The organism is Pseudomonas sp. DW-iso17, from assembly GCF_058725345.1.
Genome location: NZ_JBZXEA010000011.1, coordinates 441,613 through 499,283 on the forward strand (window position 1 = coordinate 441,613; position 57,671 = coordinate 499,283).

Annotated in this window: 47 protein-coding genes and 1 pseudogene (1 of these 48 running past the window's edge); 27 read left to right on the forward strand and 21 right to left on the reverse strand. The window is 61.5% G+C overall.

Annotated elements, in window-relative coordinates; genetic code table 11:
* Both AC4PS6_RS09975 and argB read left to right on the forward strand, forming a co-directional pair.
* Positions 1-1,331, forward strand: a pseudogene (locus AC4PS6_RS09975) (phosphomannomutase/phosphoglucomutase); its annotated part reaches 76 nt to the left of the window's first position; the annotation flags it as partial.
* Between the two features lie 20 nt (positions 1,332-1,351).
* Positions 1,352-2,257, forward strand: coding sequence for an acetylglutamate kinase (argB, locus tag AC4PS6_RS09980; protein ID WP_003213275.1), 906 nt, complete (start codon positions 1,352-1,354; stop codon positions 2,255-2,257).
* 166 nt (positions 2,258-2,423) lie between these two features.
* On the opposite strand, the gene pyrE is transcribed toward argB, so the two are convergent.
* A complete protein-coding gene (pyrE, locus tag AC4PS6_RS09985) occupies positions 2,424-3,068 on the reverse strand; it encodes an orotate phosphoribosyltransferase (protein WP_014720483.1) in 645 nt (214 codons plus the stop codon).
* 82 nt (positions 3,069-3,150) lie between these two features.
* Here pyrE and crc point away from each other — a divergent pair, with 82 nt between their 5' ends.
* The gene (gene crc, locus AC4PS6_RS09990; protein ID WP_003195493.1) at positions 3,151-3,930 is read left to right on the forward strand and encodes a catabolite repression control protein Crc; all 780 of its coding nucleotides are present in this window, start codon (positions 3,151-3,153) and stop codon (positions 3,928-3,930) included.
* 59 nt (positions 3,931-3,989) lie between these two features.
* Here the strand turns inward: crc and AC4PS6_RS09995 are convergent, their stop codons facing one another.
* On the reverse strand, positions 3,990-4,358 hold the full coding sequence (locus tag AC4PS6_RS09995; protein ID WP_003195495.1) for a DUF4870 domain-containing protein: 369 nt from the start codon (positions 4,356-4,358) through the stop codon (positions 3,990-3,992).
* A gap of 22 nt (positions 4,359-4,380) precedes the next feature.
* Positions 4,381-5,103: a ribonuclease PH gene (gene rph / locus AC4PS6_RS10000; RefSeq protein ID WP_003195497.1), complete on the reverse strand. Its 723-nt coding sequence runs from the start codon at positions 5,101-5,103 to the stop codon at positions 4,381-4,383.
* Between the two features lie 286 nt (positions 5,104-5,389).
* Here rph and AC4PS6_RS10005 point away from each other — a divergent pair, with 286 nt between their 5' ends.
* The 6 genes from AC4PS6_RS10005 to AC4PS6_RS10030 all read left to right on the forward strand — a co-directional run bounded on the left by AC4PS6_RS10005 (position 5,390) and on the right by AC4PS6_RS10030 (position 10,683).
* Complete coding sequence (locus tag AC4PS6_RS10005) at positions 5,390-6,253, forward strand: YicC/YloC family endoribonuclease (protein ID WP_014720484.1); 864 nt, start codon at positions 5,390-5,392, stop codon at positions 6,251-6,253.
* A 10-nt stretch (positions 6,254-6,263) separates the two neighbouring features.
* Positions 6,264-6,884, forward strand: coding sequence for a guanylate kinase (gene gmk, locus AC4PS6_RS10010; protein ID WP_003195506.1), 621 nt, complete (start codon positions 6,264-6,266; stop codon positions 6,882-6,884).
* 167 nt (positions 6,885-7,051) lie between these two features.
* A complete protein-coding gene (gene rpoZ / locus AC4PS6_RS10015) occupies positions 7,052-7,315 on the forward strand; it encodes a DNA-directed RNA polymerase subunit omega (protein WP_003195508.1) in 264 nt (87 codons plus the stop codon).
* A 60-nt stretch (positions 7,316-7,375) separates the two neighbouring features.
* Complete coding sequence (gene spoT, locus AC4PS6_RS10020) at positions 7,376-9,481, forward strand: bifunctional GTP diphosphokinase/guanosine-3',5'-bis pyrophosphate 3'-pyrophosphohydrolase (RefSeq protein ID WP_003195510.1); 2,106 nt, start codon at positions 7,376-7,378, stop codon at positions 9,479-9,481.
* A 24-nt stretch (positions 9,482-9,505) separates the two neighbouring features.
* Entirely contained in the window at positions 9,506-9,886 is a 381-nt protein-coding gene (locus AC4PS6_RS10025; protein ID WP_003176922.1) for a RidA family protein, read from the forward strand.
* Between the two features lie 56 nt (positions 9,887-9,942).
* Complete coding sequence (locus AC4PS6_RS10030) at positions 9,943-10,683, forward strand: hypothetical protein (RefSeq protein WP_014720485.1); 741 nt, start codon at positions 9,943-9,945, stop codon at positions 10,681-10,683.
* Between the two features lie 125 nt (positions 10,684-10,808).
* Here AC4PS6_RS10030 and AC4PS6_RS10035 read toward each other — a convergent pair whose 3' ends face one another.
* A complete protein-coding gene (locus AC4PS6_RS10035) occupies positions 10,809-11,660 on the reverse strand; it encodes an SDR family oxidoreductase (RefSeq protein ID WP_014720486.1) in 852 nt (283 codons plus the stop codon).
* Between the two features lie 188 nt (positions 11,661-11,848).
* On the opposite strand from AC4PS6_RS10035, the gene exbB reads away from it, so the two are divergent.
* The 6 genes from exbB (at position 11,849) to AC4PS6_RS10065 (ending at position 18,646) form a co-directional block, all read left to right on the forward strand.
* Positions 11,849-12,832, forward strand: a complete 984-nt coding sequence (gene exbB / locus AC4PS6_RS10040; protein ID WP_198832928.1) for a tonB-system energizer ExbB — start codon at positions 11,849-11,851, stop codon at positions 12,830-12,832.
* Positions 12,833-12,838: 6 nt separating this feature from the next.
* Positions 12,839-13,264 (forward strand): TonB system transport protein ExbD, encoded by a 426-nt coding sequence (gene exbD, locus AC4PS6_RS10045; RefSeq protein WP_003195519.1) that lies wholly within the window; start codon positions 12,839-12,841, stop codon positions 13,262-13,264.
* Positions 13,261-14,007, forward strand: coding sequence for an energy transducer TonB family protein (locus AC4PS6_RS10050; protein WP_003195521.1), 747 nt, complete (start codon positions 13,261-13,263; stop codon positions 14,005-14,007). Before exbD ends, AC4PS6_RS10050 begins: the two co-directional genes overlap by 4 nt.
* Before the next feature lie 156 nt (positions 14,008-14,163).
* Positions 14,164-15,084 (forward strand): hydrogen peroxide-inducible genes activator, encoded by a 921-nt coding sequence (locus tag AC4PS6_RS10055; protein ID WP_003195523.1) that lies wholly within the window; start codon positions 14,164-14,166, stop codon positions 15,082-15,084.
* Between the two features lie 8 nt (positions 15,085-15,092).
* Entirely contained in the window at positions 15,093-17,168 is a 2,076-nt protein-coding gene (recG, locus tag AC4PS6_RS10060; protein WP_003195525.1) for an ATP-dependent DNA helicase RecG, read from the forward strand.
* Positions 17,169-17,245: 77 nt separating this feature from the next.
* Complete coding sequence (locus AC4PS6_RS10065; protein WP_014720489.1) at positions 17,246-18,646, forward strand: aminoacyl-tRNA deacylase and HDOD domain-containing protein; 1,401 nt, start codon at positions 17,246-17,248, stop codon at positions 18,644-18,646.
* 129 nt (positions 18,647-18,775) lie between these two features.
* On the opposite strand, the gene AC4PS6_RS10070 is transcribed toward AC4PS6_RS10065, so the two are convergent.
* The 13 genes from AC4PS6_RS10070 to tagH all read right to left on the reverse strand — a co-directional run bounded on the left by AC4PS6_RS10070 (position 18,776) and on the right by tagH (position 36,262).
* Entirely contained in the window at positions 18,776-19,150 is a 375-nt protein-coding gene (locus AC4PS6_RS10070; protein ID WP_003195530.1) for a hypothetical protein, read from the reverse strand.
* Between the two features lie 124 nt (positions 19,151-19,274).
* Positions 19,275-20,198 carry a type VI secretion system-associated lipoprotein TagQ gene (gene tagQ / locus AC4PS6_RS10075; protein WP_336827096.1) on the reverse strand — a complete coding sequence of 308 codons (924 nt, stop codon included), beginning with the start codon at positions 20,196-20,198 and terminating at the stop codon, positions 19,275-19,277.
* Positions 20,199-20,282: 84 nt separating this feature from the next.
* Entirely contained in the window at positions 20,283-21,995 is a 1,713-nt protein-coding gene (locus tag AC4PS6_RS10080; RefSeq protein WP_020302847.1) for a formylglycine-generating enzyme family protein, read from the reverse strand.
* Entirely contained in the window at positions 21,988-23,172 is a 1,185-nt protein-coding gene (locus tag AC4PS6_RS10085) for an FtsX-like permease family protein (RefSeq protein WP_122365592.1), read from the reverse strand. The genes AC4PS6_RS10080 and AC4PS6_RS10085 overlap by 8 nt, the downstream gene beginning before the upstream one ends.
* The gene (locus AC4PS6_RS10090) at positions 23,172-23,876 is read right to left on the reverse strand and encodes an ABC transporter ATP-binding protein (RefSeq protein WP_336827097.1); all 705 of its coding nucleotides are present in this window, start codon (positions 23,874-23,876) and stop codon (positions 23,172-23,174) included. Before AC4PS6_RS10090 ends, AC4PS6_RS10085 begins: the two co-directional genes overlap by 1 nt.
* A complete protein-coding gene (locus AC4PS6_RS10095; protein WP_336827098.1) occupies positions 23,876-26,854 on the reverse strand; it encodes a serine/threonine-protein kinase in 2,979 nt (992 codons plus the stop codon). The genes AC4PS6_RS10090 and AC4PS6_RS10095 overlap by 1 nt, the downstream gene beginning before the upstream one ends.
* Complete coding sequence (locus AC4PS6_RS10100; RefSeq protein WP_003195541.1) at positions 26,851-27,570, reverse strand: PP2C family protein-serine/threonine phosphatase; 720 nt, start codon at positions 27,568-27,570, stop codon at positions 26,851-26,853. Before AC4PS6_RS10100 ends, AC4PS6_RS10095 begins: the two co-directional genes overlap by 4 nt.
* Positions 27,571-28,224 (reverse strand): type VI secretion system-associated protein TagF, encoded by a 654-nt coding sequence (gene tagF, locus AC4PS6_RS10105; RefSeq protein ID WP_014720494.1) that lies wholly within the window; start codon positions 28,222-28,224, stop codon positions 27,571-27,573.
* Positions 28,221-31,721 carry a type VI secretion system membrane subunit TssM gene (gene tssM / locus AC4PS6_RS10110; protein WP_336827099.1) on the reverse strand — a complete coding sequence of 1,167 codons (3,501 nt, stop codon included), beginning with the start codon at positions 31,719-31,721 and terminating at the stop codon, positions 28,221-28,223. Before tssM ends, tagF begins: the two co-directional genes overlap by 4 nt.
* Positions 31,718-33,007: a DotU family type VI secretion system protein gene (locus AC4PS6_RS10115; protein WP_014720496.1), complete on the reverse strand. Its 1,290-nt coding sequence runs from the start codon at positions 33,005-33,007 to the stop codon at positions 31,718-31,720. Before AC4PS6_RS10115 ends, tssM begins: the two co-directional genes overlap by 4 nt.
* Before the next feature lie 6 nt (positions 33,008-33,013).
* Positions 33,014-34,348, reverse strand: coding sequence for a type VI secretion system baseplate subunit TssK (gene tssK, locus AC4PS6_RS10120; RefSeq protein ID WP_019818126.1), 1,335 nt, complete (start codon positions 34,346-34,348; stop codon positions 33,014-33,016).
* A gap of 18 nt (positions 34,349-34,366) precedes the next feature.
* Complete coding sequence (gene tssJ / locus AC4PS6_RS10125) at positions 34,367-34,876, reverse strand: type VI secretion system lipoprotein TssJ (protein ID WP_336827100.1); 510 nt, start codon at positions 34,874-34,876, stop codon at positions 34,367-34,369.
* A gap of 57 nt (positions 34,877-34,933) precedes the next feature.
* Positions 34,934-36,262: a type VI secretion system-associated FHA domain protein TagH gene (tagH, locus tag AC4PS6_RS10130; RefSeq protein ID WP_014720498.1), complete on the reverse strand. Its 1,329-nt coding sequence runs from the start codon at positions 36,260-36,262 to the stop codon at positions 34,934-34,936.
* A 393-nt stretch (positions 36,263-36,655) separates the two neighbouring features.
* On the opposite strand from tagH, the gene tssA reads away from it, so the two are divergent.
* The 12 genes from tssA to AC4PS6_RS10190 all read left to right on the forward strand — a co-directional run bounded on the left by tssA (position 36,656) and on the right by AC4PS6_RS10190 (position 54,191).
* Positions 36,656-37,675, forward strand: coding sequence for a type VI secretion system protein TssA (gene tssA / locus AC4PS6_RS10135; protein WP_003195555.1), 1,020 nt, complete (start codon positions 36,656-36,658; stop codon positions 37,673-37,675).
* A 54-nt stretch (positions 37,676-37,729) separates the two neighbouring features.
* Entirely contained in the window at positions 37,730-38,236 is a 507-nt protein-coding gene (gene tssB / locus AC4PS6_RS10140; RefSeq protein ID WP_003195557.1) for a type VI secretion system contractile sheath small subunit, read from the forward strand.
* Positions 38,237-38,238: 2 nt separating this feature from the next.
* Positions 38,239-39,735 (forward strand): type VI secretion system contractile sheath large subunit, encoded by a 1,497-nt coding sequence (gene tssC / locus AC4PS6_RS10145; protein ID WP_003195559.1) that lies wholly within the window; start codon positions 38,239-38,241, stop codon positions 39,733-39,735.
* Between the two features lie 155 nt (positions 39,736-39,890).
* Entirely contained in the window at positions 39,891-40,379 is a 489-nt protein-coding gene (locus AC4PS6_RS10150; protein WP_003195562.1) for an Hcp family type VI secretion system effector, read from the forward strand.
* A 72-nt stretch (positions 40,380-40,451) separates the two neighbouring features.
* Entirely contained in the window at positions 40,452-40,967 is a 516-nt protein-coding gene (tssE, locus tag AC4PS6_RS10155) for a type VI secretion system baseplate subunit TssE (protein ID WP_003195563.1), read from the forward strand.
* Positions 40,964-42,823, forward strand: coding sequence for a type VI secretion system baseplate subunit TssF (tssF, locus tag AC4PS6_RS10160; RefSeq protein ID WP_336827101.1), 1,860 nt, complete (start codon positions 40,964-40,966; stop codon positions 42,821-42,823). The genes tssE and tssF overlap by 4 nt, the downstream gene beginning before the upstream one ends.
* Positions 42,787-43,830, forward strand: a complete 1,044-nt coding sequence (gene tssG, locus AC4PS6_RS10165; protein WP_020302841.1) for a type VI secretion system baseplate subunit TssG — start codon at positions 42,787-42,789, stop codon at positions 43,828-43,830. The genes tssF and tssG overlap by 37 nt, the downstream gene beginning before the upstream one ends.
* Positions 43,823-46,483: a type VI secretion system ATPase TssH gene (tssH, locus tag AC4PS6_RS10170; RefSeq protein ID WP_336827102.1), complete on the forward strand. Its 2,661-nt coding sequence runs from the start codon at positions 43,823-43,825 to the stop codon at positions 46,481-46,483. Before tssG ends, tssH begins: the two co-directional genes overlap by 8 nt.
* A 156-nt stretch (positions 46,484-46,639) precedes the next feature.
* Positions 46,640-48,586, forward strand: coding sequence for a type VI secretion system Vgr family protein (locus AC4PS6_RS10175; protein WP_014720503.1), 1,947 nt, complete (start codon positions 46,640-46,642; stop codon positions 48,584-48,586).
* A gap of 15 nt (positions 48,587-48,601) precedes the next feature.
* A complete protein-coding gene (locus AC4PS6_RS10180; RefSeq protein WP_014720504.1) occupies positions 48,602-49,036 on the forward strand; it encodes a DcrB-related protein in 435 nt (144 codons plus the stop codon).
* A 14-nt stretch (positions 49,037-49,050) separates the two neighbouring features.
* A complete protein-coding gene (locus AC4PS6_RS10185; RefSeq protein ID WP_336827103.1) occupies positions 49,051-53,433 on the forward strand; it encodes an RHS repeat-associated core domain-containing protein in 4,383 nt (1,460 codons plus the stop codon).
* Positions 53,430-54,191, forward strand: coding sequence for a pentapeptide repeat-containing protein (locus AC4PS6_RS10190; RefSeq protein WP_169855613.1), 762 nt, complete (start codon positions 53,430-53,432; stop codon positions 54,189-54,191). The genes AC4PS6_RS10185 and AC4PS6_RS10190 overlap by 4 nt, the downstream gene beginning before the upstream one ends.
* A 222-nt stretch (positions 54,192-54,413) precedes the next feature.
* Here AC4PS6_RS10190 and AC4PS6_RS10195 read toward each other — a convergent pair whose 3' ends face one another.
* The 4 genes from AC4PS6_RS10195 to AC4PS6_RS10210 all read right to left on the reverse strand — a co-directional run bounded on the left by AC4PS6_RS10195 (position 54,414) and on the right by AC4PS6_RS10210 (position 57,601).
* Positions 54,414-55,508: a type III secretion effector protein gene (locus tag AC4PS6_RS10195; RefSeq protein ID WP_014720506.1), complete on the reverse strand. Its 1,095-nt coding sequence runs from the start codon at positions 55,506-55,508 to the stop codon at positions 54,414-54,416.
* A gap of 274 nt (positions 55,509-55,782) precedes the next feature.
* Positions 55,783-56,058: an HU family DNA-binding protein gene (locus AC4PS6_RS10200; RefSeq protein ID WP_003195589.1), complete on the reverse strand. Its 276-nt coding sequence runs from the start codon at positions 56,056-56,058 to the stop codon at positions 55,783-55,785.
* Between the two features lie 190 nt (positions 56,059-56,248).
* Positions 56,249-57,397, reverse strand: coding sequence for an NAD(P)/FAD-dependent oxidoreductase (locus tag AC4PS6_RS10205; RefSeq protein ID WP_336827105.1), 1,149 nt, complete (start codon positions 57,395-57,397; stop codon positions 56,249-56,251).
* Between the two features lie 36 nt (positions 57,398-57,433).
* Complete coding sequence (locus tag AC4PS6_RS10210) at positions 57,434-57,601, reverse strand: rubredoxin (RefSeq protein ID WP_014720509.1); 168 nt, start codon at positions 57,599-57,601, stop codon at positions 57,434-57,436.
* Positions 57,602-57,671: the final 70 nt, after the last annotated feature.

Sequence of the window (57,671 nt, forward strand, 5' to 3'; positions counted from 1 at the left end):
GTGTGGTCCCCAAGACCCTGACCGCCGAAACCGCCTACTGGATCGGCCGCGCCATCGGCTCCCAGAGTCTGGCCCAAGGCGAACCCAACGTTTCGGTAGGCCGTGACGGCCGCTTGTCTGGCCCGGAGCTGGTCGAGCAACTGATCCAGGGCCTGGCTGACAGCGGCTGCCACGTCAGCGACGTCGGTCTGGTGCCAACCCCCGCGCTGTACTACGCCGCCAACGTACTGGCGGGCAAATCCGGGGTCATGCTTACCGGCAGCCACAACCCGTCGGACTACAACGGCTTCAAGATCGTCATCGCTGGCGACACCCTGGCCAATGAGCAGATCCAGGCCCTGCACACCCGCCTGAAGACCAACGACCTGACCCGCGGCACAGGGACCATCACCAAGGTTGACATCCTGCAACGCTACTCCGATGAAATCACCCGTGACGTCAAGCTCGCCCGCCGCTTGAAAGTCGTGGTGGACTGCGGCAACGGCGCAGCGGGTGTGATTGCCCCGCAATTGCTCGAAGCCCTGAACTGCGAAGTGATCCCACTGTTCTGCGAAGTGGACGGCAACTTCCCCAACCATCACCCAGACCCAGGCAAGCCGGAAAACCTGGTAGACCTGATTGCCAAGGTCAAGGAAGTGGGCGCCGACGTCGGCTTGGCCTTCGATGGCGACGGCGACCGTGTGGGCGTGGTGACCGAAACCGGCGAGATCGTGTTCCCGGACCGCCTGTTGATGCTGTTTGCTCGAGACGTGGTTGCGCGCAATGCCAACGCCGAGATCATCTTCGATGTGAAATGCACGCGTCGCCTGACGCCATTGATCAAGGAATACGGTGGTCGCCCGCTAATGTGGAAGACCGGTCACTCGTTGATCAAAAAGAAAATGAAGGAAACCGGCGCGCTGTTGGCCGGTGAAATGAGCGGTCACGTGTTCTTCAAAGAACGTTGGTTCGGGTTTGACGATGGTATCTACAGTGCCGCTCGCCTGCTGGAGATCCTCAGCAAGGAGAAATCCACGGCCGAAGAGCTGTTTCAGACCTTCCCGAATGATATTTCTACGCCAGAGATCAATATCCATGTGACCGAGGAGAGCAAATTCAGCATCATTGACGCATTGCACGATGCGCAATGGGGTGAAGGCGCCAACCTGACCACCATTGATGGTGTGCGAGTCGATTACGCCAAAGGCTGGGGCCTGGTTCGCGCGTCCAACACCACACCGGTGCTGGTCCTGCGTTTCGAGGCGGATACCGAGGCTGAGTTGCAGCGCATCAAGGACGTGTTCCACGCCCAGTTGAAACGTGTTGCCCCTGATCTCCAATTACCGTTCTGATTTTTTGCCCGGAGCCCTGAATGACCCTCGAACGCGAAGCCGCTGCCAACACCGCCAAGGTCCTGTCCGAAGCGTTGCCTTATATTCGACGCTACGTCGGCAAGACGCTGGTGATCAAGTACGGCGGCAATGCCATGGAAAGCGATGAGCTGAAAACCGGCTTTGCGCGCGACATCGTGCTGATGAAGGCCGTAGGGATCAACCCCGTGGTCGTCCACGGCGGCGGCCCGCAAATCGGCGACCTGCTCAAGCGGTTGTCCATCGAGAGTCACTTCATCGATGGCATGCGCGTCACTGACGCGCAAACCATGGACGTGGTGGAAATGGTCCTCGGCGGCCAGGTCAACAAAGACATCGTCAACCTGATCAACCGCCACGGCGGCAGCGCCATCGGCCTGACCGGCAAGGATGCGGAACTGATCCGCGCCAAGAAACTGACCGTGACCCGCAAGACGCCGGAGATGACCCAGCCGGAAATCATCGACATCGGCCAGGTGGGCGAAGTCATCGGCATCAACACCGATTTGCTCAACCTGCTGGTCAAGGGCGACTTCATCCCGGTAATTGCGCCGATCGGCGTGGGTGCTAATGGCGAGTCCTATAACATCAACGCCGATCTGGTAGCCGGTAAGGTGGCGGAAGCACTGAAGGCTGAAAAGCTGATGCTGCTGACCAACATCGCCGGCTTGATGGACAAGGAAGGCAAGGTACTGACCGGCTTGACTACCCAGCAGGTAGACGACCTGATCGCCGACGGCACCATCTACGGCGGCATGTTGCCGAAGATCCGTTGCGCACTGGAAGCGGTGCAGGGCGGCGTCGGCAGCTCGCTGATCCTGGATGGCCGCGTGCCAAATGCAATCCTGCTGGAAATCTTCACCGATACTGGTGTGGGCACGCTGATCAGTAACCGCAAGCGTCCTTAACCGCTGCAAAGCAAAAAGCCCCGCTCAATCGAATTGAGCGGGGCTTTTTGTTTGTACACAGTTCAAATGTGGGCGCTGGCTTGCCTGCGATGACGGCAGTACATTCTAAAATGCACCGCCTGACACACCGCTATCGCGGGCAAGCCCGCTCCCACAGGATTCAGTGTCAGACGCCGAACTGCTCGCGGTAGGCACGCACCGCCGGCAAATGCTGCTTGAGCTGCGGGTCATCTTCCAGGAACTGCAACACCTGGTTCAACGACACGATGCTCACCACCGGAATGCCGAAGTCACGCTCCACTTCCTGGATCGCCGACAACTCACCGTTGCCGCGTTCCTGACGGTTCAAGGCGATCAGTACACCGGCAGCCTTGGCGCCGTCCTGGGAAGCGATGATCTGCATCACTTCACGGATAGCAGTACCCGCGGTGATCACGTCATCGATGATCAGCACCTCGCCGGTCAATGGCGCGCCGACCAGGCTGCCACCTTCACCATGGGCCTTGGCTTCCTTACGGTTGAAACACCACGGCAAGTCCTGCCCGTGATGCTCCGCCAGCGCTACCGCCGTCGCCGCTGCCAGGGGAATACCCTTGTAGGCCGGGCCAAAGAGTACGTCGAAGGAAATACCGCTCTCAACGATGGCTGCCGCATAGAAACGGCCCAGCTGAGCCAGGGCCGAACCTGAGTTGAACAGGCCCGCATTGAAGAAGTACGGGCTGGTGCGCCCGGACTTGAGGGTGAACTCACCGAAGCGTAAAACGCCGCGATCGATGGCAAAACGAATGAAATCGCGCTGATACGCCTGCATGAAAAAAGCCTCAGATACCACGGATTTAGCTAATTGGGTGGACGGCGTGTATCATACACGCACGCGATTTTTGGGGCCATTTATGCGGATCATCAGTGTGAACGTTAATGGTATTCAGGCTGCAGTCGAGCGTGGTTTGCTCAGTTGGCTGCAAGCACAGAATGCCGACGTCATCTGCCTGCAGGACACCCGTGCCTCCGCCTTTGAACTGGACGACCCAGCCTTCCAACTGGATGGCTACTTCCTTTATGCCTGCGATGCCGAAGTGCCCACCCAAGGTGGCGTGGCTTTGTACTCGCGGTTGCAACCCAAGGCGGTCATCAGCGGCCTCGGCTTCGAGACAGCCGACCGCTACGGGCGTTACCTGCAAGCCGATTTCGACAAGGTCAGCATCGCGACCTTGCTGCTTCCTTCCGGGCAGAACGGCGATGAAGACTTGAACCAGAAATTCAAGCTAATGGACGATTTCGCCCGTTACTTGGATAAACAGCGACGTAAACGTCGCGAGTACATTTATTGTGGCTCGCTGTACGTGGCGCAACAGAAGCTGGATATCAAGAACTGGCGCGACAGCCAGCAATCCCCAGGCTTCCTGGCGCCGGAACGCGCCTGGATGGACGAGATTGTCGGCAACATGGGCTATGTCGATGCCCTGCGCGAAGTCAGCCGCGAAGGCGACCAGTACAGCTGGTGGCCAGATAACGAACAGGCTGAGATGCTCAACCTGGGCTGGCGTTTCGACTACCAGCTGCTGACCCCAGGCCTGCGCCGGTTCGTACGCAGTGCACGCCTGCCGCGCCAGCCGCGCTTCTCGCAGCACGCGCCGCTGATCGTGGACTACGACTGGACATTGACCATCTGAGGTCGTTTTCCAGGCACAAAAAAACCGACACTGATGTCGGTTTTTTTGTGGCCGTTCGGTTACTTGACCAGGCGCCAGGTCCACGGATAGCGATAGGCAATGCCTTTGTTGGCCTTGATACCGGCGATGATCGTCAGTATCAACGCCCCGATCACCAGCACGGTCATCAGCAAGAAGCCAACAACCACGAAGCCCAACAAGAGGCACACCAGCCAGGCGATCGCCACGGTGATCTGGAAATTCAGCGCCTCCTTGCCCTGGTCATCGATGAGCGGGTCCATGTCCTTCTTGAATTGCCACAGGATCAACGGCCCCAGCAAGCTGCCGAAGGGGAATACCAACCCCAGGAATGCCGCAAAATGACACAACATTGCCCACTGGCGTACTTCCTTGGACGGGGCCGGGACCGGCAACTGGCTGTCATTCATGGCGCTTCTCCTTGGGGCCGGCTCAGTCAGCCAGCGCGGCGTTCTGCAATTCAAAGATTTCGGTCATGCCTTTCTGGGCCAAGGCCAGCATGGCGTTCAGCTCAGCCGGCTGGAATGGCGCGCCTTCGGCAGTGCCCTGCACTTCGATGAAACCACCGGTGCTGGTCATGACCACGTTGAGGTCGGTCTCGGCGGCCGAGTCTTCCAGGTAGTCCAGGTCCAACACAGGCTCGCCCTGGTACATGCCAACCGACACAGCGGCGATCATCTGCTTGAGCGGGTCACCCGCTTTCAGGCCGCCACGCTTCTTGATCACTTTCAGTGCGTCGACCAGGGCCACCATGGCGCCGGTGATGGACGCCGTGCGGGTGCCGCCATCTGCCTGGATCACGTCGCAGTCGACGTAGAGGGTCACGTCACCCAGCTTGGACATATCCAGGGCAGCACGCAGGGAACGGCCGATCAAGCGCTGGATTTCCAGGGTACGCCCGCCTTGCTTGCCACGGCTGGCTTCACGCTGGTTACGCTCGCCAGTGGCGCGCGGCAGCATGCCGTATTCAGCGGTCAACCAACCCTGGCCCTGGCCCTTGAGGAAGCGCGGCACGCCGTTTTCGACGCTGACAGTGCAGATGACCTTGGTATCGCCAAACTCGACCAGTACGGATCCCTCGGCGTGTTTGGTGTAGTTGCGGGTGATGCGGATCGAGCGGAGCTGATCGGCAGCGCGACCACTTGGACGTTTCATAGGGGATACCTGTACTGAGGACGAAAAACTGCCGAGCATTATAGAGCCGCAAGCCGGTTCGGGGCACTTCTAAAAAATCCGGTTACCAATGCCCGGGTTTGGGCGCCTACCTCCCACTGCGCTACAATCCTGCGCCTCCAGACTGTAGGAGCGAGCTTGCTCGCGAAAAACGCCAACAATTACGGGGGCTTCCTGATTCAGCGCGGCGCCTTGCGTTCTTCGCGAGCAAGCTCGCTCCTACAGGTCGGCCTGGCCAATTTCTATTTATCCAACGCGAGGTACCTCCATGGTGCACAGCATGACCGCCTTCGCCCGTGTCGAAAAAGCCGGGACCCAAGGCACCCTCAGCTGGGAACTGCGCTCGGTCAACAGCCGTTACCTGGAGCCGCACCTGCGCCTGCCAGAGTCGTTCCGCGACCTCGAAGGCGCCGTGCGTGAAGCGCTGCGCCAGGGCATTTCCCGTGGCAAGCTGGAATGCACCCTGCGCTTTACCGAAGAAACCACCGGCAAGCCGCTGCAGGTCGACCGCGACCGCGCCGCCCAACTGGTGGCCGCTGCCGAAACCATCGCCGGCCTGATCAAGCAGCCGGCCGCATTGAACCCTCTGGAAGTATTGGCCTGGCCCGGCGTGCTGGTGGCCGACGCGGCTGACCCACAGGCCCTGAATGCCGAAGCCCTCGCCCTGTTCAACCAGGGCCTGAAGGAACTCAAGGCCGGCCGTGAGCGCGAAGGCACCGAACTGGCGCGCCTGATCAGCGAGCGGCTGACATCGATCGAAGCCGACGTAGTGACCCTGCGTGAACTGGTACCGCAGATGCTCGCCACCCAGCGCCAGAAGGTCCTAGACCGCTTCACCGACATGAAGGCCGACCTCGACCCGACGCGCCTGGAACAGGAAATGGTCCTGCTCGCACAGAAGAGCGACGTGGCCGAAGAACTCGACCGCCTGAGTACCCATATCCTTGAAGTGCGCCGCGTACTCAAGTCGGGCGGTGCCGCCGGTCGGCGCCTGGACTTCCTGATGCAGGAACTCAACCGCGAAGCCAATACACTGGGCTCCAAGGCGTTCGACCCGCGCAGCACCACGGCGGCGGTCAACCTCAAAGTGTTGATCGAGCAAATGCGCGAACAAGTACAGAATATTGAGTAAGGCACCCTCCATGACCCACAGCACCGGCACCCTTTACATCATTTCCGCCCCTTCGGGCGCGGGCAAGAGCAGCCTGGTCAAGGCCTTGACCGACGCTGACGAGCAGATCCGCATTTCGGTCTCCCACACCACCCGCGCCATGCGCCCGGGCGAGGTAGACGGCGTGCACTATCACTTCGTCGAGCGTACCGAGTTCGTCAAGATGATCGAACACGGTGACTTCCTCGAGCGCGCCGAAGTGTTCGGCAATCTCTATGGCACCTCGCAAAGCCACCTGCAGCAGACCCTGGACGAAGGCCACGACCTGATCCTGGAAATCGACTGGCAGGGCGCCGAACAAGTGCGCCAACTGATGCCCAAGGCGCGCTCCATCTTCATCCTGCCGCCCTCGCTCCAAGCCCTGCACCAGCGCCTGACAAACCGCGGCCAGGACAGCGACGAGATCATCGAGGGGCGCATGCGTGAGGCCGTCAGCGAAATGAGCCACTACGTCGACTACGACTACCTGATCATCAATGATGACTTTGCCCACGCACTGGACGATTTGAAGGCGATTTTCCGCGCCAACCAACTGCAGCAAAAGCGCCAACAGCAACGTTTCGGCAAATTACTCGCCGAATTGCTCGGCTGATTGGCGCTTCCCAAAACAGCTGCAAGGGCCTTACATTGGCACTTGTAGCGGTTTTGCGAAGGCCTGCCAAAAATCAGCGCTTCCCTAAACGCTGGTGATTTTTTAAACTGCTCAGTCCGCTCGCCCAACCGGGCAGCGCGCATCTTGCATTCGCACCGAGGAATACCATGGCCCGCGTAACCGTTGAAGACTGCCTAGAACACGTGGATAACCGCTTTGAGCTGGTCATGCTCTCTACCAAGCGTGCCCGTCAACTGGCCACTGGCGGCAAAGAGCCCCTGGTCCAGTGGGAAAACGACAAGCCTACCGTTGTAGCCCTGCGTGAAATCGCTGAAGGCCTGATGAGCTACGAGTTCATCGCCAACGCCGAAATCGTTGAAGACGAACCGCTGTTTGCAGCGTTCGAAGGCGAGTCCAACGAGGACGTCTAAGCCTATGCCTGGTCGACGTAGCACGGCACGGGGTCACAGCCATCGGCAGGAGTTCACACTTTGCCGAGCATAGACGCCCTCGCCGATCGCTTATCGGCCTACCTCGGCGCCGACCAGGTCAACCTGGTTCGCCGAGCGTATTTCTACGCCGAACAAGCCCACGACGGCCAACGCCGCCGTAGCGGCGAGGCGTATGTCACCCATCCTCTTGCGGTGGCCAATATTCTTGCCGACATGCACATGGACCATCAGAGCCTGATGGCCGCGATGCTGCATGACGTGATCGAAGACACCGGCATTGCCAAGGAAGCGCTCAGTGCGCAATTTGGCGAAACCGTGGCCGAACTGGTCGATGGGGTCAGCAAGCTGACCCAGATGAACTTCGAGACCAAGGCCGAAGCCCAGGCGGAAAACTTCCAGAAGATGGCCATGGCCATGGCCCGAGACATTCGGGTGATCCTGGTCAAGCTGGCCGACCGGCTGCACAACATGCGCACGCTGGAAGTGCTGTCCGGCGAAAAGCGCCGACGCATCGCCAAGGAAACCCTGGAAATCTATGCGCCCATCGCCAACCGGCTGGGTATGCACGCCATTCGTATCGAATTCGAAGACCTCGGTTTTAAAGCCATGCACCCCATGCGTTCGGCGCGCATCTACCAGGCGGTCAAGCGCGCACGGGGCAATCGCAAGGAAATCGTCAACAAGATCGAAGAGTCCCTGAGCCATTGCCTGGCGATCGACGAGATCGAGGGCGAGGTCAGCGGTCGGCAAAAGCACATTTACGGCATCTACAAGAAGATGCGCGGCAAGCGCCGGGCCTTCAACGAGATCATGGACGTGTACGCGTTCCGGATTATCGTCGACAAGGTCGATACCTGCTACCGCGTGCTGGGCGCTGTACATAATTTGTACAAGCCGCTGCCGGGCCGCTTCAAGGACTACATCGCAATTCCCAAGGCCAACGGCTACCAGTCGCTGCATACCACCCTGTTTGGCATGCACGGCGTGCCGATCGAGATCCAGATCCGCACCCGCGAAATGGAAGAAATGGCCAACAACGGCATTGCCGCCCACTGGCTGTACAAGTCCAGCGGCGACGAGCAGCCCAAAGGCACCCATGCTCGCGCGCGCCAATGGGTCAAGGGCGTGCTGGAAATGCAGCAACGTGCCGGCAACTCCCTGGAATTTATCGAAAGCGTGAAGATCGACCTGTTCCCGGACGAGGTCTACGTGTTCACGCCCAAAGGCCGGATCATGGAGCTGCCCAAAGGCTCCACGGCGGTCGATTTTGCCTACGCAGTGCACACCGATGTCGGCAACAGCTGCATCGCCTGTCGCATCAACCGGCGCCTGGCCCCGCTGTCCGAACCACTGCAAAGCGGTTCCACGGTGGAGATCGTCAGCGCACCGGGCGCTCGCCCCAACCCGGCCTGGCTCAACTTTGTGGTCACCGGCAAGGCGCGTACGCATATTCGCCACGCGCTGAAATTGCAGCGCCGCTCCGAATCCATCAGCCTGGGCGAACGCCTGCTGAACAAGGTGCTCAACGGCTTCGACAGCGCCCTGGACAAGATCCCGCAAGAGCGCGTGCAAGCGATGCTCCACGAGTACCGCCAGGAAACCATCGAAGACCTGCTGGAAGATATCGGCCTGGGCAACCGCATGGCTTACGTGGTTGCGCGCCGCCTGCTGGGCGAAGGTGAACAGTTGCCGAGCCCTGAAGGCCCGCTGGCAATTCGCGGCACCGAGGGCCTGGTGCTCAGCTACGCCAAATGTTGCACGCCGATCCCGGGTGACCCGATTGTCGGCCACTTGTCCGCCGGCAAAGGCATGGTGGTGCACCTGGACAACTGCCGCAACATCACCGAAATCCGCCACAACCCGGAAAAATGCATCCAGCTCTCGTGGGCCAAGGATGTCACCGGCGAATTCAACGTCGAGCTGCGGGTTGAGCTGGAACACCAGCGCGGCCTCATCGCCCTGCTGGCCAGCAGCGTCAACGCCGCCGACGGCAATATCGAGAAAATCAGCATGGACGAACGCGATGGTCGCATCAGCGTGGTCCAACTGGTGGTCAGCGTGCACGACCGTGTGCACCTGGCCCGCGTGATCAAAAAGTTGCGCGCCTTGACCGGTGTGATCCGCATCACCCGCATGCGTGCATAACCGATCCATTACAAGGAGTCATTCATGACCAAGACAGTTATCACCAGCGATAAAGCTCCAGCCGCCATCGGCACTTATTCCCAGGCGATCAAGGCGGGCAACACCGTCTACATGTCCGGCCAGATCCCGCTGGACCCAAAGACCATGGAACTGGTTGAAGGCTTCGAAGCCCAGACCGTACAGGTCTTTGAAAACCTCAAGTCCGTGGCTGAAGCTGCCGGTGGTTCGTTCAAGGACATCGTCAAGCTGAACATCTTCCTCACCGACCTCAGCCACTTCGCCAAGGTCAACGAGATCATGGGCAAGTACTTCGAACAACCTTACCCAGCCCGCGCCGCCATCGGCGTGGCCGCCCTGCCAAAGGGTGCACAGGTTGAGATGGACGCCATTCTGGTCATCGAGTAAAACACCCGGCGCAGCCCCAAAAGGCTGCGCCGACTTCGTTTCAGAAGGATTTCGTAATGCGCAAAGCGCTTGTAGCCTCTTCGTTGCTCGCCCTGTTGCTCGGTGGCTGTGCCAGTAACCCCGCCGACCTGGATGTAAGCGGTACCTGGATCAACCAGGCCGCCATCGACGCGGCAGCCAAGGGCGGCCCTTTGCGTGAAGCCCTGCAGTCTTATGGCCCCAACCTTGAGTGGGAGGTCAACACCAAGGCCTTGCAGGCCCGCTACTACAACGGTTTTGAAGTGGCGGAAGGCAAGTTGTCGGGTGAAGAGCCCGGCGCATGGAACGTGGATTTCTATGGCAGCTCTGCCACCGAACTCAAGCGCAAAGGCAAGCAACTGCTGCAAGTGGCCAACGACAACGAGCCCGAGCAGCTGTTTGCCCGCGCCAAAGACCCGGCCCCAGAAGGCGCGCCACTGGGCGCCAACTTCGAACGCGCGCTGTACGCGGCCTATATGGGCGGCGACTGGAAGATCAGCGACGGCACCGGCAGCGGCGCCACGGTGCAGTTCCAGGCAGACGGCAAGGTCGCCGGCCTACCGGGGGTTGATCGTTATTCACTCTGTCTGGCAGGCGATTGCGCCTCCATGAGCGGCGGCTATGACAGCATCTGGCTGCAACTGAACGGCCAGGGCAACCCTTGGATCTTCGCGCGCAAGGGTGAGCAACTGGAGATCTTCCAGGCGATCAATACCGCACAGGCCGATGAAGTGCCTTCGTTTACGCCAGGCCCTCGCCAATGGTTGCTTGAAAAGTAATAAAAGCCTCACCCAAATCCAAATGTGGGAGCTGGCTTGCCTGCGATGACGGTATTACATCCAACAAAGATGTGATTGATATACCGCTATCGCAGGCAAGCCAGCTCCCACATTTTTTGCGCGCTTCAGCCTTTCAGAATCGCCGCATAGCCTTCCCGGTAAGTCGGGTATGTCGGCATCCAGCCAAGCGCCTTGATACGCGCATTACTGCATTGTTTGCTGCCAGCACGGCGCACACTTGCATCTTCAGCCCACTCGGTCACACCCAGGTACTCGCGCAACCAGGCCACCACCTCGGCCAGTGGTGCCGGCGCATCGTCAACGCCGATGTAGACCTTGTCCAGCGAACCGCCCTTTTCCACATGCCGCAGCAAAAAGGCGAGCAGGCCCGCGGCGTCATCGGCGTGGATACGGTTGCCATACAACGGCGGGTCAACCGCTACGCGATAGCCTTGGCGAACCTGAGTGAGCAGCCATTCACGACCCGGGCCGTAAATCCCGGTCAGTCGCACGATGGTCGCTGGAATACCGCTGTTGAGCGCCACCTGTTCAGCCTCCAGCATCACCTGCCCGGAATAGCCCTTCGCTTGCGTCTCGGACGTTTCGTCGACCCACTCGCCGTTTTGCTGCCCATACACACTGCTGCTGGAGACAAACAGCAAATGCTTGGGCGTCTGGCCGTAGTCTTCCAGCCACTCCAGCACATGCAGCAACCCTTGCACGTAGGCGGCGCGATAGCCGGCTTCGTCGTGGTCAGTGGCAGCGGCGCAGTACACCAGGTAATCCACCCCGCCGATGGGCCAGGTGTCAGGGCAGTCCTTTTTGAACAGGTCGCCGGCGATGCCGATCACCCCGTCGGGCAGGCGCGAAATATCGCGGCGCAGGCCGTGAACCTCCCATTCCGAGGCCAGCAATTGGCTAGCCAGCCGACTACCCACATCACCGCAACCGGCAATCACAACAGAAGGCACAGACATCACAAAACTCCATTCTCAAAGGCGCAGATTAGCCGCGCGAGTGGATCAACGGCCAGTAAAAAGCGAAATAAAGTAACAGTGCCACTTTAGTTAACAAGAATTACTTGCAATAATAACCGCCCATTTGTCCTCGACCCGAAATGGTCTGGAAGGACGATCACCCATTTTTTCTCTCAGGTCCGGCCAGCATGACACGTCATACAAACCCCGCTTCGCCAACCAAGCTTCACAGCCCCTCCCGCGCCTGGCGTGCGATTGCTGCGATGCTGTTCAGCGTATTGCTGGCACCGACCGCCGCATTCGCTGACGCCACTGCCCCCGCCGCTCCGGCAACTGCCGAGCAAAATGCCGCTACTGCGGCAACGCCTGCCGTCGCGCCAGTGGCCACCGACCCGGCCCAGGCCGCCGGCGCCGCCGCACCTGCCGACGAAACCGGCGTGGTGCTTGAGGAAGACAACACCCTGGGCATGGCCCACGACTTGTCACCATGGGGCATGTACCAGAATGCTGACGTGGTGGTGAAAGCCGTCATGATCGGCCTGGCCATTGCCTCGATCATCACCTGGACCATCTGGATTGCCAAAGGCTTCGAGCTGTTGGGCGCCAAGCGTCGTCTGCGCGCTGAAATCGTCCACCTGAAAAAAGCCACCACCCTCAAGGAAGCGAGCGAAACCGCGACCAAGAAGGGCACCCTGGCTAACCTGCTGGTGCACGACGCACTGGAAGAAATGCGCCTGTCGGCCAACACTCGCGAAAAAGAAGGCATCAAGGAGCGCGTCAGCTTCCGCCTGGAGCGCCTGGTTGCCGCCTGCGGCCGTAACATGAGCAGCGGCACCGGCGTACTCGCTACCATCGGTTCCACCGCACCCTTCGTCGGCCTGTTCGGTACCGTGTGGGGCATCATGAACAGCTTCATCGGCATCGCCAAAACCCAGACCACCAACCTCGCCGTCGTTGCCCCCGGCATCGCCGAAGCCCTGCTGGCTACCGCCCTGGGCCTGGTTGCCGCGATTCCTGCGGTGGTGATCTACAACGTCTTCGCCCGTTCGATTGCCGGCTACAAGGCTCAGGTATCGGATGCATCGGCTGAAGTCCTGTTGCTGGTCAGCCGTGACCTCGATCACCTGCCTACCGAGCGCAGCTCGCAACCGCACATGGTGAAAGTGGGGTAATCGGCCATGGGCCTGCATTTGAATCAAGGCGACGACGAACTCGTCGAGAACCACGAAATCAACGTCACGCCGTTTATCGACGTGATGCTGGTGCTGCTGATCATCTTCATGGTGGCGGCACCGCTGGCGACCGTGGACATCAAAGTGGACCTGCCCGCGTCCAGCGCCAAGCCGGCGCCGCGGCCAGAGAAACCGATATTCCTCAGCGTCAAGGCGGACCAACGCCTGTTCCTGGGCGAAGAAGAGGTCAAGGCTGAAACCCTGGGGCCGGTGCTGGATGCCAAGACCCAAGGCAAGAAAGACACGACGATCTTCTTCCAGGCCGACAAAGGCGTGGACTATGGCGACCTGATGAGCGTGATGGATGCCCTGCGGGCAGCCGGCTACCTCAAGGTAGGCCTGGTCGGACTTGAGACGGCAGCCAAGAAATGATCACGACGCGCCACAAACTGACGCGTTATGGCACCAGCCTCGCCGTCGTGCTGGGCGTGCATGCCGTCGCGATCATCATCGCGCTCCAATGGTCCGCGCCGCAGGCGATCCAGCTGCCACCTGCCGCCATGGTCATCGACCTGGCGCCGCTGCCAGCGCCACCGCCGCCTCCAGCACCGCCCAAGGTCGTTGCGCCGCCGCCACCACCGGTCGAAGAGCTGCCCCTGCCGAAGCTGGCCGAGGCGCCCAAGCCAACGATCCAGGTGCCCAAGCCGGTCAAGCCCAAGCCTAAGCCACAACCGCCAAAGCCGGTGGAGAAGAAGCCCGAGCCGCCCAAGGAGAAACCTTCCGAGGAGCCACCGAGCGAAACGCCGCCGAGCAACGCACCTGCGCAGAAGTCCGCCCAGCCTACACCGGGCCCGTCGGCACAGCAGCTGGCCGCCCAGGCATCCTGGCAAAGCACGTTGCTGGCGCACCTGCAGAAGTACAAGAAGTACCCGCCCGGCGCCCAACGCAGTGGCAAGGAAGGTATGAACCGCTTGCGCTTCGTGGTCGATGGCGAAGGCAATGTGCTGTCCTACGAACTGGAAGGCCGCTCCGGCAACGCCGACCTGGACCGTGCAACGCTTGAGATGATCCGCAAGGCTCAGCCGCTACCCAAGCCACCGGCAGACCTGTTGAAAAACGGCAGCGTCGAACTGGTCGCGCCGTTCGTCTACAACATCGACAAGCGTCGCCGCTGACAGAGCACTGTGGGAGGGACTGGTGCCCTCCCACATTCGCTTTATTACCTCAGCAAAATTCCGACACTCCCCACTCAATCCCCAGCAAAGTTCTGATAACGTGCGTCTATCGATTGCAGCCGGTATGCTTGGCCCGCAACCTCATGGACGCCCGCTATGACTCTCACAGAATTACGCTACATCGTGACCCTCGCCCAAGAACAGCACTTCGGCCATGCAGCCGAGCGTTGCCACGTCAGCCAGCCGACGCTGTCGGTGGGTGTGAAAAAGCTTGAAGACGAACTCGGTGTGCTGATTTTCGAGCGCAGCAAGAGCGCCGTTCGCCTCACCCCGGTGGGCGAAGGCATCGTTGCCCAGGCGCAGAAGGTCCTGGAACAGGCGCAAAGCATTCGCGAATTGGCCCAGGCCGGCAAGAACCAGCTGACCGCGCCGCTCAAGGTCGGCGCGATCTATACGGTCGGCCCCTACCTGTTCCCGCACCTGATCCCGCAACTGCATCGCGTCGCGCCGCAGATGCCGCTGTATATCGAAGAAAACTTCACCCACGTGCTGCGCGACAAACTGCGCAACGGCGAGCTGGACGCGATCATCATCGCCCTGCCCTTCAACGAAGCGGACGTGCTGACCCTGCCGCTCTACGACGAGCCGTTCTATGTGCTGATGCCAGCCTCTCACCCGTGGACCAAGAAGGACACCATCGACGCCGGCCTGCTCAACGACAAGAGCCTGCTGCTGCTCGGTGAAGGCCACTGCTTCCGTGACCAGGTGCTGGAAGCCTGCCCGACCCTGACCAAGGGCAACGACGGCGCCAAGCACACCACGGTGGAATCCAGCTCCCTGGAAACCATTCGCCATATGGTCGCTTCCGGCCTGGGCATTTCGATCCTGCCGCTGTCTGCGGTAGACAGCCATCACTACGCCCAGGGCGTGATCGAAGTTCGCCCACTCACGCCGCCGGTGCCGTTCCGTACCGTAGCGATTGCCTGGCGCGCCAGCTTCCCGCGCCCCAAAGCGATTGAGATCCTCGCGGACTCGATCCGTCTGTGTTCGGTGGCCAAGCCGCCCGTTGCGAGCTAAGCCACGGTATGACTGAGCTGTCGCAGGTGTCGGTGACGGCACTCAAGGGTGTCGGTGAGGCCATGGCCGAGAAGCTGGCCAAGGTCGGCCTGGAGAACCTTCAGGACGTGCTGTTCCACCTGCCCCTGCGCTACCAGGACCGCACCCGCGTGGTGCCCATCGGCCATTTGCGCCCTGGGCAAGACGCGGTGATCGAAGGCACCGTCAGTGGCGCCGACGTGGTGATGGGCAAGCGCCGCAGCCTGGTGGTGCGCCTGCAGGACGGCACTGGCGGCTTGAGCTTGCGCTTCTACCACTTCAGCAACGCGCAGAAGGAAGGCCTCAAGCGTGGCACCCGCGTGCGCTGCTATGGCGAGGCGCGCCCAGGCGCATCGGGCCTGGAAATCTACCACCCGGAATACCGCGCCATTACCGGCGATGAGCCGCCGCCGGTGGACACCACGCTCACGCCGATCTACCCGCTGACCGAGGGCCTGACCCAGCAACGCCTGCGCCAGTTGTGCATGCAGACCCTGACCATGCTCGGCCCGCAAAGCCTGCCCGATTGGCTGCCCCTGGAGCTGGCCCGCGACTATCAGCTGGCGCCCCTGGCCGATGCGATCCGGTATTTGCATCACCCGCCCGCCGATGCCGATGTGGACGAACTCGCCCTCGGTCATCACTGGGCCCAGCATCGCCTGGCCTTTGAAGAACTGCTCACGCACCAGCTGTCCCAGCAACGCCTGCGCGAAAGCATGCGTTCCCTGCGCGCCCCGGCGATGCCCAAGGCCACGCGGCTGCCTGCGCAATACCTGGCCAACCTCGGCTTTGCGCCGACCGGCGCGCAACAGCGCGTGGGCAATGAAATCGCCTACGACCTCAGCCAGCAAGAACCGATGCTGCGGTTGATCCAGGGTGACGTAGGCGCCGGCAAGACCGTGGTCGCTGCCCTCGCCGCCCTGCAAGCCCTGGAAGCTGGCTATCAAGTGGCGCTGATGGCACCGACGGAAATCCTCGCCGAACAACACTTCATCACCTTCAAGCGCTGGCTCGAACCGCTGGGCCTGGAGGTGGCGTGGCTGGCTGGCAAGCTCAAAGGCAAAAACCGCGTGGCCGCCCTGGAGCAGATCGCCGCCGGCGCACCGATGGTGGTGGGCACCCATGCGCTGTTCCAGGACGAAGTGCAGTTCAAGAACCTTGCGCTAGTGATCATCGACGAACAGCACCGATTTGGCGTGCAACAGCGCCTGGCCCTGCGCCAGAAAGGCGTGGGCGGGCGCATGAACCCGCACCAGTTGATCATGACCGCCACGCCGATCCCACGCACCCTGGCCATGAGCGCCTACGCCGACCTCGACACCTCGATCCTCGACGAACTGCCGCCAGGGCGTACGCCGGTCAACACCGTGCTGGTCACCGACACCCGACGTGTCGAAGTGATCGAGCGCGTGCGCGGTGCCTGCGCCGAAGGCCGCCAGGCGTACTGGGTGTGTACCCTGATCGAGGAGTCCGAAGAACTGACCTGCCAGGCCGCCGAAACCACTTATGAAGACCTCACCAGTGCCTTGGGTGAGCTCAAGGTGGGGTTGATCCATGGCCGTATGAAACCGGCGGAAAAAGCCGCGGTAATGGCCGAGTTCAAGGCCGGCAACCTGCAATTGCTGGTGGCTACCACCGTGATTGAAGTGGGCGTGGACGTCCCCAACGCCAGCCTGATGATCATCGAAAACCCCGAACGCCTGGGCCTGGCGCAGCTGCACCAGCTGCGCGGGCGGGTTGGCCGGGGCAGTGCCGCCAGCCACTGCGTGCTGCTCTATCACCCGCCACTGTCGCAGATCGGTCGCCAGCGACTGGGCATCATGCGCGAAACCAACGACGGTTTTGTTATCGCCGAAAAAGACCTCGAACTGCGCGGCCCCGGTGAAATGCTCGGCACGCGCCAGACCGGCCTGCTGCAATTCAAGGTCGCCGACCTGATGCGCGATGCCGACCTGCTGCCCGCCGTGCGCGATGCTGCGCAAGCATTGCTCGAACGTTGGCCCGATCACGTCAGCCCCTTGCTCAACCGCTGGCTGCGGCACGGCCAGCAATACGGCCAAGTGTGACGCCTGACGCACTTATCCGACCAACACCCGTATCAAGCTGGTTATACTCCAATGAATGTAAGAAATTGGATCAGGCCATGTCAGAAGTTGCCCTCGCCACAGCCCCACTGACCGCCCCGCCGGTCATTCGGGCGCTGCTCGCAAAGCTCGCCATCCCCTACACGGAAGTCATCGAACAGCCTGGCCTGAACCCTGCACAAAAGGTCCAGGCGGTGTTGCTTGAAGATGCGGTTGGCGCGCTCATGGTGCTGTTCCCCCAAAGCCAGTTGCTGGACCTCAACCGCCTCGCCGAACTCACCGGTCGCCGCCTCACGGCCGTCGCCCCCGAGCGTGTCGAGCGCATGCTGGGCAAGCATGACCTGAGCCTGCTGCCGGGTTTGCCGCCCCTGACCAGTTCGCCGTGCCTGTACGAAGGCCGCTTGCTCAATGAGCCGAGCCTGCTGGTGCATTCGGGCGAAGCCGGGCTGTTGCTGGAAATCCCCAGCGACGCCTTCAAGAGCCTGCTCACCAAGGCCAGCGCCGCGCAGTTCGGGGAACCCTTGAGCAACATCCGCCCGAATCTCGACCGCCCCAATGATGACCGTGAGGAAATCACCCAGGCGATGCAAGCCTTCACCGCGCGTCGTATTCAGCAGCGCCTGGAAGCGACCATCGAGATTCCACCGCTGGCCGACACCGCGCAGAAGATCATCAAGCTGCGCGTCGATCCCAATGCCACCATCGACGACATCACCGGCGTGGTGGAAACCGACCCGGCCCTCGCCGCCCAGGTCGTAAGCTGGGCCGCGTCGCCCTACTACGCTTCGCCGGGCAAGATCCGCTCAGTCGAAGACGCCATCGTGCGCGTGCTGGGCTTTGATCTTGTGATCAACCTGGCGCTGGGCCTGGCCCTGGGCAAAACCCTGAGCCTGCCCAAGGACCGCCCGCACCTGTCCACGCCGTACTGGCACCAGTCGATCTACACCGCCGCCGTGATTGAAGGCCTGACCCGTGCCATGCCCCGCGCCCAGCGCCCGGAAGCCGGCCTGACCTACCTGGCAGGTTTGCTGCACAACTTCGGCTATCTGCTGCTGGCCCACGTGTTTCCGCCCCACTTCTCGCTGATCTGCCGGCACCTGGAGGTCAACCCGCACCTGTGCCACAGCTACGTCGAGCAACACTTGCTGGGCATCAGCCGCGAACAGATCGGCGCCTGGCTGATGCGCTATTGGGACATGCCGGACGAATTGTGCACCGCCCTGCGCTTCCAGCACGACCCGACGTACGACGGGCAATACGCCGAGTATCCGAACCTGGTGTGCCTGGCGGTGCGCCTTTTGCGCAGCCGGGGGATTGGCTCCGGGCCGGATGAATCCATTCCGGACGCATTGCTTGAGCGCCTGGGCTTGAGCCGCGAGAAGGCGGAGGATGTGGTCGGTAAAGTGCTGGATGCCGAAGTGCTGTTGCGCGAATTGGCTTCGCAGTTCAGCCAGGGGTAAATCTGGCGCTTGTTACACCGCTATCGCAGGCAAGCCAGCTCCCACAGTGACCGCGTTCCAACGTTGAAATAGGGTCAACTGTGGGAGCTGGCTTGCCTGCGATGAATTCAACTCGGTCTACCTGACCGCCTACTTCTTTTTCTTCGGCTTCAAATACTTGGTCAGCCCCTGGAACCAGATCACCAGTGCCGGGTTGCCCTTGATCTGGATCGACTTGTCCTGAATCCCCGTCATGAACGCCAGTTGCTTGTTCTTCGCCTGCATCGTGGCGAAGCCGTAGGCGGCATCCTTGAAGGCAATGGCGAAGGCCGGCGCCGGGTGGACACCTGAGCGGCTGGTGATGCGCTGGTCTTTGACGATGAAGTGACGGGCAACCTTGCCGTCGAGGGTCTGCAGCTGGAAGGCCAGGTCTTTGTCACCCAGTTGCTGCTGGAAGGCGGGGTTGGTGCGGCTGGCTTTGCCCATCATCAGGCCCAGCACCCACAGGAGAAGACGAAATTTCATGCACACGGCCTCGGTGTATTTATTGGAGTGGCCGCAGCAGTGTAACGATTTGCAAAAAGAACGCCACCGATCTCGCGCTTTAGGCGCAGATCGGTTGGCGTTTAACGCTTATAGCAACAAGTACTTAAACGTTAGGACATGGCACTGGCGCCCAATCGGCCAGGTTTGGATTGCGGCAGGTTGCTTCGATCTGGGTCTTGCCCGCACTGGCGACCTGCTTGCTTTCAGCTTGCTTGGCCTGCACGGTCTGGATGCTACGTTCGGTGGTTACCGCTTCTTTCGGCACTGTCGGCAGCACCGGCTTCTTGGCTGGCTTGACGGCTTTCTTGCCCTTGGCCGGAGCGGCCACTGGCGTGGTATCGGCGGTGGCCACGGTCACCACATCGCTGCGCTGTACGCCGACCTGTTGCAGGTCTTTCTCGTACGCCTGGGTGTAGTTGTTCAGGTCTTCGCTGGCCTTGCCGTTGACCGTCACGATCAGGTCATTGGATTCCTTCAGGCCCGCGACGATTTCCGCCAGGCGCTTGCGGCCTTCGGTGTCGTTGACGGTCTTGGCCTTGCGATCAGCCACCAGCTTGGTGAATGCGCTCTGGTAGCACTGCTGCGAGGCCTTGGCATAGGCGGTGCTGCGGTCGATGTCCGAGGCGCTTTTGTTGAAGTCGGTGGAGTAGGACGCGATGCGCTGGTTGTCATCGGTGATCTGTTTCTGGCGCTCGGTGTAGTAACCCGCCGCACCGCCAGCCAGGGCGCCGCCTGCGGCACCGATCGCGGCATTGCGGCCACGGCTGTCCTTGTCGCCGGTCAGCGCGCCCAGCAGGGCACCGCCGGCCGCGCCGATCGCGGCACCGGTGACGACCGATTTGGTCATGTCCGAATCGGTGGCGCGCAGGTGCTGCACCGGCTCGTAGCAGTTGGGGTAGTACTCGACCTTGGTGTTCGACGCCACCTTGGATGCAGGCGACGTAGCGCAACCAGTCAACACGGTACTGAAACCAGCTGCGATCAGCAGCAGGTGACGCTTGGAAACCGCCTTACGGGAAAAAAGCATAGATGTGATCTCTGTTAAGTTTGACTTGCCCAGCACGGCCCACCGCCGCCTGAGTCCCTTCCAAGCTCGCTAGACAGCCAACGATCAAGACCGCTGACCGCTCGCTGCGAGCAATTCCTTCAAGATCGTTGCCGGGTCGGCCCGCTGTTGCTTGCGGTAGTTGCCGACATGGCGAACGAACAGTGTCGCGCGCGTCACCAGGCTCTTGCCGAGCACTGGCTTGCGATCCAACTCTTCCTTGATCCGTTGAAACTGCGCCTGGATCACCGCATCGGTGTAGCGCGTGCCGGTGGCCAGGTTGTCGATGTAAATCGCCACCGCGCCGTCCAACGCGCTGCGTCCATTGGTAATGGCCATGTCAAACAGCTGCGCGCTGGCCTCGTCCTTGCTGTCCACCGCCTGCTGGCGACTCTTCTGCAGGTTGGCCAGGCGGATGTTGTAGTTGCTGATGGTCTCGGCCACCAACGCCGCCGACTGGATCAAATTGCCCGCGGCTTCTTCGCGTTGCTGGGCGATCAGCGACACGTTGCGCTTGAGCTCTTCGTTGACCAGGCCCAGCTCGGCTTGAAGCTTGGGATCGACACTGGCGGCGATGATGCTGTCCAGGCGCTTGGTCGGGTCCTGGGCGTCGTCGATGGCATCGGTCAGCGCGGCCAGGCGGCCTTCCTTCTGCCATTGGGCAAACAATTCCTTGTAGCGCGAGCGCGGCGCCGACAACGCGCCAATCGCCACGCGAAAGCCGGTGGTCTCGTTGCTTTGCTCGGTGCCATCAGCGGCAAACAACGGATATTCGCGGCGCATGCCGGTGAACAACGTGCCCTCGCCTTCCAGGTAGTTGCCGCCCTTGACCACAAAGCCGCCGTAGGTGCCCTGGCGGCGGCCAGCGTGTACCAGCTGGAAGGATTCCTGGACCATTTCCGCGGCGTTGCCGATCACGTCGAACATGCCGATGGGGTTGGGCAACTTGGTACCGATGGGCATCAACCGCGCCGCCTGGCCGGTGCCGCCGGCCACTTGGTTGAACACCGCGTAATCGGCCAGCGGACCATCGCTTTCACTGCCCTCGGCGCGCCGTGGATACAGACGGCCTTCGAGGTCCTGGCGGCTCACCGCCTGGCCGCCGCGTGCGGCGTACTCCCACTCCACTTCGGTGGGCAGGCGCACAAAACCCAGGCCGCCGTCTTCGGCCGACGCACCGCGCCCGCTTACCGGCAGCAGTTCGCGGTGGTATTTCATCAGCCAGGCGCTGTACACCGCCGAGAAACGCTCGGCTTCAAAGCGCGACAGTTTCACCTTGGGCAAACGCCCGGCCATGCCGCTGGGCGCCTCACATGCGGGAGCCGGTTCTCCGCTGGCCAGGGATTGCGCCTGGGCCATAACCTGGGCGTACTGGCGAGCAGTCACTTCGTATTTGCCGATAAAGTACAGCATGGGCTTGAGCGGGGTCTTGGCGTCGGTCTTCGGCATCTGCGGCGCGATGACCTTGCTCCAGTCCTTGGGCAAGTCCTTGAGGGTGAACTGGCCGTTGATGAAGTCGCGCCGGTAGCCGGAAATAAACGACTGCTGATAACCCGCCTCGCCTTCGGCAAAGGGGTAGCCCAGGTTGATTTCACGGTCATCCAGGGTGCCCTGGGCCAGGATGTAGGCGTAGCGGAATACCATGTTACCTTCGCAGGGCAGCGGCAGGCTCACGTCGTCCGGCAACGGCTTGGGGTTGTCGAGCTTGTCACTTGCCTCATCGGCCCAGGCCAGCGAGGCCAGGCTCAGCGCCACGCAGGCGCCCAGTAATTTATACATCTCTGATTCCTTCAGAAGCCTGGATACGTGCCACCCGCCAACCACCACAGGCGGCCGCCACGGCACTGACACCGAGCACCGCCACCAGGGCCAGGCCATAATGGCGCGCCAACAGGTGGCTGGCGTACTCGCCCGGCACCTGCACAAAAAGCTTGTTCAACGCCGCCTCAGCCAGGCCATACAGCCCAACGCTGAGCACAGCGGCAAAACCCGCGCTGTATAGCGCTTGCAGCAGCACAAACAGCAACAAGGCGGCGGTGGAAAACCCCAGCAGGCGCAACACCGAGAGTTCACGGTGCTTACGCGCCACCGCCGCCAGGGTGCCCGCGAAAATCGCCGCAAACGCCCCGGCCAACGCCAACCCGGCGATGATCCAGAACACAATCGACAGGTTGCGGCTCAACGATTGCACTTGAGCGATGGTGTGCGCCTGGGTTGAAACCAACAGGTTCTGCCCGGCGAAATACACCCGCAACGGTTCCACATCACTGAGGCTGCGCGCGTACAGGCGAAACGCCGGGTAGATACGCTGTTCGCTCACGCTCGCCGCCTCACCGGCCCAACCCAACGCCGGCACCGCACGGCCATCGCGATAATCTTCCGCTGCCTCCAACAACGCCAGATCGGCAAACAGGCCCTCGCGAGCGAAGGCCTCCAGCGGCAACACCGCCAGCACCTGCAACCGCGTGCGCTGGGCCTCGACGCGCCCCGCCACTTGCCGCGCAAAGCTGGTTTCCAGCCAGTCACCGGGCCTTGCCGCGAGCTTTTCGGCGGCGGTATGGCTGAGCACGATCTGGTCCAGGCCGTGGGGCATCGGCAAGCCTGCCAACAACGGGTCGCCTGCGGCAGTCGGCAGCATTTCCAGGGTCAGGGTGCCCACCTGCGCCGTGGCGGCAATTTGCCGTGTGCGCGGCACAGCAAACGCCACCTCGCTGCGCTCACCCAATTGCGCGATAAACGCCGCGCTGAATCGACCACCGCCCAATGGGATGATTTCACGGCTGGCGGGGTCGGTCTCCAAGCGTTCGGTCAAACTGCTAACCAGTCCAAATTTCAGCCCGAATAACACCAGCAATGGCGCGATAACCGCCACCAATGCCAACACCGAACAGGCCGACAACCACCCATCGTTGCGGTAGTCCTGCCACGCAAGCGAAGCAACCAGGCCGATGCGCATCAGCACGCCTCCCCGAGGGTTGCGGTGATACCGCCGTCTGGATCGCGCTGGCAACTGATACGCCGCACCTGCAAGCCACTGGCGCGGGCCAGCGGTTCATCATGGGTGGCGATCACACAGGCCGTACGGTGTTCGCGGGCCTGGGCCAGCAGCGCCTGCATCACGCGCTCGGCGTTGAGCGGGTCCAGGGACGCCGTCGGCTCATCAGCCAGCACCAGTTGCGGCCCATGGGCCAGGGCCCGTGCACAGCTGACCCGCTGGCGTTGGCCCACCGACAACGCCGCCGGGCGCTTGGCCAACTGATCGCTGATCTGCAACTGCTCAGCCAGGCGCGCCACGCGGCCGTCATCCTGCAAGCCCAGCAGTTGGCGCGACAGCGCGATATTGCCGCGCACGTCCAGAAACCCCAGCAACCCCCCGGTCTGCGGCACATAGCCCAAGTGCTGGCTGCGTAACGCGGCCAGCGCCGATTGCCGGTCGGCACGCCACAGCGCGCCGACGTCGTGTTGGTTGAATGCAAACTGCCCCACCTGATCCGGCGCCAACACCAGCGCCAGCAGGTCGAGCAAGGTGCTCTTGCCGCAACCACTGGGGCCGACAATTGCCAGTTGTTCACCCGCGCCCAGCTGCAACGCAGGGATCACCAGGCTGTAGCGCCGGCTACCGACGCCCCGGCTCTTGTGCACCGCGCTCAGGTTCAACATTACGGCAGCGTCGACAGCGGCACGCGATACAACGCATCGCCCGGTTCGGCATCGCCGAAACGGACCCAGTTGGCCACGTCGTTATGGAAGGTTTCATACAGACGGATTTTCGAATCCAGCTCGTCGATAAAGTCTTCCTGCTCGGCCACGCTCAATGACAACCACAGGTCCTGGGTCATGTTCAGCGACTTGCTGCGGTACGGCAGGCCCTCCAGGTATTCACCGAGCAGGCCGCCGTCAGCCAGGTTGCCGCCCTTGCGCAGGGCCTGCGGGTCGCGGCTCATATAGGCCGAGGCGCTGGCGATTTCCTGGAAGAAATCCTTGGGCGAGCTTTGGGTCTTGCGCGCCGCATCCACGATCAACTTCAACGATTGTTGCAGGTCGTTGAGTTGCAGCTTGGTCAACATCACGCACACCTGGAACGCTGGCAGCGCCGGGTTGGTCAGGTCGCGGTCCGCCGTCCAGGCGCTGACCAGTTGCGGTGCCTGGCTCGCGGTCTTGCGCCCGAGAAAGTCCATGTGCATGGCATAGCCGACGGCGGCGGACTTGTCCGCCAGGCTCGGCGCGGCACTGAGCAACGGCACGGGCTGCGGCGTGTTGCTGCGCACCTGATGCACCAGGTTGGCGAACACCGTGCCGATCTCATCGACGCGCTCACCCAGCTTGCGCACATCGCCCCCTGGCACCGGCGTGTACAGGTCGCCGATCTGCGGGTTGGCGTCGGCGGTGAGGACGCGATACTGGCTCTCGGCGCCGGCATGGGTTTTCTTGCCGGCATCGGTGCGCAGGTGCAGCGCGTAGATCTTGATCTGCTTGCCCAGCGCCGCCTGGCGCACTTCCGCTTCGTTCATCTGGGTGGCGGCGAACGGGTCGTTCTTGCGCAGCGCGCCGGCATCGGAGACCAGCAGGATGATGCGCCCGCCGTAGCCGGACCAATCCATGCCGTCCACTGCCTGCATCACCCCGGCAAACGCATCTTCGTTGAACGAGTGGCTGGACACCGTCGACGCTTTGACCTGGCGCGCCATATCCAGAAAGCGCTGCGGGTCGCGGCCTTGGTCGAGGCTGATCAGGGTCTTGGCGACATACTCAAGGCCCGGCGTTTTCTGGATGCTGCTGCGAAAGCCGACCATGCCGAAGCTGACGCTGTCCAACTCGCCACGCTCAGCAATGCGGGTTTGCAGCTCATGCACCACGTCGCGAATCTGGTCGATGTAAGGCTGCATCGACACGGTGGTGTCCACCACCAGCACCACCGCCGTGCGGAACGCGTCGGCATTGGCGCTGAGCGTCGGGCTGGCGGGTCTGGCAGCGGCGCGGCTGCCTGGGTCGATGGAGGCCACGTTGAGCAACTGCACCGGCTGGCCGTTGTCGTCGAAGCTCTCCTTGGAATCGAAGATCGGCAACAGGTAGAACTGGTTCTGCGGCACCGCGCTGGCGGTGGGTTCCAGGGCCAGGACTTGCTGGTTGTCTTCACGGTTGTTCTGCGCCTTGGCCAAGGCGCTTTTCGCTGCGGCAGGGTCGGCCAGCAGTTTTTCCACCTCACCGGGCTGGCGCAGGAACATCACGGGAGCCCGGCCGGAGCGCTCGGTGAACTTGAGCACCAGGCTTTGTTTCCAGTCGCTGACCTGGGAGGCTGGCAGCCAACCGTCGCTGCGACCATCAGTGGCCGCGCCGACGCGTACCCACTGGCTGCCATCGACCTCTTTGCGCTGGTACACGTAGAGCACGGAAAACGCCGGCAGCGCTTTACCCGGCGTACTCCCGGCGTCCGCTGAAAGCTGGGCGCCGGGTTTGCTGAGTACACGCTGGAACAAGGTTTTCTTGCCTGCCATCAGCAACGGGCGCTGACCGCCATCCACTTCAGCGACAGCCAGGGGCGGCGTCACCTTGGGCACCACGGCGGCTGGCGGCTTGGCCGGTTCATCGCCGCCGCTCAACCACCAGTAGCTGGCGCCACCAATGGCCAACGCGACGGCGACTGCCACGGCGGCCAAAGCCAATACCGGCCCACGGCGCTGCTCGGACGGGGCATTGTGCTGCGTCGGCGTCACCACCGGTTGACGCACTATTGGCTGCGGCTGCGGTTTATCCGTCGGAATGTCGATGGTGACAGGGGTCATACCCGCCAGATCAAAGCTCAATGGAATCGGCAGCGGCCGCACCAGCGTGGCATCCGATTCATCAGCCGGCAGTTGATCCAGCGCCAACAACAACGCTGCCGCATCCGGATAACGTTCCGCCGGGTCCTTGGCCAACAACTTGCGCAGCACGCCCTGATAGCGCCCATGGTGCACAGGCAATTCCGGCAAGGGTTCGGTCAGGTGCGCCAGCGCCGTGGAAAGCGCATCGGTGCCGTTATAAGGCAGCTTGCCGACGAGGATTTCATACAGCACCACGCCCAGCGCGTAGAGGTCGGCGCGGCCATCGATCTCCTGGCCCCGCGCCTGCTCCGGGCTCATGTAGCTCGGCGTGCCCACGGCAAACCCGGCCTGGGTGAACTGGGTGCGATCGTCCAGCGACTTGGCAATCCCGAAGTCCGACAACACTGCCGTGCCATCGGCGCGAAACAGAATGTTCGCCGGCTTGACGTCGCGGTGCACCAGCCCTTGGGCATGGGCATAGCCCAGGGCCGAGGCAATCTGGCGGATCAGCGTCACGCCCTGCTCCGGGGTCAGCCCAGCAGCGATGCGCTCCTTGAGCGTGCCGTTGGGCAGGTATTCCATGGCCATGTAATACAGCTCACCGACGTTGCCGATGTCATGGATGGTCACCGTGTGCGGGTGCGACAAGCGCGCCAGGGTCTTGCCCTCGCGCAGGAAGCGTTCGCAGAAACTCGGGTCGGCCGCCAGCGCCGCCGCCATCACCTTCAACGCCACCTTGCGCTCCAACGAGCGCTGGGTCGCCAGGTACACGCTGGCCATGGCGCCTTCGCCAATCTCGCCTTCGATGTCATAACCTGGGATGACGATGTTCATGACGAGACCTTCACGACGAGGGTGGTGATGTTGTCCGGTGCGCCGCGATTTAGGCCCAAGTGCACCAGGCTGCGCACGATTTCATCCGGTGCGTCATGGCTGAGCACCTCGCGGATTTCGTGGTCTTCGACGGTTTTGTTGAGGCCATCGCTGCACAGCAAATAGCTGTCGCCGGGAGCGATCAACAGGTCCACCGAGGCGACGTCCAACTGGGCCTCAACGCCAATGGCGCGGGTGACGATATTGGAGCGCGGGTGGGTGCGGGCGTCGGCTTCGCTGAGCAGGCCGCTGTCTTGCAGGTCTTGCACGTAGCTGTGGTCGCGGGAAATGCTTTCCAGCACGCCGTCGCGCAAGCGGTACAGGCGGCTGTCGCCGGCCCACAGGCACACCCCGCGCAAGCCGCGCGCGGCAAACACCACCACGGTGCTGCCCATCATGGTCACGCCACGGTTGGCGGTTTCTTCGCGCACGGCCGCGTTGATGCGCAGCAGGTCATTGCGCAGCGCCGCCGAGTATTCATCCAGAGAGCGGCCCAGCGGCACATGGCGCAGGCTGTCGACGATCAAGCTGCTGACATAGTCGCCCGCCGCGTGCCCGCCCATGCCATCGGCCACCACCCACAGGCGGTTTTCCGGCAGATCCAGAAAGGCATCTTCGTTGACTTGGCGAACCATGCCCACATGGCTTTTGCTCGCGGATTCGTACGTCACGCCCATCTACACCACACCTTCTTGTCCGAGCAAAAACTGCGCAAAATCGCTGGCGGCAGGCAGGCCCTGGCACCGTAATAAACCGGGGGAGATACGCTGCGAGCCTCGCCCCCACCACAGGCTTGCGCCCTCGCATGCCTGTTCGGCCAGTGCGGTCATACGCTGGTGCGGCACGGTGGCTGCCACCCTTTGCAGGCCGGCGAAACGGCTGTCCACCGCCCGCGGCTCGCTGGCCGGCACACCCAACTCGTCGAGCCCGGCGTTGAAGCTTTCGAAGGTCGCACCGCTGTCGAGGGTGCTGAGCAACAAGGTTTCAGCCTGCTCGAACCAGGCGTCCGAACCGCCCACCAGCGACGCCGGGTTGGTGTCGTGATCCAGCAAGGTCACCACCGCCAGCGGAAAGTAACGCCCGACCCGGTCAATGCTCGGCATCACCACGCCCGCCGCCGCGTCCGGCCCGCACACGCCCGGCGCCAGCACAAAGCGCCACAACGGGCTGACCAGGTACGCATTCAGCCAGTCAGCGCCGAGGCTGTTCTGGCTGGCGAGCAAACCCGCCGCCAGCCAGCTGTCCCACGGGCCGATAAAGCTCTGCGGCAAGGCGCGGCTGACGAAGTCCCCGCGGCTGGCCAACTTGCCGTAGAAACCCAGGGCCGTCATAGCCGCTCCGGCAGGCTGAAGCCACTGAGCACGCGGCTCTTGAACGGGTTGAAGGCACTGTTGGCGCGCAACTCGTAGGCGATGCTCGCGCCATCGACTCGCAGGCGCAGGTTGAAACGATCCGGCGAGTTGCCTGCGGTGAGGTCTGATTGCTCCAGCAGACGGAACCAGGCCCACGGGCCGTCCAGAGTGATGCCGGAGCGACCACTGGCCGACGGGGGCATGATGGAAATACGCACCACGCCAATGCTGCCCGGGTTCGGCCATTGCATCGCCACCGGCCGGCTCGGGCCGTGGTCGTAGCTCAATTGCTGGCCGTCCAGGTCAAGCAGAAACTGAGTGATGGTAGGGTCCATCGACACCGGCTTGAGTTCGAAACGCACGATGGGTTGGGTGCCACCGGAGCGGAAGAACGCGTCCCGAATCGACGCCGCACGCTGGAAGGTTTGCAGCACGCCAGGAGCAATCCCCAGCTTCTGCGCCGCCCCAGGTTGCCAGCGCCAGGTCTGTGCCGATGTGTCCACATAGGGCTGCAGGTATTTGCGGAAGTAGTTGTCCATCACCCCGCCCACGCCGAAGAACTGGCCGAAGTCATCCAGGGTGGCGTCCCGCGCACTGCCCGGCGACATCGGGTAACGCCCGGCCAACGACTGGCGATACACGTTGACCACCTCACTGACCCAGGCCGCGTTCAGCTGGTTACGCACCCCGCCCATCATGCTGTTGGTGGTGGAATTGACCACCGACTTGACCATGCCCTGCACCAGCGGCGGCTGACGCTCGGCGTTCAGGCTGACCCGCGTGGCCGCAGCCGCCGCCTGGTTCTTGGCCTCACCGAGCAAGGCATCGCCGCTGGCACCGACCATGGCACTGACCTGCACATACAGTGCATTCATGTCCGACAGCAGGCCGTCGATGGCCGCCGGTTCACCTTCGTTTTTGCTGACGATGCTGTTGAGTTCGGCAAAGTGCGCGGTCACGGGATCATCCGCCGGTGCCGGTGCATTCGCCGTCGGTTGCGCCTCGCCCAGCAAACTGCCGAGGCGCTCCTTGAGCTTGTCCACGCCGCCTTCCACCGGCACGCCTTTGGCGGCCAGTTGGCGTTCTTCGGCTTGCAGGTCGGTTTCCCTGGCAACCGCCACCAGCAGCTTTTTCAGCGGCGAGGTGGGACCGGAAATCACCCGCAGCACATCGGCGGCCTGTGCCACGCTGGTGATCGGCACAAAGTCGATGTCGGCGAGCAACGCGTCCCACTGGCGCTGGTAATCCTGGAAGTACAAACGGCGCACGTCGGCGGCCAGGCTCACCACGTTCTGCTGGTCGGCCTGTTCATGGCCCAGCACCCATTGCTCTTCGGCCAGGGTGCCGGTCTGGTTCAAGCTGCTGAGCAAGAACGCCTGGCGATAGCCTTTGGCGGTAAAGAAACCACTCAACGGCTCACCCAACGGCTTGCCGCTCTTGCGGCTGAACACTAGCGCGGCATCGCGACCGGCGGCTTCGTTGAGGCGAAAGTCCGGGATACCTTCGGGCAGTTTCTGGCGCTTGACGCGGTCGTACACGCGCTGGGCTACCGGCAATTGCTGCAACTGCCGACGCAAATCGTCGATCAGCCGTGGGTCCAGGCGTGCGCTCGGCGGGTGGCGTTCGAACAGCGCCTGCAAGTGCCCGGCCAGGGCCTGACGCTGGTCGGCCGGCAGGTCGCGGGGCAGGTTGCGGTCCCAGTCCAGGGCGATCCAGGCCTTGATGAAGTCCGGGTCGTAATGCTCGGTGTCGGCGAGCATCAGGTAAGCCTTGAGGCCCTCGTAGAGAAAGTCCGAGTTACCGCCGCCGTGCAGTTGCTCTTCGATACGCGTCACCAGGCGTGGCGCGAACACGGCGATCAACAGTTTGCGGTACACGCTGGCGGACTCGGCTTCGAGCATATCGCCCTGGTACAGCCCCAGCCCTTCGGACCAGCTCGGCGAATCCCCCGCCAGGTTCTTCACCGCATTGAGCAACGGCAGCACGGCGAGCACTTCCCGCTGTGCCGGGCTCAGGTTCTGTACGGTCTGGCCCAGGGGCGCGACCTTCTGATCGACCTGGGCGATATATGCCTGGTTGGCGCGATAGCTCACCCACCACAGGCCGCTGACCACCACCACCAGCGCGACGGTGGCCGCCAGTACGCCACGGGCGATCCACTTGCGGCGCCGCTCGACTTTCGGGTTCACCCCCACCAGGCCGCGCTCGGCAAAGGCCACGGCGGTGAACAGTTTTTCGATGAAGTAACTGCGCCCGGTGCCGCTCTGGCGCGCCAGGTGCTGGCGGTCCAGGTTCATGCTCTGGGCCATGGCACCGATCAGGCGGTCAATCGGGCTGCCTTCCTGGGTGCCGCTGGTGAAGTACACGCCACGCAGCAACACGCGCTCTTCAAAGGCGTTGGGTTTGAACACGCCTTCGAGGAAGTTTTGCAGGCAATCTTTCAACGTGCCGAACTGCTGCGGGAAGCCGTAGATCAGGTCGCGTCGTGCCGGGTCGCGTTCCTGTTGCAAGCGCTCGACCAGGCGTTCGTTGAGGCGCTGCTCCAGGCCGGCGAATTCGCTTTGCAGGTGCGCCAGCGGGCTGTCGCTGTTTTTGCCGTCGTCCAGGGCAAAGGTCATGCCCCACACCTGGGCGCGCTCTTCCTTGCTCAGGTTGTCGAAGAACTCCATGAAGCCCGGCACCAGGTCGAGCTTGGTGAGCATCAGGTAGATGGGGAAACGCACGCCCAGTTGCGTATACAGCTCCTGGATGCGCAGGCGAATCGCGGCAGCATGGGCTGCGCGCTCGGCGTCGGTGCCCAGCAGCAGATCCGAGAGGCTGATGGCGATAAAGGCACCGTCGATAGGCCGGCGCGCACGCTGCTTTTTCAGCAAGTCGAGAAAGCCCAGCCAGGCGGCTTTGTCCACCGTGGAGTTGCTGTCCTGGGTGGTATAGCGGCCAGCGGTGTCGAGCAATACGGCCTGGTCGGTAAACCACCAGTCGCAGTTGCGCGTCCCCCCCACGCCCCGCACCGCACCGGCGCCCAATTGCGCCGCCAGTGGGAAATGCAGCCCGGAATTGACCAGCGCGGTCGTCTTGCCCGAGCCCGGCGGGCCGATGATCACGTACCACGGCAACTCGTAGAGGTTGCGGCGCTCATCGCCGCCCAGCTTGGCCTTTTTCAGCAGTGCCAGGGCTTCGTCCATGCGCTGGCGCAGCGTGGACAGCTCTTCGGCGGTCGCAACGCTGTTGGGGTCGACCGGGGTTTCTGCGGCCAGGCTGCGCATCACTTCGGCGGCCTGGCGACGGGCCTGGATAATGCGGAACACGCGGTAGGCCACCCACAGCGCAAACACCAGCACGATCAGCGCCCAACGGCGCCCTTCGGGCACCAGCACGTCCAGCAGCGGGCCAACAAACCAGATGATCAGGCTCAGGGCAATCAGGCCCAGCACGGGGATCACCCAGCGAATCATGAAACTGAAAAACGCCTTCACTCGACGCCCTCCGCCAATACGGTGATTTCAACCCGACGATTGCGGGCACGGCCTTCGGCAGTACTGTTGGTGGCCAACGGCTCGGTGTCGCTGCGGCCTTCGGCGCTGAAGCGTTCGGCCTGGCCGGTCTTGGCCGCGAGAATCGCCAGCACCGACTTGGCCCGGGCTTCGGACAACGCCCAGTTGGACGGGAAACGCAACGTGGCAATCGGGCGGTTGTCGCTGTGCCCGGTGACACGCACCTGGCCCTTGACCTTGCGAATGGCGTCAGCGATGCGCAGCATCAGCGGCTGGTAGTCATCGACGATGCTGGAGCTGGCCGAGGCGAACAGCTCATCGCCACGAATGGTCACGACAGAGCGGTCGACCTTGTCTTCCACCGCCACGCGGCCGGCCTTGATGTCGTCGGCCAGGAACCCGGCCAGGCGCGGGCGCTCAATCACTTTGGGCTGCGCCACCGGACGGTCGATGGCCTGCACCGGGATCTCGCCCAGGGCATGAATATTCTTGAACACCGGCTCGGCGTCCGAGGCCAGCTTCAGGCGCAGGCCGAACAGCAACGCCAACAGCAGCGCCAAGCCAATCGCCACGGCAATCCATGGCGGCATGAATTGCGCCAGGCGATCACGGGCCACGGTTACACCGCGCCAGTGCGGCGACAGCTCACGCTCGTGCTCGCCACGGGCGCTGCGTATCGCTGCGGCGGTGCGTTCACGCAAGGCTTCCAACTGGCTGCGCCCGTCGGTCATCACGCGGTAACGCCCTTCAAAACCCAGGCACATGCACAGGTACAACAGCTCCAGCAGGTACAGGCGCTCCCGTGGGCTTTGCAGACAGTGGTCAAGCAACTGGAAAACCTTTTCACCCCCCCAGGCTTCGTTGTGCACGGTGATCAGCAGGCTCTGCTTACCCCAGTCACTGGTGCTGCCCCACGGCGTGCTCAGCACCGCTTCATCCAAGGCAGTGCACAGCGCGTAACGGGCCAACAGCACTTCATTGCGTGCCACACCGGCGGCTTCGGCGCGCTCTTCGAACTGGCGCAGGTACGCCAGCAACTGCGCACGCAGGCTGGCCGGCGCGGGATGGGCAATGGTGTTGCGCAACCGCGTCAACAACGCCAGCAACGGGCCGGCGGCACTTTCCAGCGGGTTGAGGCCCTGGCTCTTGCCGGTGAGGATCGGCGCAGCCGGCATCGACAGCGGCGCAGGTTCGGCACGCGCGGGTGCAGGTTCTCGGCCACCCGGGCGCGGCATGAACTGGGTGCGGTCATCATCATTGGGATGCATCGCCAATTATCCTCGGATCGCCCAGAAGGCCAGGTTCAAGCCCGGGAACTGCCCGGCGATATGGAAGGCGAAACCGCCGGAATTATTCAGCTGCTGCCAGTGCTCGCTGCCACGGTCCAGCTCGTAGTAGGTGCTGCCAGCGTGGTAAGGCAACTGGCGTGGCGCCACCGGCAACGGCAGCAGGCCGATGCCCGGAAGTTGCAGGTTGACCATGTCGCGGATGTGCTCCACCGAGCCGACCTTGCTCTGCTGGCCGAAACGCGCACGCAGGGTTTCGCCGGGCACATCGGCGCGTACCACGAGGATGAAACTGGCGTTGTCGAGCAGGGTCTTGTCGGCCAACATCGCCACATGGATGCCGTAGGCTTTCTCCACAATGGGGATCGGCGTGGCCTTGCTGTCGATGAGCATCGACAGCGCTTCACGCAGGGCCGCCATCACCGGCATGAAGCTCAGGGCCAGGTCGTCGTGCTGGTACTGCGGGTATTCGTGTGGACGGCGGCTGGAGGTTGAGAAGGTGGAAAACTCACCGGCCAGGCTGACCAGTTCGCTGAAGAAGCGCTCCGGGTGCAACGGGCTCAACTGGCTGAAGTGCTGGATCAGCGGCTGGGCGCGGTTGACCAGTTGCAACAGCATGAAGTCGGCGATCTCAGAGGCCCCCCCGGCACCCGAGGCCACCACGCGGCCGGCCAGGGCTTCGCCACGCTGGTGCAACAGGCCCAGCAGTTCGCTGCGAAAGGCCGTCAGCGGCTTGCTTGCGGCCACGTCCAGCACGGGCGGGATGTAAGTGTCATCGAGCACCAACGCACGGTCGGCACGCTTTTCCTTGATGCGTACCAGGCCGATGGCGGCGTAGTCGCTGATGCCGTCCTGCGCCGTCAGCAGGCGCAATGCCCGCGAGCCCACCGCCACCGGTGCACGGTTTTCGAACGGGGCGTTGTCGTCGCGCACTTCACGCACCTGGCTCACGTAGCGCGCCGCTTCCAGGGCTTCACCCTCGTCCACCGTGTCACGGGCGCCGGCGCGCTTGAGCGGCAGGGCCAGGTACACCAGGCCGTCGCGCAGGTTGTCGTCGATGTTCAACGGGCTCGGCGCCAGGTCGTCCTGGGGAATATTGAACGGCGTGCCATCGGGCAGCAGGCCGCGGGCCGACACAATCGCCAGCTTGCCCTGGGCCAGCAGGCCCTGGTCGATCAGCAGTTCGGAGAACCCCCAGGCACCCGCTGACAACGGACGGCTGCGGGCATCGATCAGGTTTTCCAGGTAACGGTCATGCTGCTGGAAGTGCTGCGTTCCGATGAACATGCCTTCCGACCAGACCACGCGATTGTTCCAGGACATGGGGGCTCCGATTGCTTGTTATTGGGCTGGGCTGGATGGGGAAGCCACGACGTCGGCGCGCACGGCATGCACGTCGAGGCTGATCTGGTATTCGCTGTATTGGCGCGGCGGCACGTTGATGACCGTGCGCCATTGCGCACGGTCCAACTCGCGGTAGCCCACCAGCAAGCCGATCTGGCGCGTGGACGGGTCGAGATCGCGCTGCAGGCTCAGTTGTTGGCCGGGCTGCACCATCACTTCGTCCTGGTCCAGCAGGTCGAGGCCGAGGGTCGATTGCGCACGGTCCGCCAGGGCGAAGTAATCGGAGCGTGCAAAGGTCGCGGCGTTTTTCAATTCGAAAATGCGCACCCGCACCGGCGCGGCCTGGCCGTTGGCACCGGGGTTAAGCCCGGCAATCGCATGAAAATGCAGCTCAACGGCGGCCGTGTCAGCTTCGGCCTCGGCAGCCGCCTGGGGTTTGGCAGTGTCGTTGGCACACGCCGTCAGCAGCAGCGCGGTGGCGGCTGCGAGTAAAAACCTGGGAATCATCCTGCGTCCTCAATGACGTATTTAGCTATCCGTTTTATCCATTAGTGCGAGGCGTTTTCAGCGTCGCTGTCGTGCACTGTGTTCTTCGTAGGCCCGGCTGAATTCGCGACCGAACAGGTCCTGGAAATCGTCCTGGGCCTCGCGGGAAATGTTGCTGTAGAGCTCGGTGAACTGCTGCCAGTACTGGGCCTGGCGCGAACCGTTGAACAGACTCGAGAGGCCGCCGGGTTTGCCCATGCGCTCCTCCAATTGCGCCGGTTCAAAGCGCGTGAGCAGGTGTTTGATCGCCGCTTCTACGCCAGCCATCACGGCCAACTGGTGGGCGCGCAGGTCGTCGAAACTGTCACGTACGGCGAGGTCCGGCGCCATAAACGCCTGGTTGCCATGACGCAGCAACAGCAGTAACGCTTCATCGGCATTCGGGGCGAATTTCAACGGGTTGTTTTCGGCGGGGCGGATCATCGTCTGCTGCATGCGAAACTCGCCCTTGAGGCTGGCACGGGCGCGCAGTACGTCGATCAGGCCCTCGACCATCAGCCGGTAGCTGCGGCCGATGCTTTCCATCTGCGCGCAAGCGTCGGCTTTGTCCAGGCGCAACTGGTCCAGGCCCGCACCGCGCAGAAAGGCTTGCAGGAGGTCCGGTTGTGGCTCGGCATTGGCCACGGGGAGCGCAACAGGCTCGACCACAGGTGGCGGCGGGATGATCGGGTCTGGGGCGGGCGCAGCATTGACCACGGGCGCGGGCGCGTCGCCGAACAGGTCCCAGTCTTCGGGAATCACCGAGCCTTGCACCAATGGCTTTTCGGGCGCCGGTACGGCCACTGGGGCCGGGGGGCGAAAATCGTGTTGCTCGGACGGCACATGGTCCGCCACGGTGGGCGGCGGCACGGCGGTGGGGCTGAGGAAGTCGAACAGGTCTGGCAGGGTTTCCATGGCCGAGGCGCCCTGGAACTGCGGCGCGATCATCGGCGTGGGCGCAGGTTGGCTCGCCACGGCGCCCATCAGCGCTTCAAAGCTATTGGGTGAGTCACCGGCAAATGGCTGGCTGTCGATGGCCTGCACGTTGAAGTCGATACGCGCCTGGATTTCGTAATCGCCGATGCGGATCAATTCACCGTCTTGCAACGGCTCGCTGTTACCCCGACGCATACGAATACCCGCCTTGACCAACTCCACACCATTGGTGCTGTTATCGGTCAAATAATAACGGCCATCTTTGTATTGAATAACGCAATGTTGCGAAGAGACGAGACGCTCAGGGTCGGGCAATACCCAGTCATTGTCAGAACTGCGGCCAATAGCCATCACGCCCTGATCCATGGACTTTTCGGGGCATTGCCCAGGTGTGATCTTGTGATAACTAGTGATAGTCAAACACAGCGACATCTTGCCTCCTTGCTGATACATCGCGCGCAGTCTACCCAGGAGGCAGCACCGCCCTGGAGAGTCCCGTCCTGTCGTACAAACGACCGCCAAAATCTGCTTTTACCAGCATGATCGCTGATCTTAACTGGCTTCCATGACAAAAATCCGCTCTGGGCGCGCCTTTCGACTCGCCAGTCGCGCAGGTTGTTAAACACCGCACATCTGTCACAGAGGGCGAATAGCTTACCTTGACAAGCCATAAGTACTACACCAAAAATGCACAACTTCTTGAACATCAGTGATGGCGCAGTAGTGGCACGCTGAGTATATGACCAAGAAAACATGCAAAGTTCATTACGCAACTAATGCATGCGTTGCCCGCCATCCAGCGGGCCGATAAGGAGATCGAATTCAGTGGATGTGCCGTTGCTGCTCACCGCCGTTTCCGCGACGTCGCCCTGTGGCGAGGACATGGAATATGACGCGCAATTTCTGCAATTGGAACGTGATGCCAAGGGCCAACCCGAACGCAGCATGGGCGACTCGATCCTGCCCGCTGAGCCGCCCGAGTGGCGCAGCATCCAGCAGCAAAGCCTCGACCTGTTGCAGCGCAGCAAAGACCTGCGCATCACCCACTTTCTGCTGCAAAGCACCCTCGCCCTCCAGGGTGTGGCCGGGCTGGCCGAAGTCCTCACGCTGATCGACGCCTTGCTGCGCCAATACTGGGCCGAGCTGCACCCGCGCCTGGATGCCGACGATGACAACGACCCCACCGTGCGCATCAATGCCCTTACCGGCCTGACCTGCGAGACCAATATTCGTCTGCTGCGCGAAAGCATCCTGACGCGCTCGCGCACCTTCGGGCCCGTGACCCTGCGCGCAGCGCTCAACGCCAGCGGCCTGCAGAGTTTTGCCGATGAGCAGTTGGGCAACCAGCAACTCAACGCCGCGTTCCTGGACAGCGACCCCGAACAACTGCAAGCCACCCGTGACGCCTTGAGCGCGGCGCGTGCGGCGTGCGAGGCCATTGAGCAACAGGTCAATGACCAAGTCGGTTCCGCCCAGGGCGTGGACCTCAGCGCCTTGAAGCAGCCGCTCAAACAGGCCCTGCAACTACTCAACCAAGCGGTGCCAGGCACCGACAGCAGCAGCGATCCCGAGGCCGTCAGTGAAGACAATGCCCCCTCGGTCGATAACGCCGCCGCGCCCGCAGCTCCTCGCCCTTCTGGCGACATCGCCACCCGCGACGATGTGCTGCGCAGCCTCGACAAAATCCTCGCGTACTACACCCGCCACGAGCCTTCGAGCCCGCTGCCGGTGCTGTTGAACCGAGCCAAGAATCTGGTACATGCCGACTTTGCGGCCATCGTGCGCAATCTGATTCCCGATGGCATGTCCCAATTTGAAAACCTGCGCGGCCCCGAAAGCGAGTAAGCCGCCGGACCGTGCAGTAACAACACCGTCGCTCAAGCGACCAGGAGCAGCAACGTGGCGAAGCAAAGTTCTCAGAAATTCATCGCGCGCAACCGTGCGCCTCGAGTGCAGATCGAGTACGACGTCGAGCTTTACGGCGCCGAGAAAAAGGTCCAGCTGCCCTTCGTGATGGGCGTGATGGCCGACCTCGCCGGCAAGCCTGCCGAGCCGCTGGCACCCGTGGCCGACCGCAAGTTCCTTGAGGTGGACGTCGACAACTTCGACTCACGCCTCAAGGCCATGCAGCCACGCGTCGCGTTCCACGTACCCAATGAGCTGACAGGCGAAGGCAACCTGAGCCTGGACATCACCTTCGAAAGCATGGACGACTTCAGCCCGGCCGCCGTGGCCCGCAAGGTCGACTCCCTGAATCAGCTGCTCGAAGCCCGCACCCAATTGGCCAACCTGCTGACCTACATGGACGGCAAGACTGGCGCTGAAGAAATCATCATGAAGGCGATCAAGGACCCGGCATTGCTTCAGGCACTTGCCAGCGCGCCCAAGCCTGCAGGGGAGCAGTAATCATGACGGACAATACCGCCCGCGAAGGCAGCCAGATCCTGGGTACCACCGAAGAAGCCAGCGAGTTCGCGAACCTGCTGCTGCAAGAATTCAAACCCAAGACCGAGCGTGCCCGCGAAGCCGTTGAAACCGCGGTGCGCACCCTGGCTGAACAGGCCCTGGCGCAAACCGACCTGGTGTCCAACGACGCGATCAAGTCGATCGAATCGATCATCGCCGCCATCGACGCCAAGCTCACCGCCCAGGTCAACCAGATCATCCACCACCAGGATTTCCAACAACTGGAAAGCGCCTGGCGTGGCCTGCATTACCTGGTCAATAACACCGAGAGCGATGAGCAACTGAAGATTCGCGTGCTCAACATCTCCAAGCCAGACCTGCACAAGACCCTGAAGAAATTCAAGGGCACCGCGTGGGACCAGAGCCCGATCTTCAAGAAGATGTACGAAGAAGAATACGGCCAGTTCGGTGGCGAACCTTACGGCTGCCTGGTGGGTGACTACTACTTCGACCAGTCGCCGCCCGACGTGGAACTGCTGGGCGAGCTGTCAAAAGTCTGCGCCGCCATGCACTCGCCTTTCATCGCTGCGGCCTCGCCGACCGTGATGGGCATGGGTTCGTGGCAGGAACTGTCGAACCCACGCGACCTGACCAAGATCTTCACCACCCCGGAATACGCCGGCTGGCGCTCGCTGCGTGAATCGGAAGATTCGCGCTACATCGGCCTGACCATGCCGCGCTTCCTGGCACGCCTGCCGTACGGCGCCAAGACCGACCCGGTAGAAGCCTTCGCCTTCGAAGAAAACACCGACGGCGCCGACAGCTCCAAGTACACCTGGGCCAACGCCGCCTACGCCATGGCAGTGAACATCAACCGTTCGTTCAAGCACTACGGCTGGTGCTCGCGCATCCGCGGTATCGAGTCTGGTGGTGAAGTGGAAAACCTGCCGGCCCACACGTTCCCTACCGATGACGGTGGCGTGGACATGAAGTGCCCGACCGAAATCGCCATCAGTGACCGCCGTGAAGCGGAACTGGCGAAGAACGGTTTCATGCCGCTGCTGCACAAGAAAAACACCGACTTCGCCGCGTTCATTGGCGCCCAGTCGCTGCAAAAGCCTGCCGAATACGACGACCCGGACGCCACCGCCAACGCCAACCTGGCCGCACGCCTGCCGTACCTGTTCGCCACCTGCCGTTTCGCCCACTACTTGAAATGCATCGTGCGCGACAAGGTCGGCTCCTTCAAAGAGAAGGACGAAATGCAGCGCTGGTTGCAGGACTGGATCCTCAACTACGTCGACGGCGACCCGGCGCACTCCACCGAAACCACCAAGGCCCAGCACCCGTTGGCGGCGGCCGAAGTGATCGTGGAAGAAGTCGAAGGCAACCCGGGGTATTACAACTCCAAGTTCTACCTGCGCCCGCACTATCAGCTTGAAGGGCTGACGGTGTCGTTGCGCCTGGTATCGAAACTGCCTTCGGCAAAAAGCGCATAAGTAACGATTGAGCTAGCTCGTTCCCACGCTCCGCGTGGGAATGCCGCCCGGGACGCTCTGCGTCCCGGTGACGCGTAGCGTCACAGGATGCGTTACCACGCAGAGCGTGGGAACGATCACCCAATCAAGTGGCATGGGCCACACAGGGAGAAAACATGGCTGTTGATATTTTCATCAAGATCGGCGACATCAAGGGCGAGTCCATGGACAAGGCCCACAAGGACGAAATCGATGTGTTGAACTGGAGCTGGGGCATGTCCCAGTCCGGCAACATGCACGTCGGCGGTGGCGGTGGCGCGGGCAAGGTGAATATCCAGGACCTGTCGCTGACCAAGTACGTCGACAAGGCTTCGCCCAACCTGATGATGCACTGCGCCAGCGGCAAGCACATCGACAAGGTCAAGCTGACCGTGCGCAAGGCCGGTGGCGAGAGCCAGGTCGAGTACATGGTGATCAACCTGGAAGAAGTGCTGGTCACCTCCTTGAGCACCGGCGGTTCGGGCAGCGATGATCGCCTGACCGAAAACGTCACCCTGAACTTCGCCCAAGTGATGGTCGACTACCAGCCGCAGAAAGCCGACGGCACCAAAGACGGCGGCGCCATCAAGTTTGGCTGGAACATCCGCTCCAACACCAAACGCTGATAGCCCTTGTGGCCGTGGCCCGGTGCCACGGCCATTGTGTCCCTCTCGCAACCCGTCCGTGGAGCTGCTTTGGTGGTAACTGAAATCGCTTCCCGCGACCGTCTGCAACCGTCCCTGCTGGACCGGTTGACCGACGACGACCCGACCAACCCCAAGGAAAGCGCCGACAAACGCGTGCTGTCCCTGACCCAATTGAAGGCCTCGGTGCTGCGTGACCTGGCGTGGTTGCTTAACACCACCTCGTTACTCGATACCGATGCCACGCTGCACACCCCGGCCGGCACTTCGGTGGTCAATTACGGCCTGCCAGCACTGGCGGGCAACAGCGCGTCGAGCGTCGATATCAAAGCCCTAGAAGCCTTGATTTACCAGGCCATCGCCACTTTCGAGCCGCGTATTTTGCGCCACACATTGCGGGTCAAGGCGCGCATGGGCCATGGCGAGATGAATCACAACGCCCTGAGTTTCGAGATTGAAGGCGACCTGTGGGCACAGCCGGTGCCGTTGCGTTTGCTGTTGCAGACCGACGTGGACCTGGAGTCCGGCCATGTGCGCGTGCTCAATGCCGACCAGCGGAGACGCCCATGAATCCGCGCCTGCTGGAGCTGTACAACCAGGAACTGCACCACGTGCGCGAAAGCGCCGCCGAGTTCGCCAAGGAATACCCGAAGATCGCCAGTCGGCTGACCCTGTCCGGCATGGACTGCGCCGACCCGTACGTCGAACGTTTGCTTGAAGGCTTCGCCTATCTCACCGCCCGCGTGCAGCTCAAGCTCGACGCCGAGTACCCGACCTTCACCCACAACTTGCTGGAAATCGCCTACCCGCACTACCTGGCACCGACGCCGTCGATGACCGTAGTGCAATTGCAGACCGACCCCGATGAAGGCTCCCTGGCCGGCGGTTTCCCGCTGCCCCGGGACACGGTGCTGCGTGCCGCCCTGGGCCGTGAAACCCAGACCTGCTGCGAGTACCGCACCGCGCACCCGGTGACGCTGTGGCCGTTGCAGGTCAGCAACGCCGAATATTTCGGCAACCCCGCCGCCGTGCTCGGACGCCTGGCCGCCAGCGAACCGAAAGCCAAGGCGGGCCTGCGCCTGACCCTGCGCACCGGTGCCGAGCTGCCGTTCAACAGCCTCGACCTGGATACCTTGCCGCTGTACCTGAGCGGCGCTGATGAACAACCGTTTCGCCTCTACGAACAACTGCTGGGCAATGCCTGCGCGGTGTTTGCGCGTCAGCCCGGTGGCGATTGGGTCGAGCGCCTGCCCCAGGGCGCGTTGCGCTCGCGGGGGTTCGGTGATGCCGATGCGGCCATGCCGGTGGTGGCACGGGCGTTCCAGGGCTATCGCCTGTTGCAGGAGTACTTCGCCCTGCCCCATCGCTTCCTGTTCGTTGAGTTCGCCGAGTTGAGACGCGCGGTCAAGCGGTGTGACGGCCAGGAGCTGGAACTGATCGTGTTGTTCGACCGCCACGAACCGAGCCTGGAAGGCAGTGTCGGCGCGGCGCAGTTCTTGCCGTTCTGCACGCCCGCCATCAACCTGTTCCCCAAGCGCGTGGACCGCATCCACTTGTCCGACCGGGTCAATGAACACCATGTGATCGCCGACCGTACGCGGCCGATGGATTTCGAGATTCACTCCTTGAGCGGCATTACCGGCCATGGCACCGGACCGGAGCAGCCGTTCTTGCCGTTCTACGCAGTGCGCGATCCGTCGCGCTATGGCCGCGACCAGGCGTATTACAGCGTGCGCCGCGAGCCACGGGTGCTGTCCAGCGACCAACGCCGCAATGGCCCACGCTCCACTTATGTGGGCAGTGAAACCTTCGTCAGCCTGGTGGACAGCCGCCAGGCGCCGTATCGCCATGACCTGCGCCAACTTGGCGTGACGGCGCTGTGCACCAACCGGGACCTGCCGCTGTTCATGAGCGTGGGCAACGGCAAGACCGACTTCACCCTGGCCGACAGCGCGCCGGTACTGGCCGTGCGATGCGTCGCCGGGCCAAGCCGCCCGCGTGCCAGCCACGCACATGACGCCAAGGCCTGGCGCCTGATCAGCCAGTTGTCGCTCAACTACCTCTCCTTGAGCGAACAGGGCCAGGGCGCCGGCGCCTTGCGCGAATTGCTGCGCCTGTACGGCGACAGCAATGACGCCGCCCTGCAATTGCAGATCGAAGGCCTGCGCGAAGTCAGCAGCAAGGCGGTGACCCGACGCCTGCCGATGCCTGGCCCGATTGTGTTTGGCCGCGGCCTGGAAATCACCCTGGAGTTCGATGAAAACGCGTTTCGCGGCACCGGCGTGTTCCTGCTCGGTGCAGTGCTGGAGCGCTTCCTGGCACGCTACGTGTCGATCAACAGCTTTACCGAGACGGTGATCCGTACCACCGAACGCGGCGAGATCATGCGATGGAAAGCCAAGCCCGGACGGCGTCCGACCCTGTGAGAACCCTGGACGCGATGCACCAGGAGCCCTGGGAATATGACTTCTTCCAGGCATTGCGGCGCATCGAGTGCGAAACGCCCGAGCTGCCACGCCTGGGCCATTCCCTGCGCCTGGCCGATGATCCGCTGCGCCTGGGGCAGCAGGCCGATTGCACCTTCGCACCCGCCACCCTCGCCTCGGTCGACCCCGGTGGCGACGGCAAGCCGGCGCGGTTGGAGCAGTTCTTCTTCGGCCTCGGCGGCCCCAACGGGCCGCTGCCGCTGCACATCACCGAGTACGTGCGCGAGCGCCAACGCAACAACGCCGACAGCACCAGCAAGCAGTTCCTGGATGTGTTCCACCATCGCTTGTTGACCCTGTTCTATCGGGCCTGGGCCGAGGCGCGGCCAACGGTCAGCCATGACCGCCCGGACGATGACTACTGGTCCGCCCGCCTCGCCGCCCTGAGTGGCCGCGGGATGCCGAGCCTGCTCAATCAAGGGCTGATCCCCGATACCGCGAAGCTGCATTACAGCGGCCATCTGTCGGCGCAAACCCGTTACCCGGATGGCTTGAAAGCGATCCTGGGCGAGTACTTCGGCCTGCCGGTAGAGATCGAGGAATACGTCGGCCAATGGCTGGAACTGCCCGAGCGCAGCCGCGTGGGGGTCAACGCCAACCAGTTGGGCGTGGACTTCTGCCTGGGCAGCCACGTGTGGGACCGCCAGCACAAATTCCGCATCCGCCTGGGCCCGCTCACGCTGGATGACTACATGGGCATGCTGCCCGGCCAACAGCCGTTCAACGAGCTGGTGGCGTGGGTGGCCGAGTACCTGGGCCATGAATTGGACTGGGACTTGAACCTGGTTTTGCAACAACCCGAAGTACCGGCGCTGCAACTCAACGGCCAGTTCCGCCTGGGCTTCAACACCTGGCTCGGCCAACCTGCGCATGACGCCAACGACCTAATCCTGGCCCGGCATTACGCCGACCACGCCACCACCTCAAGGAATCCAGAGCATGGGTGAAATCAGTCGCGCCGCACTGTTCGGCAAACTCAACAGCGTGGCCTACAAAGCCATCGAAGCCGCCACCGTGTTCTGCAAATTACGGGGCAATCCGTATGTGGAACTGGCCCACTGGTTTCACCAGTTGTTGCAACTGCAGGACTCCGACCTGCACCGCATCATCCGCCAGTTCAACGTGGAGCCGGCGCGCCTGGCCCGCGACCTCACCGAAGCCCTGGACCGCCTGCCGCGCGGCTCCACGTCGATCACCGACCTGTCCTCCCATGTGGAAGAGGCCGTAGAACGCGGCTGGGTGTATGGCAGCCTGATGTTTGGCGAAAGCCAGGTGCGCACCGGTTATCTGGTGCTGGGCATCTTGAAGACACCGAGCCTGCGCCATGCGCTGCTGGGCCTGTCCGGCGAGTTCGACAAGATCAAGGCCGAGGCCTTGAGCGAGCGCTTTGACGAATACGTCGGTGACTCGCCGGAAAATGCCTTGAGCGCCAGCGACGGTTTCAATGCCGGTGTGCCAGGCGAGGCCAGCGGTGCCATGGCGCCCAGCGCGATGGGCAAGCAGGAAGCGCTCAAGCGTTTCACTGTGGACCTGACCGAACAGGCCCGCAGCGGCAAGCTCGACCCAATCGTGGGCCGTGACGAGGAGATCCGACAACTGGTGGACATCCTCATGCGTCGGCGCCAGAACAACCCGATCCTTACCGGTGAAGCCGGGGTGGGCAAGACCGCCGTGGTCGAAGGTTTCGCCCTGCGTATCGTCGCCGGTGACGTGCCGCCTGCGCTCAAGGACGTGGAGCTGCGCAGCCTCGACGTGGGCCTGTTGCAAGCCGGCGCCAGCATGAAAGGCGAGTTCGAACAGCGCCTGCGCCAGGTCATCGAAGACGTGCAGGCCTCGCCCAAGCCGATCATCCTGTTTATCGACGAAGCCCATACCCTGGTGGGTGCCGGTGGCGCTGCCGGCACCGGTGACGCAGCCAACCTGCTCAAGCCTGCCCTGGCCCGTGGCACCTTGCGTACCGTGGCTGCCACCACCTGGGCCGAGTACAAAAAGCACATCGAGAAAGACCCGGCCCTGACCCGCCGCTTCCAAGTGGTGCAGGTTGCCGAACCGTCGGAAGACAAGGCCCTGCTGATGATGCGCGGCGTGGCTTCCACCATGGAAAAACACCATCAGGTGCAGATCCTCGACGAAGCTCTTGAAGCCTCAGTGAAGCTCTCCCACCGCTATATTCCGGCGCGCCAGTTGCCGGACAAGTCCGTAAGCCTGCTGGACACCGCCTGCGCCCGCGTCGCTATCAGCTTGCACGCGGTACCAGCAGAAGTGGACGACAGCCGTCGGCGTATCGAGGCCCTGGAAACCGAGTTGCAAATCATCGCCCGTGAGCATGCGATCGGCATTGCCATTGGTACGCGTCAAACCAATAGCGAAGCGCTGCTGACCGCCGAGCGTGAGCGTCTGGCCACGCTGGAAAGCCGCTGGGCTGAAGAAAAAGCCTTGGTAGATGAATTGCTCGCCACCCGCGCAACCCTGCGCGAAAAAGCCGGTGTGGTGGACAGCGGCAACGATGCGTTGCGTGCGCAATTGGTCGACCTGCAACAGCGCCTCACCGCCCTGCAAGGCGAAGCCCCGTTGATCCTGCCGACCGTGGATTACCAGGCCGTGGCCTCGGTGGTCGCCGACTGGACCGGCATCCCGGTGGGCCGCATGGCGCGCAATGAGCTGGAAACTGTGCTCAACCTCGACCAGCACCTGAAGAAACGCATCATCGGCCAGGACCATGCCCTGCAGATGATCGCCAAGCGCATCCAGACCTCCCGCGCCGGCCTCGACAACCCGAGCAAGCCGATTGGCGTGTTCATGCTGGCCGGCACCTCGGGTGTGGGCAAGACCGAAACCGCCCTGGCCCTGGCCGAAGCCATGTATGGCGGTGAGCAGAACGTCATCACCATCAACATGAGCGAGTTCCAGGAAGCCCACACCGTGTCCACCCTCAAGGGCGCGCCACCGGGCTATATCGGCTACGGCGAAGGCGGTGTGCTGACCGAAGCGGTACGGCGCAAACCCTACAGCGTGGTGCTGCTCGATGAGGTGGAGAAAGCTCACCCGGACGTGCACGAGATTTTCTTCCAGGTGTTCGACAAGGGCGTGATGGAAGACGGCGAAGGCCGGGTGATCGACTTCAAAAACACCCTGATCCTGCTGACCACCAACGCCGGTACCGAGCTGATCTCCCACGTCTGCAAGGACCCGGCGAACATCCCCGAGCCCGAGGAAATCGCCAAGGCCCTGCGCCAGCCTCTGCTGGAGATTTTCCCGCCGGCCTTGCTCGGCCGCCTGGTGACCATCCCGTACTACCCGCTGAGCGATGAGATGCTCAAAGCGATCACGCGCCTGCAACTGAACCGCATCAAGAAGCGTGTGGAGAACACCCACAAAGTCGCGTTCGAGTATGACGACGCAGTGGTCGACCTGATCGTCTCGCGCTGCACCGAGACCGAAAGCGGCGGGCGCATGATCGACACCATCCTGACCAACAGCCTGCTGCCGGACATGAGCCGCGAGTTCCTCACGCGCATGTTGGAAGGCAAGGCACTGGCGGGGGTGCGGATCAGTAGTCGGGATAATGAACTGCACTACGACTTCAGCGACACCGAATAACTATTGTTGGAATACGGTCAGTGTGGGAGCTGGCTTGCCTGCGATAGCGGTCTGACATTCAGCATTGATGTTGACTGATCCACCGCTATCGCAGGCAAGCCAGCTCCCACAGTTGATCCGGTTCCGTCAGTGATGACGGTATTTACGGGACTACCGATGCTATTCAACCAAGCCTCACGCCTGGCCAAGATCAACAGCCCCCTCGGGCCGGATGTGCTGCTGCTCAACGAAATGGGCGGCGGTGAAGAGTTGGGCCGGCTGTTCAACTATGAGCTGCAACTGACGTCCCTGGACGCCAACATCGACCTGAACCAATTGCTGGGTAAACCGATGAGCGTCGGCCTGCAACTGGCGGACGGCGGCGAGCGGCATTTCCACGGGATCGTTGCGCGGTGCAGCCAGAACATCGACAAAGGCCAGTTCGCCAGTTACCAAGTCACCCTGCGCCCTTGGCTGTGGTTGCTCAGCCGCACCTCCGACTGCCGGATTTTCCAGAACCTGAGCATCCCGCAGATCATCAAGCAGGTGTTCCGTGACCTGGGTTTTTCCGACTTTGAAGACGCCCTCAGCCGGCCGTATCGCGAGTGGGAGTACTGCGTGCAGTACCGCGAGACCAGCTTCGATTTCGTCAGCCGACTGATGGAACAGGAAGGCATCTACTACTTCTTCCGCCATGAACAGGACCGCCATGTGCTGGTGCTGGCCGACGCCTATGGCGCCCACACCAGCGTGCCCGGCTACGCGTCGATCCCCTACTACCCCAAGGACGAGCAGCAGCGCGAACGCGACCATATGCACAATTGGCACCTGGCGCAGGAGGTGCAGCCGGGCTCGCTGGAGCTGAACGACTACGACTTCCAGCGCCCCAGCGCGAGCATCGACGTGCGCTCGGCCATGCCGCGCCCGCACACCGCCGGCGACTACCCGCTGTACGACTACCCCGGTACCTACGTGCAAAGCGCCGACGGCGAACACTATGCGCGCACCCGCATCGAGGCCCTGCAAACCCTGCATGAACAGATTGAGTTCAGCGGCAATGCGCGCGGGCTGGGCTCGGGCCATCTGTTCAGCCTCACCGGTTTCAGTCGCCAGGACCAGAACCGCGAGTACCTGATCGTCGGTTGCCGCTACTTCATCGTGCAAGAAAGCCTGGAAAGCGGTGGCGGTTCAGGCTCGGCGCAGTTTGAAAGCAGCCTGACCTGCATCGACGCCCAACAGAGTTTCCGCCCGCTGGCCAATACTCACCGCCCCATCGTCAAAGGCCCGCAGACCGCCTTGGTGGTAGGCCCCAAGGGCGAGGAAATCTGGACCGACCAGTACGGCCGCGTGAAGGTGCATTTCTACTGGGACCGCCATGACCAATCCAACGAGAACAGCTCGTGCTGGATTCGTGTGTCGCAATCCTGGGCCGGCAAGAACTGGGGCTCGATGCAGATTCCGCGCATCGGCCAAGAGGTGATCGTCAGCTTCCTCGAAGGCGACCCCGACCGACCGATCATCACCGGGCGGGTGTACAACGCTGAGCAGACGGTGCCCTACGACTTGCCGGAGAACGCCACCCAGAGCGGCATGAAAAGTCGCTCCAGCAAAGGCGGCACGCCGGCCAACTTCAATGAAATCCGCATGGAGGACAAGAAGGGCTTGGAGCAGTTGTATATCCATGCCGAGCGTAACCAGGACATCGTGGTAGAGGTGGATGAAAGCCACTCGGTGGGGCATGACCGCAACAAGAATATTGGGCATAACGAGACGGTGACCATTGGCAGTAACCGCCTGCGGGTTGTGCGCAATAACGACACGGTGATCGTGGGCGGTGCCAAGTCCGACAGCGCCGCCACGAGTTACACCATCGAGGCCGGCGAGAGTCTTCGCCTGGTGTGCGGCGACAGCGTGATTGAGCTCAAGGCTGGCGGCGACATCAACCTGACCTGTGGCTCGTTCAACCTGTTTTCCACCGGCAGCAGCAAGATCCAGACGAAGGGCAAGCTGGACATCAACCTGGGCAGCGACAAAGGCACTTCGCCGGGTGCCCAGGGCGTGCAAAGCACGATCAAGTCCGCCGTCGAGTCAAAATTCCCCGGTAAGCCCGGTGCTGGTCAATAACGAGATTTTGTCACCATGAACTACCTGATCAACGAAGCCCAATTCACCCTTCCCGACGCCGAGGTACAGGACACCTCCATCAATATCCTCAAGTTCGCCAAGCTGGGCACCACCCTGGTGGTGAGCCGCAGCCCGTTGGCGGACGGCGAAAGCCTGCAAAGCAATTTTGAAGGCCAGCTGAAAAAACTCGAGCAGCAGGTCAAAGATCTGCGCTATAGCCCTGCACAAGCGGTCAAGGTCGGCCCAGCGCAGGACATCGATGCGTTTGAAGTGCAGAACCACTTCAACAAAGGCAGCGACAACATTTACCAGTATCAGCTGGCGATGCAGATACCTGGCACCCGCAATCTGATTGCCCTGAGCTACGTCAAGACCCAGCCCCTGGGCCCTGCCGAAGCGGCACACTGGGCAACGCTGAAAAACACACTCCACTTCCTCGCCACGCCCTGAGTCGAGTCTGAGCAATGAGTGAGGATCTTTGGGCGGCCCGCGAAGGCGACGCACTGCTGCACACCTCGGTGATGGCCGATATTCTCGGCGGCGTGCTGGAAGTGGCCGCCTATGCGGCGCTCACCACCGTGGGCTGCCTGGCCGTTGCCGGGGCGGTGTTCCTCGCGACGGGTGCAACCATCGCCACCGGCGGTGTAGCCCTGGTGTTGGTGGTGGGCGCGGTCGTCGGTATTACCGCTGGCCTCACGGGGGCGGACTTGAAGATATCCAGTTGGTGCGAGTCCGCCGCCAACTGGGTGTTCCCGCCGGTGATCGATGCCTTCATCACCAGCGGTTCGCACAACGTGTTCATCAATGGCAAAAAGGCCGCCCGCGCCGCAGGCAAGATGACGGCTGTACCGGTCGCGCCCAGCGAGCCGGCAGCGCCGAGCTTCCTGGATATGGCCGGGGAGTTTTTCTCGCAGATGTGGCGCCCGACCGTCGCCTCGCCCGCCCCCGGCACCGAGCCGTGCCCGCTGGACACCGTGGCGTGCAACAAGCATCCGCCCATGCCCCTGCAGTTTATTGCCGAAGGTTCCAGCTCGGTGTTCATCAACGGGCAGCCTGCGGCACGCAGCGGTGATCGCAGTACCTGTGACGCCAAGATTGGGACGGCTGAGGGCCTGATTTCGCCGGATGTGCGCATTGGTGGTGAGACCATTGTGGTGCAGGAGATTCGTAGCGGGAAAACGCCGGGGGTGGGGCTGGCGATTACTGCCTTGATGATGCTACGCGGCAATGTGAAGTGCTTTTGGAGCAAACTGCCCTGCCTGTTCGGCAGTGTGGTGGTAGGGGCTGGAGTCTCCTATGGCACCAGCAAAATAACCTCTGCGCTCAAGAGCGCCATGAACGGCTCCCCCAACCCCGTGCACAGTGCGACCGGCGCTAAGATTCTAGGTGATGAGGATGAACTGGATTTCGTGCTTCCTGGGCTGTTTCCCATCGATTGGCAGCGTTTCTACAGCAGCCTCGACGCACGGACCGACGGTCTCTTTGGGGCGGGCTGGAGCGTTGCCTATGAGGTATCGGTCGAGATCGATAAAGACGAAAACTTGTTTTATATCGATGAACAGGGAAGGCGCTTGGAGATCGGTTACATCCCTGCGTCCGGCGGAGCATTCGACCCAGTCGAAGGTCTTGCGGTCAGGCGCAGTGGTGACGCAGCGGTCTTGATCGAGAGTACCGACGGCCTGTATCGGCTGTTCGAACTCGACCCGCAGAACCACTCTCGAATGCGTCTGCAACTGCTAGGTGATCGCAATGAAGGGCGGATCTTCCTTGATTACGATGCCCAAGGACGGCTGTGCCGCCTGCGCGACACCCATGACTTGATGCACGTCGACCTAAGCTACACCGCAGAGCATCCTGGGCGTGTAAGCCATATCGAACGCCGTTACCTGCGCCAAGACCATTTCGATGGGCGCTGCGACGTGCTCGTCAGCTATCGCTATGACAGCAACGGCGATCTTGCCGAAGTCTTGGACGCCCAGGGCACGACCCTTCGCAGCTTTGCCTACGACAGCGGCAGGCGCATGACCGTGCACCGATTGCCGAGTGGCATGCGCTGCTTCTACCAATGGGCTCAAGTACCTGGCCCAGAGGGCTCGGAATGGCGCGTCAGTCGGCACTGGACAGATGCGGGTGATGAATACACCTTCGACTACGACTTGGATGCGGGCATTACGCGCGTCACCGACGGGTTGAGGCGCGTCAGCACTCGGCATTGGAATCCGCAGTTCCAGATCACTCGCTACATCGATAACCTCGGCCATACGTGGCAGTTTGAATGGAGCGAAGATCGCCAGCTGCTCGGTGCGATTGACCCGCAAAACGGCCAGTGGCGTTTCAACTATGACGCGTGCGGCAACCTGAGCGCCGTCATCGATCCACTGTCCAGAACCAGCAGCACGCAGTGGCTGGCGCATTGGGCATTGCCCGAGGTGGAAACCGATACTGCGGGCCACAGCTGGCATTATCGCTACGACCAGCGTGGTAACTGCATCGAGGAAATCAACCCCCTGGGCAACCGTACGCGCTATGTCTATGACGGTTTCGGCCAGCCGGTACGCATCATCGATGCGACCGAAAAAACCAGAACATTGCATTGGAACGAATGGAGCCAACTGGTCGAAGAAGTGGACTGCTCGGGTTATCCCACTCGCTATCAGTACGACGCCTTCGGCAATTTGGTGGTGCAGACCAATGCCGAGGGTGAATCGGTGCGCTATCGGTACGGTCCTCAGGGGCTACTACTGGAATGCCAGCTTCCAGATGGCCGCGTCGAACTGTTCCAGCGCAGCGCAAATGGTTATCTGACTGCCCACGTTGACCCTGCCGGCAGCACCACACGCTATGACTATGACGTTCGTGGCTTGGTCAAACAACGCCGGGATGCGCATAACCGTTCGGTGATGTTCGATCATGATGCCTACGGACGACTCCGCAAGCTGACCAACGAGAATGGCGAGAGCTATCGCTTTGAGTGGGACGCAGCCGACCGCATGGTGCAGCAGCAGGATCTGGATCAAAGCCGACGCTGCTACACCTACGATTCACTGGACGATATTGTTGCCGTGGACTATCTACCGGGAACAGAGGGCGAGCCGGTAGCGCCGTTGTCGCACCAGTTTCAGCGCGATCCTGTTGGCCGCCTGGTCAGTAAAACCACCGCGGACGGCACCACGGTCTATGAACACGACCTGAACGACCAGTTGGTCGGTGTCACCTTCACCGCCCTTGATGGCCGCCAGCAGCTACTCGGTTTCAGCTATGACGCGCTGGGGCAACTGCTTGAGGAGCAAAGCTCGGCAGGGTCTGTGCAGCATCGTTACGACGAGCTGGGAAACCTGGTTCAAACCGGCTTGCCCGACGGTCGATGGTTGAACAGGCTGTACTACGGTAGCGGCCACCTGCATCAGTTGAACATCGATGGAAAAGTCATCAGCGACTTTGAGCGTGATCGCTTGCATCGCGAAGTACAGCGTACCCAGGGCCAACTCAAAACGAGTACCGCATACGACCGAAGTGGCAGGGTTCGCTCACGACAGCGTCGCAGCATTGACCAGCCTTGGCAGTTGCCTCCCCTGGTCGAGACGGACTATAGCTTCGACCCCAGTGACAACCTGATCGGGCGACGTCGTATAAACCACCAACATGATCATCAAGAACATCTGGGTTACGACAGCACCGACCGAATCCTTTTAAGCCACCAAGTTGGCCGGACCGAAACATACGCCTATGACGCTGCGGCCAATCTGCTGGACCGCCCAAATCAAGGTGGTCTCATACGACATAATCGCCTGCTCGTCTATCAAGACATACGGTATGCCTATGATGCTTTAGGAAGAATGATCGAAAAACGCAGCTCTGCTCGTGGCTTGCAGCGCTTTGCCTACGATGCGGAAAGCCGGCTGGTTGAAGTGCGAAATGAGAGCGGCCACGTGGTCAGGATGACCTATGACCCCCTAGGGCGGCGGATCGAAAAAACCGAACATGATTACAATGGCCGCCCGTTGGGCCAGACGAGTTTCACCTGGGATGGTTTACGTCTGTTGCAGGAGTTCAAACACAGCCAGACCAGTCTGTATCTATACGAAGGTGAAAGCTACGTGCCCCTGGCCAGGATTGACGGCATCGGCCCACTGCAAAAAACCCGCTACTACCACAATGATCTTAACGGACTGCCGGAGCGACTGACCGAGGCCGATGGGCAAATTACCTGGCGTGCGACTTATCAGGTGTGGGGCAATACCTTGGAAGAGGTGCGGGAGCCACATTACATTGAAGAGCAAAATCTACGATTCCAAGGGCAGTATCTGGATCGGGAGACGGGGCTGCATTTTAATACATTCCGGTTTTATGATCCCGACGTGGGGCGTTTTACAACGCCGGACCCTGTCGGGCTAGCAGGAGGTTTTAACCTTTATCAGTATTCTCCTAACCCCTCGGGATGGATCGATCCGTTGGGATGGGCACCGTGCGGCTCAACCACTGCTAAGCTTCAAGCGCATGCCAATGCAGCGAAGAAGGCTGTCTACAGTAACCCCCAAAGGTCATTGACCCCGAGGCAAAGAGCAGCGGTGAAACGAGCCTATGATAGAGGCGATCTCGGACAAGCACGTTCTCGCTATCGCAGGTATGTAGGGCAGAGAATTGATGCAAACTTCAAAACCAGAGTAAAAAATGATCCATCATTGGGACACCTGGAGGTATCGAAATCAGGGCAGCGTCTTCCCGATGTGTATGAAACTAAAACTAAAACCTGGTGGGACCTCACGACTAAGGCTGATTGGAAAAGAGGCACGCATCAGCGGCGTTATGGGGACTGGGGCAATGGTTATGAAGGAATATTATGGTGAATGACAAAATGCCATCATTCGTACTGTCAGGCATACAGCAAGACGGGCTTGTGTTACCTAAAAAAACGCGTTTTGAAAAAGAACGTGTTATCGATTGTAAATTAAAAGATGCGAAGCTCTCCGATCCGATTTTCGATCAGTGTATATTGGAAAGCTGCAGCTTTGAGAAAAGTGATTTTTCCGGTTCAAGATTTTTCAATAAGACCTTATTAGCCCATTGTCACTTCAAGACGGTTGACTTTCAGGCTTCAGGCTTCAGCAACAGCAAATTCGAGAACTGCACTTTCATAAAGTGCAACTTTCGAGAAGCGTCTTTGAAAGATTGCGAATTCAGCAACTGCATATTTACCCAGTGCAAGATCATTGACAACTCGTTCAATGCCAGCAAAATAAAAAACCTCAAGTTTTCGGGAAAATTACAAGAGGTAAGTTTCATATCCGAACCGCCCAACACCCCCCTTCTTGTTGATTTTGAATTGTGCAAACTGGATTGGGTAACGTTTACAGACTGTGATCTTGAGCAGATCATTCCTCCTGCAGATCCCCAGCACATTTTTTTCAAAGACGTGTCTGTTCGCGCCCGCAAAGCGCTCGCATTGATTATCTCTGAGCCAGAAAACCCGATCAATAAGTTATTGAAACGCCGTCTGCAAAAGCTCACAACGCAACGAGGCGCACTCTTCAATATCAAGAATCTTGAAGAGTACGAAGGGCCGGAATTCACCAAACAATTTATCGAGTTTCTTCAGGGCACTTAAAAACAGAGGGGCAATCCTGAATTAAAAGTTCTGATGATCGGAGCCAAAATTAATGACAGGACGCTAAAAATGGGCAGATCACTCAGATCAAAGTCGACACAAAAGTCAGATAAACCTGTCACCTTCATTGGTGCTCTTGCCCATAAAAAGAGACAACGTTATTTAAGCCAATAACGCTCGTCGCATTGCCTGCCCACTTGTTAAATAAACACTATACCTCCCTTACACGCCAGGTGTTTTCTGCGATCTCTGATTCTGAACAATCTTCAATAAATTGATCATTTCATTTATGTGTTCCTGACGTTTTTCAATATTGTCCATACGAGATTCTTCAGTCGGCGCCACTGATGATTCGGCCGCTTCGTACGGTTCGTAAAGAAGTTTGAAACGTTTAGCGAGCTCCGGCATTTGCTCTTCGATTGCATCCATCGACGCCTCAAGGTTCTTCAGGCGCCCATCTGTGTCCTTAGGCGCTTGATCGCTCGGCTGCACCGCATTTGCTTCTGCTCCTAAGTTGAGAAAAATAAACAGGTTGGCCGTTGCCTCATTTTTTATTTCAGCACCGGTGAGGCGAGCCTCCATTTTTTGCTCTTTCGTCGCGGCAGGGTCTACGGTTCCAATCGTGCCATCTGCATTCTGTACTGGCGCTCCTGGCATCTGACTTTGCGCTGTAAATTTATTCTGGAAGTAGTTAGACGTGAATTGCTGGCCGACAGTGAAGGGGCTGCTGATTATGTTGTTTGCACTGGCCGTTATAAAAGCATTACGCACACTGGCCGCTACTGATGGAGGGGCCGGCGGCAAGTTCTGTGGCTGACTCACAATGTTTTGCGCGGTGCTCACTACACCACTCGGAGTGTTCGGCACAGCCGTTGGTTTTGTTGGAGTAGGTGTGATTGGCTTAGGCTTCACAGTTGGCTTAGGCGTTACCGTTGGCTTAGGCTTCACAGTTGGCTTAGGTGTGGACACGGCAGGGGAAGATCCACCATTAGTTCCGCCAGTTCTAGGTTTGCCTGGAGTGTGAGGTTTGCCTGGAGCGCCAGGTTTGAATTTAAGATCTTCGGGGGCAGGAAGGTCTAATTGATCGGGTCCCAAATTATTAGCAATCGCAGCACCCATTTGCCTTTTTTTAGCAGCGATCTCCTCCGGGGTCGCTGCTATGCATTTAAATACCTGCTCGTCCGCGCCACTCGAAACGCCCTCAACGTTAGCGGTGGCTGCTCCGGCAGCACCCGACGCCGACGGAGCCTTCGCTTCTACTTTTTTCTCGTGGGGTAATTGGACAGGTGGAACAAAAGGCAGATCAAGAACTTTCATATATACACCTCTAAATGAGTTTAGAGAGCGCTCCCTGCAGTCTCGCGCTATATGTGTCCTGTCGTTTGGATGTAGTTCCACACTGAGTCAATATAGAAACTCTATAACATCGATTCGATCAATGGCTACTGTACTCACTTATATCTACGCAAGAGGCAACGTCTGTTGTGGTGGCAAAAATGCTTCTCTCGCACAATAAAAATGGGCACCCGACCCAGTCGGCGTGCCCATTTTCTTTGCCGCCCCGCCTCCCTTCGAGACGGTACCGCTTAACTTACGGGTTGACGCTGTCTTTGAGCGACTTGCCCGGCTTGAACGCTACCGTGTTGCTCGCCTTGATTTTCACTGGCTCACCGGTTTGCGGGTTTTTGCCGGTGCGGGCGCCGCGGTGGCGTTGCAGGAAAGTGCCGAAGCCGACCAGGGTGACGCTGTCCTTGCGGTGCAGGGCGCCGGTGATTTCTTCGAGGACGGCATTGAGGACGCGGTTGGCCTGTTCTTTGGTGAGATCGGCTTTTTCAGCGATGGCGGCTGCGAGATCTGGTTTACGCATATGTGAAGCCTCTTTGACGGTTTTTTGTTGTTATGTCCGTGCTGCTCTCTGGTGGAGCAGCGCCAAGGCGCCGCAGGCTCTACTCTGCGGCAGACGGGAGTGAGGATGGCACGCCCTCGGGCGCCGCGCCAGTCTCGCGGCGGCCTTTCTCGGGGTATGAACGTGATGTTTGCGACAGAACGGGTGGTATTTACGCCAGTAACGGCGGAAGTTCTTTGTTCAGCGCCAGTTTTTCCATGACAGCGCTGCCGGTCAGTGCATAACCCAGCAGACGGCCGCTGGCATCGCGGCACAGGGCCTTGATGTCGGCACCCTGCCCTTCGACGCTCCAGACGCCTTCGGTGCCTCGTGGCGCAGGTGATACCACCAGCGGGCAGACCGGGGTTTTCACGGTGATGGGCATCGGCCCATAGCTCACCGCCGTGGCATTGCCAGCCAAGGTGTGTGCCAGGGCGCGAGCGCAGCTCATCAGCGGCATCACGTACAACAGGTTCAGGCCATCGACCTCGGCGCAGTCGCCCAAGGCGTAGATATTAGCGTGGGAGGTCTTGAGGTGACGGTCCACCATGATTCCGCGGTTGATTTGCAGGCCAGCGGCTGCGGCCAGGTCTACGCGTGGGCGCAGGCCGATGGCGGACACCACCAGGTCACAGTGGATCACTTCGCCGTCCGAGAGGTGCGCTTCAAGGCCATCAGCGGCGCGTTGCAGGCGATTGAGCACCGGGCCCAGGTGAAAGCGCGCGCCGATGCCTTCGAGCCCGGCTTGCACCGCGGCGGCCGCCGCCGGGTGAAGCAGGGTCGGCATGACTTGCTCACAGGGCGCGACCAGGTCGATTTCATAGCCGCCCAGGATCAGGTCGTTGGCAAATTCGCAGCCGATCAGGCCGGCGCCGAGCAGCAGCACGCGCCGTTTGCCAGCAGCAGCGGCACGAAAGCGTGCGTAGTCTTCCAGGTCGTTGATCGGGAAAATCAAATCAGCCGCATCGCCTTCGACCGGTACGCGCACGGTTTCTGCGCCCCAGGCCAGGACCAGGTCGCGATAGGTCACCGCTTCCTCGCCGATCCACAGACGCTTGTGGCCTGGGTCGATGCCGCTGATACGCGTATGGGTGCGCACCTGGGCCTTGAGCTGCTCGGCCATGGCGCCGGGTTCGGCCATGCTCAGGCCATCGGCTTCCTTGTTCTTGCCAAAGCCGGTGGAGAGCATGGGCTTGGAGTAGGAGCGTCCGTCATCGGCAGTGATCAGCAGCAATGGGGTCTCGCTGTCGAGCTTGCGAAACTCCCGGGCGACGTTGTAACCGGCCAATCCTGTGCCGATGATCACGACAGGTGCGTTCATTCCTTTCTCCTTGTAGTACGTTTCTTAAATTCGGGATTACGCGATTTCGATCATTTCGAAGTCCGACTTACCCACGCCGCAGTCCGGGCACAGCCAGTCTTCCGGGACGTCCTGCCACAGAGTGCCTGGTGCAATACCGTCATCCGGCCAGCCGTCCGCTTCGTTGTAAATAAGGCCACAGACGATACATTGCCACTTCTTCATTACGTGCTTCCTCAGGTTCAGGCGTGTTGGCCGGCGGTCGATGGATCCAGCGTTGCCGCGCGGCTCAGGG

Bases quoted from the DNA above. Each gene is read 5' to 3' on its own strand.
- AC4PS6_RS10180 (WP_014720504.1), top strand. From the start codon at position 48,602: ATGAACTACCTGATCAACGAAGCCCAATTCACCCTTCCCGACGCCGAG.
- AC4PS6_RS10070 (WP_003195530.1), bottom strand. From the start codon at position 19,150: ATGAAATTTCGTCTTCTCCTGTGGGTGCTGGGCCTGATGATGGGCAAA.
- AC4PS6_RS10080 (WP_020302847.1), bottom strand. From the start codon at position 21,995: ATGTATAAATTACTGGGCGCCTGCGTGGCGCTGAGCCTGGCCTCGCTG.
- AC4PS6_RS10030 (WP_014720485.1), top strand. From the start codon at position 9,943: ATGCGCAAAGCGCTTGTAGCCTCTTCGTTGCTCGCCCTGTTGCTCGGT.
- AC4PS6_RS10205 (WP_336827105.1), bottom strand. From the start codon at position 57,397: ATGAACGCACCTGTCGTGATCATCGGCACAGGATTGGCCGGTTACAAC.
- exbD (WP_003195519.1), top strand. From the start codon at position 12,839: ATGGGCCTGCATTTGAATCAAGGCGACGACGAACTCGTCGAGAACCAC.
- recG (WP_003195525.1), top strand. From the start codon at position 15,093: ATGACTGAGCTGTCGCAGGTGTCGGTGACGGCACTCAAGGGTGTCGGT.
- tagF (WP_014720494.1), bottom strand. From the start codon at position 28,224: ATGACGGCCCTGGGTTTCTACGGCAAGTTGGCCAGCCGCGGGGACTTC.
- AC4PS6_RS10185 (WP_336827103.1), top strand. From the start codon at position 49,051: ATGAGTGAGGATCTTTGGGCGGCCCGCGAAGGCGACGCACTGCTGCAC.
- tssJ (WP_336827100.1), bottom strand. From the start codon at position 34,876: ATGATTCCCAGGTTTTTACTCGCAGCCGCCACCGCGCTGCTGCTGACG.
- AC4PS6_RS10095 (WP_336827098.1), bottom strand. From the start codon at position 26,854: ATGAACATCGTCATCCCAGGTTATGACATCGAAGGCGAGATTGGCGAA.
- tssC (WP_003195559.1), top strand. From the start codon at position 38,239: ATGACGGACAATACCGCCCGCGAAGGCAGCCAGATCCTGGGTACCACC.
- AC4PS6_RS10050 (WP_003195521.1), top strand. From the start codon at position 13,261: ATGATCACGACGCGCCACAAACTGACGCGTTATGGCACCAGCCTCGCC.
- tssK (WP_019818126.1), bottom strand. From the start codon at position 34,348: ATGTCCTGGAACAATCGCGTGGTCTGGTCGGAAGGCATGTTCATCGGA.
- AC4PS6_RS10195 (WP_014720506.1), bottom strand. From the start codon at position 55,508: ATGAAAGTTCTTGATCTGCCTTTTGTTCCACCTGTCCAATTACCCCAC.
- AC4PS6_RS10065 (WP_014720489.1), top strand. From the start codon at position 17,246: ATGTCAGAAGTTGCCCTCGCCACAGCCCCACTGACCGCCCCGCCGGTC.
- crc (WP_003195493.1), top strand. From the start codon at position 3,151: ATGCGGATCATCAGTGTGAACGTTAATGGTATTCAGGCTGCAGTCGAG.
- tagH (WP_014720498.1), bottom strand. From the start codon at position 36,262: ATGTCGCTGTGTTTGACTATCACTAGTTATCACAAGATCACACCTGGG.
- AC4PS6_RS10035 (WP_014720486.1), bottom strand. From the start codon at position 11,660: ATGTCTGTGCCTTCTGTTGTGATTGCCGGTTGCGGTGATGTGGGTAGT.
- tagQ (WP_336827096.1), bottom strand. From the start codon at position 20,198: ATGCTTTTTTCCCGTAAGGCGGTTTCCAAGCGTCACCTGCTGCTGATC.
- AC4PS6_RS10200 (WP_003195589.1), bottom strand. From the start codon at position 56,058: ATGCGTAAACCAGATCTCGCAGCCGCCATCGCTGAAAAAGCCGATCTC.
- AC4PS6_RS10210 (WP_014720509.1), bottom strand. From the start codon at position 57,601: ATGAAGAAGTGGCAATGTATCGTCTGTGGCCTTATTTACAACGAAGCG.
- tssF (WP_336827101.1), top strand. From the start codon at position 40,964: ATGAATCCGCGCCTGCTGGAGCTGTACAACCAGGAACTGCACCACGTG.
- argB (WP_003213275.1), top strand. From the start codon at position 1,352: ATGACCCTCGAACGCGAAGCCGCTGCCAACACCGCCAAGGTCCTGTCC.
- AC4PS6_RS10100 (WP_003195541.1), bottom strand. From the start codon at position 27,570: ATGGGCGTGACGTACGAATCCGCGAGCAAAAGCCATGTGGGCATGGTT.
- AC4PS6_RS10115 (WP_014720496.1), bottom strand. From the start codon at position 33,007: ATGCATCCCAATGATGATGACCGCACCCAGTTCATGCCGCGCCCGGGT.
- AC4PS6_RS10055 (WP_003195523.1), top strand. From the start codon at position 14,164: ATGACTCTCACAGAATTACGCTACATCGTGACCCTCGCCCAAGAACAG.
- exbB (WP_198832928.1), top strand. From the start codon at position 11,849: ATGACACGTCATACAAACCCCGCTTCGCCAACCAAGCTTCACAGCCCC.
- AC4PS6_RS10150 (WP_003195562.1), top strand. From the start codon at position 39,891: ATGGCTGTTGATATTTTCATCAAGATCGGCGACATCAAGGGCGAGTCC.
- rph (WP_003195497.1), bottom strand. From the start codon at position 5,103: ATGAAACGTCCAAGTGGTCGCGCTGCCGATCAGCTCCGCTCGATCCGC.
- rpoZ (WP_003195508.1), top strand. From the start codon at position 7,052: ATGGCCCGCGTAACCGTTGAAGACTGCCTAGAACACGTGGATAACCGC.
- gmk (WP_003195506.1), top strand. From the start codon at position 6,264: ATGACCCACAGCACCGGCACCCTTTACATCATTTCCGCCCCTTCGGGC.
- tssG (WP_020302841.1), top strand. From the start codon at position 42,787: ATGGAAAGCCAAGCCCGGACGGCGTCCGACCCTGTGAGAACCCTGGAC.
- AC4PS6_RS10090 (WP_336827097.1), bottom strand. From the start codon at position 23,876: ATGTTGAACCTGAGCGCGGTGCACAAGAGCCGGGGCGTCGGTAGCCGG.
- AC4PS6_RS10025 (WP_003176922.1), top strand. From the start codon at position 9,506: ATGACCAAGACAGTTATCACCAGCGATAAAGCTCCAGCCGCCATCGGC.
- AC4PS6_RS09995 (WP_003195495.1), bottom strand. From the start codon at position 4,358: ATGAATGACAGCCAGTTGCCGGTCCCGGCCCCGTCCAAGGAAGTACGC.
- pyrE (WP_014720483.1), bottom strand. From the start codon at position 3,068: ATGCAGGCGTATCAGCGCGATTTCATTCGTTTTGCCATCGATCGCGGC.
- AC4PS6_RS10085 (WP_122365592.1), bottom strand. From the start codon at position 23,172: ATGCGCATCGGCCTGGTTGCTTCGCTTGCGTGGCAGGACTACCGCAAC.
- AC4PS6_RS10175 (WP_014720503.1), top strand. From the start codon at position 46,640: ATGCTATTCAACCAAGCCTCACGCCTGGCCAAGATCAACAGCCCCCTC.
- tssH (WP_336827102.1), top strand. From the start codon at position 43,823: ATGGGTGAAATCAGTCGCGCCGCACTGTTCGGCAAACTCAACAGCGTG.
- AC4PS6_RS10005 (WP_014720484.1), top strand. From the start codon at position 5,390: ATGGTGCACAGCATGACCGCCTTCGCCCGTGTCGAAAAAGCCGGGACC.